The 57,671-nt window shown below is 41.3% G+C and carries 48 protein-coding genes and 2 pseudogenes (1 of these 50 running past the window's edge); 23 read left to right on the forward strand and 27 right to left on the reverse strand.

Translation table 11 applies throughout. The features are described 5' to 3' along the window. Nucleotides 1-328: 328 nt before the first annotated feature. The gene (locus CWC18_RS06120; protein WP_138589545.1) at nucleotides 329-1,447 is read right to left on the reverse strand and encodes a porin; all 1,119 of its coding nucleotides are present in this window, start codon (nucleotides 1,445-1,447) and stop codon (nucleotides 329-331) included. A gap of 14 nt (nucleotides 1,448-1,461) precedes the next feature. Next, nucleotides 1,462-1,887, reverse strand: coding sequence for a substrate-binding domain-containing protein (locus CWC18_RS06125; RefSeq protein WP_138674913.1), 426 nt, complete (start codon nucleotides 1,885-1,887; stop codon nucleotides 1,462-1,464). 309 nt (nucleotides 1,888-2,196) lie between these two features. Here CWC18_RS06125 and CWC18_RS06130 point away from each other — a divergent pair. After that, nucleotides 2,197-3,404: pseudogene (locus CWC18_RS06130) on the forward strand (IS256 family transposase). A gap of 136 nt (nucleotides 3,405-3,540) precedes the next feature. Here the strand turns inward: CWC18_RS06130 and CWC18_RS06135 are convergent. Beyond that, nucleotides 3,541-6,843 carry a methyl-accepting chemotaxis protein gene (locus tag CWC18_RS06135; RefSeq protein WP_138674914.1) on the reverse strand — a complete coding sequence of 1,101 codons (3,303 nt, stop codon included), beginning with the start codon at nucleotides 6,841-6,843 and terminating at the stop codon, nucleotides 3,541-3,543. 190 nt (nucleotides 6,844-7,033) lie between these two features. Beyond that, nucleotides 7,034-7,933 (reverse strand): annotated as a pseudogene (locus CWC18_RS06140) (DDE-type integrase/transposase/recombinase); the annotation flags it as partial. Nucleotides 7,934-8,071: 138 nt separating this feature from the next. Between CWC18_RS06140 and CWC18_RS06145 the strand changes: the two are divergent. From CWC18_RS06145 to CWC18_RS06155, 3 genes are all read left to right on the forward strand, one after another. Next, a complete protein-coding gene (locus CWC18_RS06145; RefSeq protein ID WP_138589548.1) occupies nucleotides 8,072-8,251 on the forward strand; it encodes a hypothetical protein in 180 nt (59 codons plus the stop codon). A 205-nt stretch (nucleotides 8,252-8,456) separates the two neighbouring features. Then, nucleotides 8,457-10,142 carry a carbon starvation CstA family protein gene (locus tag CWC18_RS06150; RefSeq protein WP_138589549.1) on the forward strand — a complete coding sequence of 562 codons (1,686 nt, stop codon included), beginning with the start codon at nucleotides 8,457-8,459 and terminating at the stop codon, nucleotides 10,140-10,142. 94 nt (nucleotides 10,143-10,236) lie between these two features. Further along, nucleotides 10,237-11,769 (forward strand): M17 family metallopeptidase, encoded by a 1,533-nt coding sequence (locus CWC18_RS06155; RefSeq protein ID WP_138589550.1) that lies wholly within the window; start codon nucleotides 10,237-10,239, stop codon nucleotides 11,767-11,769. A 113-nt stretch (nucleotides 11,770-11,882) separates the two neighbouring features. Here CWC18_RS06155 and CWC18_RS06160 read toward each other — a convergent pair whose 3' ends face one another. Further along, nucleotides 11,883-13,517, reverse strand: a complete 1,635-nt coding sequence (locus CWC18_RS06160; protein WP_138674915.1) for a methyl-accepting chemotaxis protein — start codon at nucleotides 13,515-13,517, stop codon at nucleotides 11,883-11,885. A 220-nt stretch (nucleotides 13,518-13,737) separates the two neighbouring features. Next, a complete protein-coding gene (locus CWC18_RS06165) occupies nucleotides 13,738-15,951 on the reverse strand; it encodes a S9 family peptidase (RefSeq protein WP_249348099.1) in 2,214 nt (737 codons plus the stop codon). 115 nt (nucleotides 15,952-16,066) lie between these two features. Here CWC18_RS06165 and CWC18_RS06170 point away from each other — a divergent pair, with 115 nt between their 5' ends. Then, on the forward strand, nucleotides 16,067-16,462 hold the full coding sequence (locus CWC18_RS06170) for an HIT domain-containing protein (protein WP_138674917.1): 396 nt from the start codon (nucleotides 16,067-16,069) through the stop codon (nucleotides 16,460-16,462). 34 nt (nucleotides 16,463-16,496) lie between these two features. Here CWC18_RS06170 and CWC18_RS06175 read toward each other — a convergent pair whose 3' ends face one another. After that, entirely contained in the window at nucleotides 16,497-18,179 is a 1,683-nt protein-coding gene (locus tag CWC18_RS06175) for a dipeptidyl-peptidase 3 family protein (RefSeq protein WP_138674918.1), read from the reverse strand. Between the two features lie 233 nt (nucleotides 18,180-18,412). On the opposite strand from CWC18_RS06175, the gene CWC18_RS06180 reads away from it, so the two are divergent. Further along, nucleotides 18,413-19,252 carry an HDOD domain-containing protein gene (locus CWC18_RS06180; RefSeq protein WP_138674919.1) on the forward strand — a complete coding sequence of 280 codons (840 nt, stop codon included), beginning with the start codon at nucleotides 18,413-18,415 and terminating at the stop codon, nucleotides 19,250-19,252. Nucleotides 19,253-19,322: 70 nt separating this feature from the next. Here CWC18_RS06180 and rdgC read toward each other — a convergent pair whose 3' ends face one another. Both rdgC and CWC18_RS06190 read right to left on the reverse strand, forming a co-directional pair. Further along, a complete protein-coding gene (gene rdgC, locus CWC18_RS06185) occupies nucleotides 19,323-20,234 on the reverse strand; it encodes a recombination-associated protein RdgC (RefSeq protein ID WP_138674920.1) in 912 nt (303 codons plus the stop codon). A 120-nt stretch (nucleotides 20,235-20,354) separates the two neighbouring features. After that, nucleotides 20,355-22,115, reverse strand: a complete 1,761-nt coding sequence (locus tag CWC18_RS06190; RefSeq protein ID WP_138589557.1) for a sensor histidine kinase — start codon at nucleotides 22,113-22,115, stop codon at nucleotides 20,355-20,357. Between the two features lie 214 nt (nucleotides 22,116-22,329). Between CWC18_RS06190 and CWC18_RS06195 the strand changes: the two genes are divergently transcribed. The 14 genes from CWC18_RS06195 to CWC18_RS06260 all read left to right on the forward strand — a co-directional run bounded on the left by CWC18_RS06195 (nucleotide 22,330) and on the right by CWC18_RS06260 (nucleotide 38,264). Continuing rightward, nucleotides 22,330-22,695, forward strand: a complete 366-nt coding sequence (locus tag CWC18_RS06195) for a response regulator (protein ID WP_138589558.1) — start codon at nucleotides 22,330-22,332, stop codon at nucleotides 22,693-22,695. Nucleotides 22,696-22,978: 283 nt separating this feature from the next. Then, nucleotides 22,979-25,396 (forward strand): bifunctional aspartate kinase/homoserine dehydrogenase I, encoded by a 2,418-nt coding sequence (gene thrA, locus CWC18_RS06200; protein ID WP_138589668.1) that lies wholly within the window; start codon nucleotides 22,979-22,981, stop codon nucleotides 25,394-25,396. Between the two features lie 12 nt (nucleotides 25,397-25,408). Next, on the forward strand, nucleotides 25,409-26,353 hold the full coding sequence (gene thrB, locus CWC18_RS06205; RefSeq protein ID WP_138589669.1) for a homoserine kinase: 945 nt from the start codon (nucleotides 25,409-25,411) through the stop codon (nucleotides 26,351-26,353). Next, nucleotides 26,350-27,639: a threonine synthase gene (gene thrC, locus CWC18_RS06210; RefSeq protein ID WP_138674921.1), complete on the forward strand. Its 1,290-nt coding sequence runs from the start codon at nucleotides 26,350-26,352 to the stop codon at nucleotides 27,637-27,639. The genes thrB and thrC overlap by 4 nt, the downstream gene beginning before the upstream one ends. A gap of 257 nt (nucleotides 27,640-27,896) precedes the next feature. Then, nucleotides 27,897-29,153 (forward strand): serine hydroxymethyltransferase, encoded by a 1,257-nt coding sequence (glyA, locus tag CWC18_RS06215; RefSeq protein WP_138589560.1) that lies wholly within the window; start codon nucleotides 27,897-27,899, stop codon nucleotides 29,151-29,153. A gap of 85 nt (nucleotides 29,154-29,238) precedes the next feature. Beyond that, nucleotides 29,239-29,688 (forward strand): transcriptional regulator NrdR, encoded by a 450-nt coding sequence (gene nrdR / locus CWC18_RS06220; protein ID WP_138589561.1) that lies wholly within the window; start codon nucleotides 29,239-29,241, stop codon nucleotides 29,686-29,688. After that, nucleotides 29,688-30,800: a bifunctional diaminohydroxyphosphoribosylaminopyrimidine deaminase/5-amino-6-(5-phosphoribosylamino)uracil reductase RibD gene (ribD, locus tag CWC18_RS06225; RefSeq protein WP_138589562.1), complete on the forward strand. Its 1,113-nt coding sequence runs from the start codon at nucleotides 29,688-29,690 to the stop codon at nucleotides 30,798-30,800. The genes nrdR and ribD overlap by 1 nt, the downstream gene beginning before the upstream one ends. Nucleotides 30,801-30,807: 7 nt before the next feature. Further along, nucleotides 30,808-31,464 (forward strand): riboflavin synthase, encoded by a 657-nt coding sequence (locus CWC18_RS06230; RefSeq protein WP_138589563.1) that lies wholly within the window; start codon nucleotides 30,808-30,810, stop codon nucleotides 31,462-31,464. Nucleotides 31,465-31,496: 32 nt separating this feature from the next. Next, nucleotides 31,497-32,609, forward strand: a complete 1,113-nt coding sequence (ribBA, locus tag CWC18_RS06235; RefSeq protein ID WP_138589564.1) for a bifunctional 3,4-dihydroxy-2-butanone-4-phosphate synthase/GTP cyclohydrolase II — start codon at nucleotides 31,497-31,499, stop codon at nucleotides 32,607-32,609. 151 nt (nucleotides 32,610-32,760) lie between these two features. Then, nucleotides 32,761-33,225 carry a 6,7-dimethyl-8-ribityllumazine synthase gene (gene ribH, locus CWC18_RS06240; RefSeq protein WP_119862311.1) on the forward strand — a complete coding sequence of 155 codons (465 nt, stop codon included), beginning with the start codon at nucleotides 32,761-32,763 and terminating at the stop codon, nucleotides 33,223-33,225. 11 nt (nucleotides 33,226-33,236) lie between these two features. Continuing rightward, the gene (gene nusB, locus CWC18_RS06245; RefSeq protein ID WP_010362354.1) at nucleotides 33,237-33,647 is read left to right on the forward strand and encodes a transcription antitermination factor NusB; all 411 of its coding nucleotides are present in this window, start codon (nucleotides 33,237-33,239) and stop codon (nucleotides 33,645-33,647) included. 44 nt (nucleotides 33,648-33,691) lie between these two features. Next, nucleotides 33,692-34,654 (forward strand): thiamine-phosphate kinase, encoded by a 963-nt coding sequence (thiL, locus tag CWC18_RS06250; protein WP_138674922.1) that lies wholly within the window; start codon nucleotides 33,692-33,694, stop codon nucleotides 34,652-34,654. An 8-nt stretch (nucleotides 34,655-34,662) separates the two neighbouring features. Beyond that, complete coding sequence (locus tag CWC18_RS06255; RefSeq protein WP_138674923.1) at nucleotides 34,663-35,142, forward strand: phosphatidylglycerophosphatase A family protein; 480 nt, start codon at nucleotides 34,663-34,665, stop codon at nucleotides 35,140-35,142. A 14-nt stretch (nucleotides 35,143-35,156) separates the two neighbouring features. After that, nucleotides 35,157-38,264, forward strand: a complete 3,108-nt coding sequence (locus CWC18_RS06260; RefSeq protein ID WP_432760756.1) for a diguanylate cyclase domain-containing protein — start codon at nucleotides 35,157-35,159, stop codon at nucleotides 38,262-38,264. A gap of 27 nt (nucleotides 38,265-38,291) precedes the next feature. On the opposite strand, the gene CWC18_RS06265 is transcribed toward CWC18_RS06260, so the two are convergent. The 4 genes from CWC18_RS06265 to CWC18_RS06280 all read right to left on the reverse strand — a co-directional run bounded on the left by CWC18_RS06265 (nucleotide 38,292) and on the right by CWC18_RS06280 (nucleotide 41,768). After that, the gene (locus CWC18_RS06265) at nucleotides 38,292-38,612 is read right to left on the reverse strand and encodes a DUF962 domain-containing protein (protein ID WP_138674924.1); all 321 of its coding nucleotides are present in this window, start codon (nucleotides 38,610-38,612) and stop codon (nucleotides 38,292-38,294) included. 51 nt (nucleotides 38,613-38,663) lie between these two features. After that, complete coding sequence (gene dxs / locus CWC18_RS06270; RefSeq protein ID WP_138589568.1) at nucleotides 38,664-40,529, reverse strand: 1-deoxy-D-xylulose-5-phosphate synthase; 1,866 nt, start codon at nucleotides 40,527-40,529, stop codon at nucleotides 38,664-38,666. A gap of 105 nt (nucleotides 40,530-40,634) precedes the next feature. After that, entirely contained in the window at nucleotides 40,635-41,522 is an 888-nt protein-coding gene (gene ispA / locus CWC18_RS06275) for a (2E,6E)-farnesyl diphosphate synthase (protein ID WP_138674925.1), read from the reverse strand. A gap of 3 nt (nucleotides 41,523-41,525) precedes the next feature. Continuing rightward, complete coding sequence (locus CWC18_RS06280) at nucleotides 41,526-41,768, reverse strand: exodeoxyribonuclease VII small subunit (protein ID WP_119862317.1); 243 nt, start codon at nucleotides 41,766-41,768, stop codon at nucleotides 41,526-41,528. A gap of 301 nt (nucleotides 41,769-42,069) precedes the next feature. Between CWC18_RS06280 and pomA the strand changes: the two genes are divergently transcribed. The 3 genes from pomA (at nucleotide 42,070) to CWC18_RS06295 (ending at nucleotide 44,420) form a co-directional block, all read left to right on the forward strand. Then, nucleotides 42,070-42,837: a flagellar motor protein PomA gene (pomA, locus tag CWC18_RS06285; protein ID WP_138589570.1), complete on the forward strand. Its 768-nt coding sequence runs from the start codon at nucleotides 42,070-42,072 to the stop codon at nucleotides 42,835-42,837. 2 nt (nucleotides 42,838-42,839) lie between these two features. Continuing rightward, nucleotides 42,840-43,769 carry a flagellar motor protein MotB gene (locus tag CWC18_RS06290; protein ID WP_138674926.1) on the forward strand — a complete coding sequence of 310 codons (930 nt, stop codon included), beginning with the start codon at nucleotides 42,840-42,842 and terminating at the stop codon, nucleotides 43,767-43,769. A 156-nt stretch (nucleotides 43,770-43,925) separates the two neighbouring features. Then, a complete protein-coding gene (locus tag CWC18_RS06295; protein ID WP_138674927.1) occupies nucleotides 43,926-44,420 on the forward strand; it encodes a hypothetical protein in 495 nt (164 codons plus the stop codon). Between the two features lie 51 nt (nucleotides 44,421-44,471). Here the strand turns inward: CWC18_RS06295 and CWC18_RS06300 are convergent, their stop codons facing one another. The 14 genes from CWC18_RS06300 to leuS all read right to left on the reverse strand — a co-directional run. Further along, a complete protein-coding gene (locus CWC18_RS06300) occupies nucleotides 44,472-45,677 on the reverse strand; it encodes an aromatic amino acid transport family protein (RefSeq protein ID WP_138674928.1) in 1,206 nt (401 codons plus the stop codon). A gap of 263 nt (nucleotides 45,678-45,940) precedes the next feature. Further along, nucleotides 45,941-46,906: a lipoyl synthase gene (lipA, locus tag CWC18_RS06305; RefSeq protein ID WP_119862321.1), complete on the reverse strand. Its 966-nt coding sequence runs from the start codon at nucleotides 46,904-46,906 to the stop codon at nucleotides 45,941-45,943. Then, on the reverse strand, nucleotides 46,903-47,556 hold the full coding sequence (gene lipB, locus CWC18_RS06310) for a lipoyl(octanoyl) transferase LipB (protein WP_138674929.1): 654 nt from the start codon (nucleotides 47,554-47,556) through the stop codon (nucleotides 46,903-46,905). Before lipB ends, lipA begins: the two co-directional genes overlap by 4 nt. 14 nt (nucleotides 47,557-47,570) lie before the next feature. Further along, entirely contained in the window at nucleotides 47,571-47,849 is a 279-nt protein-coding gene (gene ybeD, locus CWC18_RS06315; protein ID WP_138674930.1) for a DUF493 family protein YbeD, read from the reverse strand. A gap of 143 nt (nucleotides 47,850-47,992) precedes the next feature. Then, complete coding sequence (locus tag CWC18_RS06320) at nucleotides 47,993-49,156, reverse strand: serine hydrolase (protein ID WP_138589576.1); 1,164 nt, start codon at nucleotides 49,154-49,156, stop codon at nucleotides 47,993-47,995. Between the two features lie 46 nt (nucleotides 49,157-49,202). Continuing rightward, nucleotides 49,203-49,964, reverse strand: coding sequence for a septal ring lytic transglycosylase RlpA family protein (locus CWC18_RS06325; RefSeq protein WP_138589577.1), 762 nt, complete (start codon nucleotides 49,962-49,964; stop codon nucleotides 49,203-49,205). Further along, a complete protein-coding gene (rodA, locus tag CWC18_RS06330) occupies nucleotides 49,961-51,070 on the reverse strand; it encodes a rod shape-determining protein RodA (protein WP_138589578.1) in 1,110 nt (369 codons plus the stop codon). The genes CWC18_RS06325 and rodA overlap by 4 nt, the downstream gene beginning before the upstream one ends. Further along, the gene (gene mrdA / locus CWC18_RS06335) at nucleotides 51,051-52,937 is read right to left on the reverse strand and encodes a penicillin-binding protein 2 (protein ID WP_138589579.1); all 1,887 of its coding nucleotides are present in this window, start codon (nucleotides 52,935-52,937) and stop codon (nucleotides 51,051-51,053) included. The genes rodA and mrdA overlap by 20 nt, the downstream gene beginning before the upstream one ends. Nucleotides 52,938-52,946: 9 nt before the next feature. Next, nucleotides 52,947-53,417 (reverse strand): 23S rRNA (pseudouridine(1915)-N(3))-methyltransferase RlmH, encoded by a 471-nt coding sequence (gene rlmH / locus CWC18_RS06340; protein ID WP_138674931.1) that lies wholly within the window; start codon nucleotides 53,415-53,417, stop codon nucleotides 52,947-52,949. A gap of 2 nt (nucleotides 53,418-53,419) precedes the next feature. Then, nucleotides 53,420-53,737, reverse strand: a complete 318-nt coding sequence (rsfS, locus tag CWC18_RS06345) for a ribosome silencing factor (RefSeq protein ID WP_010362332.1) — start codon at nucleotides 53,735-53,737, stop codon at nucleotides 53,420-53,422. Between the two features lie 54 nt (nucleotides 53,738-53,791). After that, nucleotides 53,792-54,421, reverse strand: coding sequence for a nicotinate-nucleotide adenylyltransferase (gene nadD / locus CWC18_RS06350; RefSeq protein ID WP_138589580.1), 630 nt, complete (start codon nucleotides 54,419-54,421; stop codon nucleotides 53,792-53,794). A 2-nt stretch (nucleotides 54,422-54,423) separates the two neighbouring features. After that, nucleotides 54,424-55,464 carry a DNA polymerase III subunit delta gene (holA, locus tag CWC18_RS06355; protein ID WP_138589581.1) on the reverse strand — a complete coding sequence of 347 codons (1,041 nt, stop codon included), beginning with the start codon at nucleotides 55,462-55,464 and terminating at the stop codon, nucleotides 54,424-54,426. Continuing rightward, nucleotides 55,464-55,961: an LPS assembly lipoprotein LptE gene (gene lptE, locus CWC18_RS06360; protein WP_138589582.1), complete on the reverse strand. Its 498-nt coding sequence runs from the start codon at nucleotides 55,959-55,961 to the stop codon at nucleotides 55,464-55,466. The genes holA and lptE overlap by 1 nt, the downstream gene beginning before the upstream one ends. A 1-nt stretch (nucleotide 55,962) precedes the next feature. Next, nucleotides 55,963-57,671, reverse strand: the 3' portion of a protein-coding gene (gene leuS / locus CWC18_RS06365) for a leucine--tRNA ligase (protein ID WP_138674932.1). The gene runs 880 nt beyond the window's last position; 1,709 of the gene's 2,589 nt are visible here — the last part of the coding sequence; its start codon lies beyond the right edge, outside the window; its stop codon occupies nucleotides 55,963-55,965.

Below are 57,671 nucleotides of genomic sequence, written 5' to 3' on the forward strand. Positions count from 1 at the left end.
AAATTAGTTGACCACTACAAGCACCTTATAGTGAAGAAATTATCAACCAATCACAACTGTAGGCTCGAAGCTCATTAGGAGCACTGAAATAACAGTTAAGCCCGGATATATGTCAGAGCAACGCTTTATTGCAAGTGGGTCAAACGTCAAACATTGTCAGCGACGAAATGAAAAAAAGAGGTAGTTTATTCTACCCAGCCAGAGTTATTTTGTTTGAGACACTGGGAGTGTCCATATATGTCTAATACAACATAATAAAAAAGAAAATATAGAGAGTAAATAAGCCACAAAGTGTGGCTTATCAACAAGGACTCTAAATTAGAAAAAGCTAGAAGATAAAATCAACACCAAATGATAGTGTGTCTGAACTGCCGTGGAAGTCCCAACCGGAGGGTTCATGGCCCTGATCGTTAAAATTATCAAATTGAACTTTTAAAGACGCACTGCTTGCGAAATCGTAACGAACTCCGTAACTTATTAATGTATGTTCTTCATATTCGCCACCGTTGACTCTATCTTGATCAGCTTTTGAGTAGACAATGTATGGCTGGAACTCATTCCACGTATAAACCAAAGATAAAATGAAGGTGGGCCATTCCTCTTGGTAACTGTCATAGCGTCTTACATAGTTATATTCAAATAAAACTGTAAATGGACTAAAATCAAGCGAACCGCCTACCCCATAAAATTTTTGCGAGGTTCTCAAACCTACACGGATTGTATCATTATCCATAACAAAATCTCGGTCCAGTTGATGTTCCATATACGCCACACGTACATCAAAAAAGTCGCCAGAGATATTCCAACTGACTCCCGTGATGTCGCGCCAATTTTCATTTACACCAATCGCTTTATTTTCGGCAGTATCATAAAAACCTTGTTCTGCATAAAAACCCATCTCTTTATTGTCTTCAGAGTTTTCATTTCCATAGTATGCAGTGACATTATTTGATAAGTCGCCCCATGAGAAATCTTTAGATATGTGAACACCATTAAACTGAACAATTTGCCACCAGTACAAATTTGAAGGTGGTCTCATCCATGGATAAGCAAACCCGACATCATAAAATTCAGAGTAATAGTACATTGGGATATTTCGACGCCCCAACATGAATGTCCAATCATTGTCAGTAAGGTAAGTTAAGTAATACCAACTTAACTCAGGTTTAAAGTCATCACTGCCCTTACTGGTTAATTGCGCTGTCATCATCAAATTATCAGCTAGGTTTGCTGTTGCTTGAAGTGCGATCATCGTCTCTGCATTAAATGTAAACTCGTTTTTATATTGACCAACTTCAAAAAAGTCAGCTGTAAAACGTTCGTCATCATCTAACGTCTGACCAGCTACAACAGATCCATAGCCACTGAATTTGACATCCGCTTTTACGGTAAAAGACAATGCTGTTGCCAAGATTAACAATAAAATTAAGGAATGTGTTATTTTCATTTTGTCACCTTTACCTAAAATTTGACAATAACTCTAACTTGGTCAGTAACCTGTGAAGCTTCAACATAACCAATTGTGCCAGGGTTAGCCGCTACGGCACTGATCACTTCACTCTCGGACCTCACATTTTTAGGTGGGGTCCCTTTACCTGTGAAGATTAATTTCGACCAATACGCTTTAATTTGGCTAGAAGACTTCCCAAGAAGTTGTTTATTAAATGCATTACGTGTCTTGTCACCTTCCGATAAATCAATGGGTAAAATGACTTGGCCATTGGCAAAATTCTTCATTTTGCCTAGGTAGATTCTCTTTATTTCGTTTTTAGTCAAATTGATTTGGTTTGATGGGTGAACTACAACAGCAACCTCAGCCAATGTGCTAAACGAACAAAATGAAGAAATAGCGACGGATAAAAAAACCGTTGAAACACTATATTTCATGATAGGGGCCTCCTAAGAAAACCATTTAAAAAGCATAAATGTAGTACGCATTCAAAGTTATAGAATAGAAATACAATATGTTCAAATAATAAACAATCGATCGATGGGTAAGTATAAAAAAATAGTGGCTTTTAATATTTAATTCAGGTTAACGAATACAAAAATATTACAGGCTATGGCATTGAAAGTATTAATAACAATAATCAAAAGCGGTATTGAATACTTTAATGGCCAGATAAGCTCTCGAGCCTGTAATTTTAATTGTGTATCTGCTTATAATTAAGCCAGTAATGGCTGAGGGTAAGCAATATGGATAAGAAAGCTTTAGAAGCCTTCGCTCGCGAAGCAGCTAAGTCGATTAAGACTCCTTCTGATCTTGATGACTTTAGGAAAATGTTAACCAAGGTGACGGTTGAGACAGCCTTAAATGCTGAACTTAATGAGCACCTTGGTTACGAAAAAACTCACCAACTAACGATAGTAACAGTCGAAATGACTACTCATCTAAACGCCTAATTACAGACGATGGTGAGATCCAGTTAGAAGTCCCTCGTGACCGTGACGGGTCCTTTGAACCCAAGCTTGTTCGTAAACATCAAACCCGATTTCAATCGATGGACGACAAGATCTTAAGCCTATATGCCAAAGGAATGACTACCCGTGAAATCGTCGCAACATTCAAAGAAATGTACGACGCGGATATCTCCGCCAGTCTAATATCTAAAGTTACAGATGCTGTTTTAGAACACGTGGTTGAGTGGCAATCTCGCCCGCTTGATGTGGTCTATCCCATCGTTTATCTCGATTGCATCGTCGTGAAAGCACGCCAGAATAAGCAGGTTATCAACAAAGCTATTTATCTCGCACTTGGCGTAAATATTGAAGATCAGAAAGAACTTCTTGGGATGTGGATGTCCGAAACCGAAGGAGCGAAGTTCTGGCTTAGCGTACTCACCGAACTTCAAAATCGAGGCGTGAATGATATCCTCATCGCGTGTGTTGATGGCCTCAAGGGCTTTCCTGATGCCATCAATGCCGTTTATCCAAAAACTCAAATTCAGCTCTGTATCGTACACATGGTGCGAAACTCAATGAAATACGTCCCATGGAAAGACTACAAGGCAATTACCACTGACTTAAAAGAAATCTATCAAGCAACAACGGAAGATGAAGCCCTTTTGGCGTTAGAGCACTTTGGTGATAAATGGGATGAAAAGTACCCTCAAATCAGTCGCTCCTGGACGGCTCATTGGGATAATCTCAATACTCTATTTAGCTACCCTCAAGATATTCGTAAAGCTATCTACACGACAAATGCTATTTAATCTCTGAACAGCGTGATCTGAAAAGCGACCAAGAAACGCAAACTGTTCCCGACAGATGAATCGGCTAGAAAGGTGGTGTACTTAGCGATAATGGATGCTTCCAAGAGGTGGACAATGCCTATTCATAACTGGAAGCAAGCTCTAAACCGTTTTATGATTATGTTTGAAGACCGACTAACTGAATACTTGTAACTAAGAGCAGTTACACAGAATTATTTACAGGGTCGTCGTCTAGTACACATTCTATTACTCCATGAACCAATCGAACGAAAGTTATTTGCATGCTGCCCTAATATTAGTAATCACTTTAATTATTTTGATGTGAGTTTCATATAACTTTATGAGTCAATGCCGTTACTTTGTCTTTCGAAGGCTGTGGTACCCACTCTGATAAATTAAAATAACTTAACTGCTCTCGCATCGCATGTGCTTGATCAGCCATTTTCTTAGCGGCTGCCATCGCCTCTTCTGTAACTGCTGAATTAGTTTGTACAAGCTCTGAAAGCCTCTGAACCACAATGTCTACTTCTTTGATAGCCTGTTGTTGTGTTTTAGTTGACCCATTTATCTTCGTTATATTCGCACTCACATCAGACACGGCTTCCATAATTTGCCCAAGTTTTTCACCCGAACTATTTGCCAGCTCGGTACCCTGTGCAACTTTGTGGTTACTGTTGCCAATAATTTCTTTTATTTGTTTAGCTGAAGCAGCACTACGGCCGGCCAATTCCCTAACCTCATTAGCAACCACTGCGAATCCACGGCCATGTTCACCAGCACGAGCCGCCTCAACCGCAGCGTTCAATGCCAATAAATTTGTTTGAAAGGCAAGTTCATCGATAACCGATACAATCTCATTAATGTCTTTACTGGCTCGATTGACCTCATTAATGGCCGATACAGTTTGGGTAGATAACTCTCCGCCTTCGATTGCAATTTGCTCAGCATTAGAAGCCAATAGCACAGCCCCATTTGATTGATTGGCAACCATTGTTAGCTCGTCAAGCATATTGGCAGTACTTGCTCCAGCCTCTTCAAGATTTGCAGCTTGTTCTTCCGTTCTTTGGCTAATCTCGGTGTTATTCGATGCGATTTCAGCAGCACTTTGAGCTACATTATTTGAGGCCGATTGAATATCTTGAATGACATCAGTCAACTTTAAAATTGTTGAATTAATGTCTTCTTTTAAAGTACCAAAAACACCTGAATATACGCCTGTAACATGATGGCTTAAGTCACCACGTGCCAAATTTGAAATGACGTCACTAAACTCACTGATGGCTTCTGAGACTTGGTCGGTAGAATCATTCACCCCTTCTTTAAGACGCTGTAATTGCCCCTGCAAAGGCAATGCTATATTGTGCGTGAAATCACCTTTAGACATGGCTTCCATCACAGTGCCTAGCTCTTCAATGACCAAATTTAAGTTTTTAACCGAATCATTAATGTCAGCTTTAAGCACATTTAATTGACCTGACATTTTTGACTTAATAACTTGGTCAAATCGGCCATGACTGATTGACATAATCACCGTAGAAATCTCAGAAATAGCAATATCTACAGAGGTTATAGAACTATTGATATTGTTTTTTAACTCAGCTAACTGACCAGTCGCCTCAACTTGAATTTGTTGCTTGAAGTCGCCAGAACTCACGCCTGACATAACTTGTCCAATTTCACCCATGATGGTGTCTAAATTACCAATACTAGAGTTTATACTTTCTTTTAAGTGACCCAATTGACCTGAAAGCGGCACATCTAATTTAGCAGAAAAGTCCCCTAGCTTTAACGCTGACATCACGCCACTGATGCCACTTATCGCAACTTGGACACTGTTTACTGAGTTATTCACACTTTCCTTTAAATTACCTAACTTACCTTTAGCAGTTACTGTTACTTGTTCCTTGAAGTTACCTTGTTCGACATTTTTCATGACATGCACAATACCACTCACCGTCGAATTAATTGAAGCTAATGAATCATTGATATTCGCCTTTAACGAGTCAAGCTCTCCTGACATAGGGGTCGTTAATTGGGTATCAAACTTTCCATCAGACATGTCTAGTGAGATTTGGTTTAGTTCTGAGATGGCATCACTCAATGTGCTAGCACAATTATTTGTCGCTTGTTTAAGTGAATCTAACTCACCCCGACAACTGACTTCTATCCTGTAATTAAAATTGCCTGATGCAAGCTGATTCATCACACTGTTCGTTGCAGTAATTGAAAGTTGAATGGCCTCCAAAAGAGAGTTAAATGCCTGCGCACAATTACCAATTTCATCACCAGAACTAATGGGAGTACGCAGTGAAAAATTTCCCTGTTGCTCAACCAATCTCATCGTGGCTTCGAGATCAAAAACAGGGCGTGTTAAAGTGCGCGCAAACCACAAAGCCCCAGAGGTGACTATTAAAATGGTAATAGCAATAATGAAAACTAACTTTTCTATGAGTGATGTTACTGAAGCAAAGGCTTCATTTTCGTCAATCTCAGCAATCAGAGCCCAATTAATATCGAATACTTTAACAGGTATATAAGTGGATAGAACAGAGTTTCCGTTATAGTTAACAATGATTTTTTGATTGGAAAGGTTATCGAGTGCCTCGTTTACTGCGACAGTATCAACGCGCCCATTTTTTGGAAACTTAAACGAATTACTCACTGAATGGAATTTACTATCTAGGTATGAATCCGAACGCATTAATTTCTCAGGACCCACTAAATAGGTTTCTCCACTATTTCCTAAGCCTTCTCTCTCAGTCATGATTTCATTGATCGAATCGATAGAAAGTTGACCCACAATGATGGCAACCACTTCACCCTCGACTATAATTGCACGACCAACGAAGCTTGCTGGGGCGTTATAGGACGGCATATACTGTTTGTAATCAGCAAATTCTGTTTTATCTGAGCGGGTAGCATGCTTTAACTGACGATATAAATCAGCTAAATTGCTTTTAGCGTATGGGCCTGTATCTAATGAGGTCGCGTAATCAATTTCTTTAAAAACAGAGTAGACAATATGCCCTGTTAGTGGGTCTATAATGAAAATATCATGAAAGCCATAGATATCTGCCATATCAACAAAATATTGATGATAGGCCCGATGTGCTAGATCGTAATTATCAAAATGACCCGTTTCAAATAATTTCTGTTTCTCACCTATGGGGTATTTATTATTAGAAATGTAACGCATTTGTAATTCAACGCTTATGTGGCTCATCCCAGCTAACTGTGCTTCTGCTGTAAATTGTGTGTTTTGAGGATTTTCTTTTATAAAGCGTTTAGCAAATTTATTGCTATAAAAATCTGCCAAAATGGAAGGTGTATGTGATGATTCAATTTGGTTAAAACTAGAAATAAATTCATCTGCTATAATGGGCAACATTGGGTTTGCAATAAAAGTATCTAGTTGTCTCTCAACATTTGTAAAATACCGATTAATGGCACTTTTTTTTATTTGACTGACAGCACCCAATTGAGAATAAATCTGACTGGTCATAGAGTTAGATGCCGTAGAAAGTGCGATACCAATGATGATAAAAAGTGGTATTAGAGACACCGCTAACCAAGCAGAAATCAACTTTTTTGTTAAATTTAATGATTTAAGCTTTTTTGCAAACTTATGCATTAATATTATCTCCATGGCAGTGAAGTACCTATAGAGCATAGAACAGAACAGCTTAAGATCTAGTTATTCAGACCTATAATATTAACTATATTATAATTTTCTATTATTGATTGCACCAAAGAGGCTATTCACTGAAACTAACCTACCGTGCACATTTTTAAATTCAGCGTGGCGTCTTGAACGCCTTTTAATAAACTTCCTCATATTTTAGACTTCTCCATAATCTTTCGATAAATACATTGTCTATTCAGCGACCTTTATCATCCATGCTGATCCGTACATTTTGCTCAAGCAGCTTCTGTGTGAACTCGGTACTGGTAAACTGACTATCTTGATCTGAGTTACACATATCAGGTGCACCATAGCATTGAATTGCCTCTTCAAGTGCTTCGATGCAAAAGTGCGTATCCATAGCATTTAAAAGCCGTCAGGACAATACCTTTCGACTATACCAGTCAATAATCGCGGCCAAGTATAAGAAGCCTTTAGCCATGGGAATATAGGTAATATCAATTGCCCAAGCTTGGCTAGGGTAAATCTCGCCAATGCCCATATCCCGCATGATTCTGACACTCCGCTTCCGATTAACGTGGCGATTCTTTTTAGCCAGTTCAGTACGAATACGTCGACTGTCCATAAATGGATACTGGAGGTGAATTTCATCAACCATACAGCGTAACTTAGCTTCCTCAGCACAGAGGCCTATAGGCTGACAATAGCGGTCAAACAATATTAAACAGCCCACATTGACGCTTTATCGATAGTTGGGTGGATTTATCCAGCGAATGCTTACGCTGTTCCCGATCTAACTACCGAGCACTTTCGCCAAAAAATTATTTTTCATGATTAACTGATTGATTTTGGCGTGTAGTTTATCTGTTTCTTCTGAGTTGCCTTTACCAGTTAAGCTCATAGAGGAGAAGATCATAGCCGCATTTTCAAGCAGTTCTTTTTCCCATGTAGCGATTTGGTTTGCGTGAAGAGTGTATTTCTGTGCTAATTAAGCAACGGTTTTATCTCCTTTAGCAGCAGTGGCCAAAGCCACTTTAGCTTTAAATTCAGGAGAGTGGTTTCTGCGTTTTCTAGTCATCATCTGTTCCAATATTTTTGGTTACTATAATACAGATCAATCACTTAAAGTTACGTCCGAAATTGGGGCCAGTTCTGTAGGGGGAGAAACGACATTCAATGAAGATACTAGTGTTTTAGAGTTACTAAAAAACGCTTAATGTGTGATTTATTGCTTGAACTTGAAAAGCGTGCAGCTCAGCATATCAAAGAGCGAGGGATTGCTAAGCTCGGTGTTAAGGTCAAGTTTCACGATTTTCAACAAGTAAGCAAAGAGTGTCAATTTGACGAGGTCAATGCTGCGGTTTTTTGTAATTTATTAAAAGAATTATTGGCGTGATTTCGACACAAGTCTGTCAGGCTAATTGGTATCCAAATTGGTTTATTAGACTCAAAACAAGGCCAACCCCAATTGGGCTTATTTGACAGTGAATAGACCTAGCAAGGGCTACCCTCAATGCACTTAGACTAAAAGATAAGTGTTGTTGGGGATTTTTGTGATAGCGTGAGATAAATAAAAAAATAACAATTCACAGGAGCGCACTATGCAATCGATTATGATTGTACTGTTTGGCATTGCCGGGATGATATTTGGGTGGTTTGTTTACTCCAAATTTATTGCTGAAAAAATATTTAAAATGGATGATGACTTTGTCACACCAGCCCATGAACTTAAGGATGGGGTAGACTATGTGCCTACGAATAAAGTGGTTTTATGGGGTCATCACTTTACCTCTGTTGCGGGAGCTGCACCTATTGTTGGACCTGCTATTGCAGTTTATTGGGGGTGGGTCCCCGCGGTTTTATGGGTAGTAATAGGAACTATCTTTTTTGCTGGCGTACATGATATGGGCGCGCTTTGGGCAAGTGCGCGGCACAAAGGTAAGTCAATGGGGGCGCTCTCTGAAACCGTGATAGGCAAACGCACTCGGGCTTTATTTATGATTGTGGTGTTTTTGGTATTGTTGATGGTTAATGCCGTATTTGGTGTGGTGATTGCGAATTCTTTTGTCGCTAACCCGACTGCGGTGCTGCCAGCGTGGGCTGCGATAGTCGTTGCGTTGGTAATAGGTCAGCTATTAAAACGTAAAGTACCATTGTTACCATTGTGTTTTGTGGGTGTAGCGATACTTTATGCCACCATTTATATGGGCACCGGCGCGCCGATAGCTTTACCGAGCGAAATATTTGGTTTAACTGACAAAGCCAGCTGGATTGTTATTTTGTTTGTGTATGCGGCTGTGGCGTCTTTACTTCCGGTATGGATGCTACTGCAACCGAGAGATTTTATTAATGGCATGCAGCTGTTGGTAGGGCTTGTACTGCTATACGGCGCTGTATTTGTGGTGATGCCCGATATTACTGCGCCGGCATTTAACACGCAAACGGTTGTTGATACACCGAGCATTATTCCTTTATTGTTTGTGACGATAGCGTGTGGCGCTGTTTCAGGTTTTCATGGCATTGTGTCTTCTGGTACAAGCTCAAAGCAATTAAACAAAGAAAAAGATGCGCGCTTTGTCGGGTATTTGGGGGCCGTTGGTGAAGGCAGTTTAGCGTTAATCACTTTAGTTGCGGTGAGTGGGGTTATGCTGGCTGTGTCACCAGAGGAGTGGCATGAAATATATAGCCACTTAGGTGCAGGGAGTGTCTCTGCGTTTATTACAGGCGGCTCTAATTTGATCAGCAGTGGCTGGGGAATTTCTGCCGAAATTGCAGGCACATTACTTGCAGTAATGGTAGTGCTTTTTGCAGGGACGACCATGGACTCGGGTGTGCGACTTCAACGGTATATTATTCAAGAGTGGGGTGATATTTATCAACTTAACCTGCTTAAAAATGGCATGGTCGCGACGTTTATTGCCGTAGCATGTTGTTTATTGTTGGCGTTTGGTGCAGGTGGCGCGTCAGGCAGTGGTGGCATGATAATTTGGCCGTTGTTTGGATCAACAAACCAAATATTAGCCAGTTTAACGTTATTGGTGATTTCGGTTTATTTGATTAAATTGGGAAGGCCTGCGAAGTATACCTTGATCCCAATGAGTTTTGTGTTGGTCATGGCATTTTTTGCCGGGCTTATTAAGCTGGTTGAATATTATGAACAAGGGAATTGGTTGTTAGTGAGTTTGGATATTGTTGTACTGGTTGTGAGTGTCCTAGTGATGCTTGAAGCTTGGTCGGTGATAAGTCGCCTTAGGCAAGATAACGCTACACAACAGCAAACTCAATGATACAAGATAACAATTGGGTTTATCGTACAAACTGGTAAACACGGTACAAATAGCTGATAATTACGCCCTTAAATTAATCTTTAAGGGCTTTTTTATGTCTTTTCCTCTTGCGTTACCCTGTCATGATTTTTTAACCCAAGATGCCGATGCGGTGATTGTCATCGCTGCTAATACGCAAGGTTTGGGTCATACTCAGCTTGATGTTGCTTTGGCACCCTATTTAGCGGTTGATCAGCGCATTAATAGTAAAGCGACACTAGTACTGGCTAATGATCTACCAGGCAAGCGCTTAATTGTATCCCCAACAGGTCCATTACATCGTGATTATGACGATGTACGTCGAGTCTTTGACGCCGCAAAATCAGCCATCGTAGAAGCCAAAGCTGCGGGCGTGACGAAACCGGCACTTATTGTTACGGGGCTACCTGCCGATGAACGTTATAAAAATGCATTAGAGGTTGCTTTTCTAGGTGCATGCCAAGCGCTATGGCAGCCACTGGAAGCTCGTGAGTATCGTGGTGAAAGTATTGAACCGGTTACGGAAATACACTTAGTAGGCGCAAGCGACGCGCAAGCTAAGCAATTGAACGCAATAGCTTCTGGACAATATGCTGCGAGAGATTTATGTGGTACTGAGCCGGAAAGAATGGCCCCACCGCGTTTTGCTGACTATTGTGTCGAGCTCTTTGCAAACACGTCTGTATCCGTCGAAGTGATTGCTGATATTGATAAGATTGAAAGTGATTACCCTATGTTAGGTATGGTCGCCCGTGCATCTTATACTGTTGAGCGCCACCACCCTCGCGTTGTTAAACTAGAATATACACCAACAGGTGACGTAACTCGTACATTGATGTTTGTTGGTAAAGGCTTAGTATACGACACAGGCGGCGCTGATTTAAAAGTTGGTGGCTTTATGGCGGGTATGAGCCGAGACAAAGGCGGTGCAGCCTCTGTCGCTGGGTTTATGAAAGCGGTTGCTGATTTTCAGCCTAAAGGCGTAAAAGTAATTGCTTACTTAGCGGTTGTACGCAACTCTATAGGTTCAGACTGTTTTGTCCCAGATGAAATCGTAACGTGTCGCGAAGGGTTAAAAGTACGAATCGGTAATACCGATGCTGAGGGGCGCTTGGCGATGGGTGATCTATTAAGTGAAATGAAGGATTTGGCACAATCTCAAATTAATCCTGAATTATTCACTGTCGCTACACTCACAGGGCATGCAGCCCGTGCAGTGGGTCCATATAGCGCGTATGTTGAAAACGGCCCAGCCCGAGCTGCAAAAGTATCTCGTCAATTGGCAGATATTGGTGATTTGTGGGCTGATGGGGCTGAGTTATCACGTAGTCGCCGTGAGGATTATGATTTTATCAAGCCTCGCACATTGGCAGATGATGTGATCTCAAGTAATAATGCGCCATCGGCCATTACTGCGCGCGGGCATCAATTCCCAATGGCATTTTTAGCATTAGTGGGTGGTTTAGATAAGCATGGTAGCGATGCAGAACAGCCTATTCCGTATGTGCATATGGATATTGCTGGCAGTGGTGTTGAAGGTGGTGATTGGCAGCACGGTAAACCAACTGCAGCGACAGTGGCGAGCTTATTTGCCCGTTATTGCTTATAAGCCTACGTGTTAAGTGTGGTGTATTTATGATGCTAATTAAGAGTAGGCATTAGAGCAGACACTTAAAAACCAGACCGGACAATGCATGATATAATGCATTATCCGGTATTTACTTAAATTTTAAAACGTTGCACAACTTGGCCTAATTGGTGACTAGATTGTTTTAAGTTGAGGCTGGCATCAGTCAATGTCTGCGTTGTGTCTAATGATTGCTGGGTCGCATTCGATAAGTCGGTAATACGTAAGTTGACTTCTTGTGCTACGCTGCTTTGTTCTTGTGTTGCCCGTGCGATATGGCTATTCATATCACTGATCACCGTGATTAAGCGTTCAATTTCGTCTAATACTTGATCGGCTCCGCTGGCCTGTGCGACGGTATTCTCTGAAATTTCCTGACATGATTGCACTGCATTGACCGTTTCTTGGGCATTTTTTTGTAGCTTCTCAATCATTTTTTGAATTTCGTCCGTGCTTTGCCCCGTGCGGCTGGCTAGCGTACGTACTTCATCAGCCACGACAGCAAAACCTCTACCTTGTTCACCAGCTCTGGCCGCTTCAATCGCTGCATTGAGAGCCAGTAAATTGGTCTGTTCGGAAATGCCACGTATGACATCAAGTACGGAGCCAATATTATTGCTTTCGGTTGCTAAAATTGCTGATACTTTACTCACACTTTGTATGTTAGATGAAAGCGTTTGAATCGCTGTAATGGTATTTGCGATCACAAGTTTTCCTTGCTCGCTGTTTTGCAGAGCGTCTTTAGCTGCAATTTCTGCTGCATGTGCGTTTTCGCTGACGGCTTGTATTTGGGTGCTCATTTGTTCTACTGCTGTTGCAACTTGCCTGCTGTTATCATCTTGTTGCTCAATGTGAGTTAGATTAACTTTTCCAGCGTCGTCAACTTGATTAGCAAATTGTTCAACATGGCGGGTGTTTTCTGAGACTTGAGCAATGGAGTGGCGCATTTTTTCAGTGTATGAGTTGAAATATCGAGAGAGTCGAGAGATCTCGTCATTGCCGTGTTCATCTAGCTGCTGGGTTAAATCTCCTTGACCTTGAGATATATCCTTCATCATATCTGCTGCCAAGCGAATGGGGTGCAAGACACTGTTACTTATTACGCTGCTAAGTACAGCTAAGATAATAATAATGACCACGACATCAATGATCATTAGCCAGCGCAATTCAGAAAATGCCGCATCAATGGTATCTAAGTACACACCAGAACCGATTATCCATTGCCACGGCGTAAACCCTTTCACGAAAGATATTTTATCAACGGGGGTTTGAGCACCAGGTTTTGGCCATTTGTAGGGCACAAAGCCTTCCCCCTGTTTTTTTACCACGTTGACCATTTCGACAAATAGGCGCGTGCCATCTGGATCTTTACTATTGACTAAGCTGTTACCATCAAGTTGAGGCTTGAGGGGGTGCATTATCATTGTGGGGTTAAAGTCATTCACCCAAAAGTAGTTATCGCCATCATATTTCAAGCCTTTGATTGCTGTTAGAGCAGCATGTTTTGCAACAACTTCAGGTAATACACCTTCGAGGTATTGGGTGTGATACAAAGTGAGTAGGCTATGCGCTGTTTCTACCAAGTTTTTGGTTTTTTCATATTGTTGTTTTTCAAGGGTGGCATATTGCTGAGTCAGGTTGGTTATACTTAACAAAACCAGCCCGAGCACAACCACCATCAGCAACATCATGAGTCGCTGAAAAATAGTGAATCGTCGTAGAAACTGCATATAGGTATCCTTATAAAAATACACAATCCTGTGCATAAAAATAGAAGGTGAATACTGTAAGATAAATAATTAAAGAGGGACTGTCAGTAAAAAATTTGAATAATTTTTTCTTTTAAAATAGAAAGTTGTGATTTTTTGATGGGGTGATAATACAATTAGATTTTGGTCTAATATAAAGCCTACAAAAGTAGGCTTTATAGGAACTTGCAACCGTTTTTGATTACATGTCAAAATGTCGATTAAAGAAGTTTGTGATAGTTTGATGTAAATGGGTTTGCACTTTTTTACCACGTAAACTGTGTTTTGAACCTGGGTATGTCATCATTTCAAATGGCTTTGCATTGTCTTGTAGCTGCTTAAATAATTTGGTTGCATGAGTAAATAATACGTTGTCATCTGCCATGCCGTGATAAACCATTAATGGGCCATTTAAGTTATCCGCGAAGGGGAATACTGCACTTTGCTCATATCCAACCGCGTTGGTTTTTGGGTGTCCTAAGTAACGCTCTGTGTAATGGGTATCATATAACGCCCAATCAGTTACTGGCGCACCCGATACACCTGCTTGAAAGTAATCGCCCGCCTTAAACATGGCCATCAGTGCCATATATCCGCCATAGCTATGACCATAAATACCAATTCGTGTTGAGTCGACGTAATCAAGTGTACGTAAAAACTCAACCCCTTTGATTTGATCTGCAACTTCTACTTCACCTAAATGCTTATAAATTGGCGCTTCAAATGCTTTGCCTCGGTTATAAGAGCCTCGGTTATCAAGTTGGAAAATCACATAGCCTCGTTGGGCCATGTATTGAAAGTACAGGTTCTTACTGCGCCAACTATTGGTTACTCGTTGCGCATGAGGCCCCCCGTAGACGTTAACCATAACAGGGTGCTTTTTGCCTTTTTTCATATTGGCTGGTTTAAAAATACGATAGTGCAAGGTTTGCCCATCTTGCGCTTTAATCGTCCCGTACTCAGGTTCTGCAAGGTCGCTTAGGTAGGGGGTTAAAGGGTGGTTTTTATTCAGTGGATTTTGCTCAAGCCAAGTAATAAACTCCCCATTGACTTTACGCAAGGCAACCGAGTTTGGTTTATTAACAGCTGAACTGTTGTCGATAAATGTTTGGGCATCTTTAGCAACCACCACTTTATGATAGCTACCTAATTGAGTAACACGTTTGGCGTTGCTGTCTTTGAATATGCTGACACTATACAGATGCTGCTCTAATGGTGTATCGGCACGACCTGCAAAATAGACAAGGCCTTTTTGTTCATCAATGCCCTTTATAGAGTCAACGATCCACTCACCTTGAGTTATTTGGCGTACTAATTGACCATTAGTACGGTATAAGTATAGGTGTTTATAACCATCACGCTCAGAAGCCCAGATAAAGTGTTTTTTGTCGTTTAAGAAGCGTAAATCAAAGTGTAAATTAACCCAAGTATCGCTACGTTCTGTCAAAGCAACAGATTGTTTTTTGGTTTTGCTATCATAAAAGCGCAGCTCTAAGGCCTGTTGTGAGCGATTTTGCCATTGATATGACAATGTTTTATTATCTTTAAGCCATTTGGCTCTAGCGAGATAAATGTCTTGGTCTTTACCTAAATCAACCCAGTCTACTTGTTGATCATTGATGTTTACTACACCCAATGCAATTTTGACATTGTTTGTGCCCGTAAATGGATAGCGTTGATTGAATAACTTAACTTCATCGGCATATATTTCATTACGAATCGCTTCCTCAACAGGGCTTTCATCAATTCGAGTGAAGGCGACCTTTGATTCATCACCAGCCCACCAATAGCCAGTCATTCGGCTCATTTCTTCTTGGGCGACAAACTCCGCCATCCCATTTTTTATAACGCCACCACCATCTGTGCTGAGCGCTATTTCTTTGCCAGAGGCAAGTTCTAGGGCATATAAGTTTTGTTCGCGAATGAAAGACACATAATTGCCTTTTGGCGAAAATCGCGCATCTGTTTCAAAGGCCTCGGTATTAGTTAGCTTTTTACTTTTCCCCGTACTGACCTGATAGTGATATAGGTCGCCATTCAATGGAAATAAGAGCGCTTTTCCATCCGTTGACCATTTGTACTCTAAAATACCACGACCAAATACACGCTGCCTTTCTCGGCGTGCCTTTTCTTCATTCGATAATGTTTCTGGCCCAGAGAATAAGGCTGCAGAGTCAACCAATAAACGATTAGATTTGTCTTTCAGGTTGTATTCCCAAAGATCGTAACGGTTATAGTCATCGACCTTACCTTGTAAGTAAGTCACACGCTTACCGTCAGGAGAAAACTTGAGTTTTACAGGCGCTTTACCTGCTAAACTTGGATCATCAAAAATACGTTCAAGGGTTAATGGCTTGGCCGCAATACCAGTACTATTTAATAGTAATGGCAGGCTGAAGGTTAAAGACGCTAAAATCGCTCGCACAAGAATGCCTTATAAAAATGTAATTATTTAGTAAATGGTATAAGCAAGCATAGGCAATGGCAATAAATTGGGATAGAGTGCGAATAAAAATACGTTGGAGAGATTGATGACATTTGAGTTAGCCTCAGAATTACAAAGAGACTGCATCGCGCTGGCTGATTGGCCGTTATGTAAAGTGTTATTGATGAATGATAGCCAGTACCCATGGTTCATTTTAGTACCAAGAATAAGCGGTTTAAAAGAAATAATCGACTTAACAGATACACAGCAAAAAACATTTTGGTTGGAGTCGGCAAAACTCAGCGAGTTACTACGAGATGTGTTTAACCCTGATAAGCTCAATGTTGCTGCGCTGGGAAATATGGTGCCGCAGTTACATGTGCACCATATAGCTCGTTTTACAACGGATATAGCATGGCCAAAGCCGGTTTGGGGCTTGCGTTCTCCCGTTGCTTATTCAGATGAACAGCTTGTCGAACTCAAAAAGGCGCTATCATTATAGCGCCTTCTTCTTAGTTTAAAAATGTAGCGTTGGTTTATAGGCCCAGTATCGCTTTACCTTGCTTGAAAGTAACGTCTACAGGGATATTTGCAGCGGACAGTTTCGCTAAATCCGCCTGTAATTCAGCTTTTATGTCACCATGAGTGGCGATCAGTTTGCTTACTTTTTCATAGTCGCCATCACCTTGCAGCGTTAGGATCAACTGTGAGAGGTTTTTCATCGCGATGGCCATCTTTTGCATATTAACTTTGTAAAGGCCTTGCTTATTTTTAGAGAATGCACCTTGCTCTTTGAAGAAGTTAAAACGGATCATATTAGCTTTACCGTGTGCACTTGACGCACCAAAACGCACTGAGCGGAAGATCCCCGCCATAAAGGTCGTATAATAATCTTCTAGGGTACCTTCTGTGATCTCTCCTTTTTTGAGGAGCTGTTCAACCATATAAAGACCTAGAATATCGGCTTTGCCTTCTTCTAGGGCACTGGCATGTTCTTGCAGAGACTGGCGAACGGTGCCTTTTCCTGTGATGGTATTTTTTATACCTAGACCATGAGCAACTTCATGGAACATAGTATTGGCAAAGAATGCATCAAATGTGATGTGTTTACGTTGTTCAGGTACAATTAGTTGCTCAGAGATGGGGAGCATAATTTTGTTGAACTTTGCACGCATCGCATTTTTTAGTTGCAGGCGTCGAGTGCCTTTTTCTAGCTGTACTTGCTCATCATTAGGGAGATTAATAGCAATGGTTTTACTGCCGGCATTCGAGTGACCTGCGTAATAAATAACGTCATACGCATTTAAGTCAGCATCAGAGCCTGGTACTTCCTGCTTATATTTTTGATCGACTGGTAAGCCGGTTTGGAGTTCAGGTAAAAACGCAGCAAACTTAGCTAGGCGCTCGCTCCATGCTAAATCTTTAACAAGTACATATGACTCAAACCCAGCTCGATAGCCAAATAGCTGATCTTCATATGTTTCAATTGGACCAATCACCACATCGATTGGGTTATTTTTCATATCCATCCAAGCGAAATCAGAGCGCTGATAGCTGTTATTTAAAAGTGCATCAGCCCTTAAATTAAGGTAGTTGGCAAACTCTTTATCCTGGGCCAAAGTACTGGCTTCTCTTAATAACGATGCTGCATGTGTGAGCTCAGTACTAAATGCTTCAGAGTATGATACGCTGTATAGGGCGCCTTGTTCATCTCGCTTGATCAGGGAGTATAGCCCTTGTTTATCTTTTATGGCAGCAGTGTTTAATTCTTCTTTTGTAATATCATGGGGGTAAAACTCTGCTCCGGGGGTTTTTGTGTCAAAGCCAGAGAGAAAGACTTTGTCACCGTCCAATCTATCCCATGGACCATAATTAATATCGGCAAATTGACGTGCTTTATCGTCTTTGATACGGCCTAAAAATGTTGCTTTATCCGTTCCAAAACTTTGCTTCCAAAATAATTCATCCATTATTTCTGAGGCATCGATGAGCTTACTCAGCATCTTTTTCTGATTGTCGTTTAAGTGTGATAAGTCAGTATTAAGTGTAACCTCAGTATAAATATCGAGACGGGACTGGTTAGTATTAACTAACGTGTAGTGATGACTTTGCGCTTCAGAGTTGCTTGATTGAGCAGGTTTAGAGGTGTTATCAGAACAGGCCCCTAAAGCGAATGTGCTTGCAAGAAATAGTGCTAAGCTGATCTTTGAAAGTTTCATAGAAAACTCATTTTTTGTTATTGATTTGTGACGCCTACCATACCGGAATGCGTTATTAATTGCTGCCTTTGTATAATGTATTTGGCATTAAATATTATTTTCACCTAAATGAGAGAAGATGTTTTTTATACTTTTCTTAACTTTATCGAGAACTTAGTCAATACTAAGGAGTATAAGAATAAGCGTACTTTATTGTGCACATCATAAAAATTTATACCCCAAGGGATAAACTTATGTCGACAGAAAATGCTTTACTGACCATTCTAATAGATAGGATTAATAACGATACTTTAGTTTTGCCCACGCTCCCCGAAATTGCAGTCAAAGTTAGACAAGCCGCCGATGACCCTGAAGTGAATTTGGTGCAAATGGCGGATGTAATTTCTCAAGACCCAGCTTTGTCGGCGCGCATGATGAAAGTCGCTAACAGTGCTTTTATGGGGCGGTCGGTTAAAGTGAATACGCTAAACCAAGCTGTTACGCGCATTGGTTTAAGACAGATAAAAAATATTGCAACCGCAATGGCAATGGAGCAGTTATTTGTATCGAATAATAAATTGATCAGAACGTATATGGATAAGGCTTGGCAAAAAACATTAAAAGTAGCCTGCCAAGCTATAACCACAATGGATTTTTATTTACGCGTCAATAAACATACATCGTTAAATAAAGAAACAATCACACTGGCTTCGTTGGTTTTCAATATCGGGGTATTACCTATTTTAACCGAAGCAGAACGTCATCCAGAAGTATTTGCTAACCCAAGCTTTTTAGCACATGCAATACAAAAACTTGCAGGTAAAATTGGGGGAGCAATTATGCGAGAGTGGGGCTTTACTGATGACTTTGCAGAAGTGGCTGAAAGCTGGTCAAACCCAAACTATAAATCCGAACATGTATGCTATGTTGACTTCATTCGAGTTGGCGCAATTATTGAGAGTATCCTGCAGGTATCAGATAAGGCTGCCGCACTGGGCACATACGAAAGCAAAGGAGCGATCCGTTCATTAGACATGTTTACCAGTGATGAATATCTAGAAACGTTAGATGATGTGAAAAGCATGTTTGCATAACTCTGACAGCCACACATCATAGATAGGTAGATAGTAAGGTGGGTACACCTTACTATCGATTGCTTTTATCTTAAGCTAGGTCTTCGGCCTCGCCTAGGCTTTGGGTAAGTTCTTCAATAAGCTCTTTGATCTCTTCGCTCACTAAAATAAAGTCAGCATCTAGTTTAACCACCATATCCTCTTTAGGAATATCAGCGTTTTGCTCTTTGAGTGCATCAGAATAACTAAGGCGCTTGACCGAACCGTCATTTTGTAGCATGAACTTGACTCGCTCACGCCAGTCTAAGGCCAGCTTAGTAACACGTTTACCACTTTGTAGGTGGTGTTTTATTTCATCCGTTGATAGGTCGTGTTGCTTCAGTTTAACTTGTGCACCATTGTCATCGGGTTCTTCTAGCTCGGCATCAGTACCAATTGCAAAACCTTCAGGAGTTTCAAAGTTTGTGAGCCAATTAGTGAGAAATACATCTAAATCATAATTTGCAAATGCTGGCACAACTGGCAGTGTACCAAGAGATTTTCGTAATAATGCTAACAGTTCTTCGGCTTTATTGAAACTAGCGCTATTGACGATAACCCAGCCATTTTCTTGGTCGATAAAGGCAAACTGTAAACTAGATTTTTTGAACGCTTGTGGCAACAAAGTCGCCAGTATATTTTCTTTTAACTCGTCTTTTTCTTTTTTCTTTACTGGGCGGTTTTCTTCGCGTTCGATTAATTCGACTTTTTCGGCGACCATATCGTTAACGACTGCTGCTGGGAGCACTTTTTCTTCGCGCTTAGCACAAACTAAAATACTATTTTTAGAAAAATGTGACAGGCTATGACCATGTTTTCCTAGGGCTTTTGACCAGCCAAAGGTACTCATATCTTGGCTACCACATGGGCGAAATACGTCTTGCTCTAATGCTTGTTCAAAATCTTCTTGATTATATGAAACATCTTGTTTGAATCGATAACAGATCAGGTTACTAAACCACATAAAAACGGTATCCGTGCTAAAAATTGGTAGCTATGATAACAATAATTTACAGGCAGGGAAGGAATTAAAGTACCTAATTCGGCAATCTTGCAAGATTATTGTATTCAGGTTTTATTTTGCTCAGCTAAACATCGCAAGTGGGGCTTGCATGTTTTTCGGAAAGCTAATTGCATAAACGAGACCTTTGCCTTCTTGACTTGTTACTTCAATATCTCCATTGAGTGTTTGTTTTACTAGATTCAACGTAATGTGTGTTCCTAATCCGCTGCCGCCTTGATCACGTTTTGTTGTGAAGAATGGGTCGAATAACTTTTCTAGTTGAATAGCGCTTACTCCGCGGCCATTATCACGATATAAAATACGAACGTCGTCGTTATCATCGGTGATTTCAATATCAATGCTGCCTTTATCTATACCTTCAAAGCCATGTATGAGTGAGTTCATAATAAGGTTAGTAAATATCTGGCTGATCGCACCAGCGGGTAAATTTAGAGTCAGGTCTTCAGGGCATGAGATATTAATATCATGTTTGGTTTTCTTGATTTTTGGATGCAATGACCGAACAACCTCAGCAAGGTACTCTTTAAAGTTTATGGTACGAACTGCTTCACTGGCTTGATCGACCGCAATTTGCTTAAAGCTCGCAACCAGTTCAGACGCTCTATCTAAGTTAGTGGTCAATAAACTGGTGCTTTGCTTCGCTTCATTGATGAACTCTTCAAGTGCCTTTGGTGATAAAGTTTTTGCCTGATACGCCGCTTCTAATTGATGCAAGCGCTCCTGCAAGAATGATGTTGCAGTCACCCCAATGCCGACAGGCGTATTAATATCATGCGTAATACCAGCCACAAGCCCACCTAACGCCGCCATTTTTTCTGAGCCAACCAAGCGTTCTTGTGCCATATTTAATTCGTCTAAATATCGTTCTAGTTCTTTTTGTTTGGTAAGCAGTTCTTGTTCTGTTTGTCTGCGTAAATCAATTTCTTCAGTTAACGTGAGTTTTTGTTTCTCTAATTCGTATTTTTGTTGCTGTAAGTCCATCATAGCTTGACTGAGGTTAGAGGTTTTTCTAGCGACCTCTTGCTCTAGTTGTAAATTGTGTTGATCAAGTTTTTCATTACTGATTAAAAGTTCTTTTTGTGTTTGATCGAGTTGTTTTCGATATTCAGCGACTCTATCAATCAACTTGTTGAACGCTTCTTCCATCACTTTAAGTTCATTACGCTCGCTTGTACCAATGTCTATGCGCTGAGCGTCGATATTGTCTAGCTCAAAATCTTCGACTTGATCAGTTAAATCAGTGAGTGGTTCAGTGAGGAGTCGCCTAAAAGCGATTAAAAATAAAATAATGAGAAAAGTCGTCTTGATCATGGCATTGCCAATCAAGAAGTAAATCGAAATCATGATGCGGCTGAACACCACTTCACGGCTTGAGAATAAGGTTACGTCACCCACCTGAGTTGCTCTGCCAGAAAACTCAAAAATGAGTGGAAAGGTATAGCCGAATAAGCCTGAGGGCGTATCTTCAATGATGGCTTCTTCTTGAACCAGCTGCTGACTGTATAATTCATGTATATCGAGGGAGCGACCAAGTTGAGAGATTATTTCTCCACTATCGTCGCGAACAATTATCCCCTCTATCATTGGGATGGCGAGTAACCCCTCGGCTGTTGTTACGGTCTGTTTTGTGTTTAGTTCCCAAATAGCTCGAGTTAAACTGCGGCTAAACGTTTTTTGCAACATCGTAAGTTCGTTGCGAATATAGTCTTTAGTGTTTACGTACTCAGCAATGACTTGCCCACATGTGACAACGAAGGTTAGTAAAAAGTAAACCGAAAGTACATTCGTGAGTAGCTTTTTTGATAGGCTTTTTTGTAGCATGAATGAACCTAGGCTCCTCAATTAAGTCACAGCATGATATATGTACTTAAACTTAGCTAATAAAGCCTTAAAAATAAATAAATATCTGACATTATTGCACACAATAGCAATATTAGGTGAATATAAGGTTTTGGTACTTACTGATTTACTACTAAATATGTTATAAGTAATGTATTGCAATGTTTTCGATGACTAAAAGATAAAAATATTTGATATGAGTTTTTCTATATTAGTGTGTGATGATTCAAAGGTAGCGCGAAAGCAAGTTGTTCGTTGTTTATCGTCAGCGCTAGATGCTGAAATCGCCCAAGCTGAAAATGGTGTGCAAGCACTTGAAGTGCTCGAAGGAAAACAGGTTGATTTACTCTGTTTGGATTTAACCATGCCTGAAATGGATGGTATTGGTGTGTTAGAAGCAATTAAGGCGAATAAGATAGAAACATTCGTTGTGGTTATTTCTGCCGATATTCAGCCAGAAATGAAAGAGAGAGTCATTCGATTGGGGGCAATCGATTTTATTGAAAAACCTGTCACGCCTCAGTATTTATTGGATTTATTAACACAGTATGGTATTCGGTAAAGCAGCAGAAATAACCCCTTTTCACTCATTTATAATATACATTCGCTCGTTTCCTACCATTAACTTGAACAAAATGCATAAAGAATGTCTGCTTTTAGTGTTGACAGTTCGGCTACATTTCAGGCACTCTTGAGTCATGAAAATAAAATTTAACACTTCGACCATTATTATTACAACCACCATCCAGTCTGGATAGTGGCATAGGTCGGTGCGTATTTAAAAGGCCTGTGTTCACTAAGAACACAGGCCTTTTTTCGTTTTTGGAATGAGGAAAATTACCATGATGCGAGTATTAAAATTTGGCGGCTCATCTTTAGCCGACTTTAAATGTTTACGGCAAGTCCAGAATCTAATATTAAGCCAATCTGGAGATGAAGCATTAATTGTGCTTTCAGCGCCAGGAGGCATGACTGATCAGCTCGTTGAGTTAGCTGAGTTGGCAGAGCAAGGCGTGTCTTATGAGGAACAGTGGCAGGCTTTGGAGTCACGGGTTAAAGACTTACATCAACAAGTCGAAAAGCTCTATGGCGCAATCAATCATTGGCCTGACTTTATGGCGCTGGCAAATAAATTGGCGGGGGTCAAGCTGCTGCAACATTGCCCAGCTCAAATAAGAGCATTCATTATTAGTTTTGGCGAACGGGTTAGCTGCGCGCTCATGCAAACCATGCTAGGCGGTTCACAAGCCAGTTATTTAGATGCGACCCGCTGTATTTTAACGTCGGGTGGTTATTTAGATGCAGAAGTCGATTTAAAGGCAAGTAAATCACGTTTTGCGTCGGCAATGCGAGAACAGCCAAATAAATACTACATCATGCCGGGTTTCACAGGGTGTAACCAACAAGGCGCATTAACCACGCTTGGCCGCAATGGTTCTGATTATTCTGCGGCCGTGGCTGCAGCATGTTTGCAAGCGCAAGTATGTCAAATTTGGACTGACGTGGATGGTGTGTTTAACGCCGATCCAAGGTTTATCAGCAAGGCCACCAAAGTTGATTGGTTATCGTATAAAGAAGCGATGGAGCTGTCATATTTTGGTGCCAAAGTACTCCATCCTAAAACTATCTTGCCTTGTGCTAAAGCCGGGGTACCGTGTGAAATTAAAAACACCCACAATCCGGATGTACCAGGTTCTGTGATCAGCAATAAGCGACGGGGTGATGAGCAAGTCAAAGCGCTGTCAAGCTTAGATGAACTTGCAATGTTAACTGTTTCAGGTCCTGGTATGAAAGGGAAAGTCGGGATGGCATCTCGGGTATTTAATGCCCTTGCCCAAGACAATGTATCGATTGTATTGATCACGCAGTCTTCGTGTGAATTTAGTATCAGCTTTTGCGTTCATGAAGCTGATTTAAACTTGGCACTTAGTGCGCTTGAGTCGGCTTTTGAACTGGAGTCGCAAGCTGGTTTAATCGAGCCAGTTCAAGTACAGCGTGACTTAGCAATAGTGACATTGGTGGGCGATAACATGAAGGCTCATAAAGGGCTAGCGGCCAAGTTTTTTGCTTCGTTGGCACAAGCACAAGTAAACATTGTTGCAATTGCGCAAGACTCCACTGAAAGTGCAATTTCAGCGGTGGTTGATGGCAGCTTATGTAATGATGCGGTGAAGGTATGCCATGAAAACTTCTTTACTCATGTTCCTTCAATAGATGTTTTCTTACTCGGTGTTGGTTTAGTTGGCCAAGAGCTGATCAAGCAACTTCAAAAACAACAACAGTGGCTACAAAACCGTAATATAAAGCTTAACTTATATGGGGTAGCAAATTCTCGTCAACTTTACTTAAACGCAGATGGTGTGCCGTTTGATACTTGGCATAGTGAGTTGGAGCAACAGCAAGCCGGTTTTGCTTTGGATAAGCTAGAGGCTTTTGTTAAAGCTAACCACCTTATTAATCCAGTGATCGTAGATTGCAGTTCTTCTCAACAGCTTGCTGAACAGTATTGTGACTTTCTCGAGGCAGGCTTCCATGTTGTGGCCGCGAATAAAAAAGCCAATACGGGAAGTTATACATATTATCAAGCATTAAATAATGCGGCTCAAAGGAAGCAACGTAAATTCTTATATGAAACGAATGTGGGCGCGGGACTACCTGTATTAGATAATTTACAATTGTTGTTTGGTGCGGGAGATGAATTACTCTCTTTTAACGGAGTTTTATCGGGCTCTCTGTCATACATGTTTGGTGCGCTAGAAGACGGATTAAGTTTATCTGAGGCGACGGCAAAGGCGAAAGTAAATGGTTTTACAGAGCCTGACCCAAGAGATGACTTATCAGGTACAGATGTGGCACGTAAGCTTTTGATTATTGCACGAGAGTCGGGTTTGGCTTTAGAGCTGTCTGATATTGAAGTGGAGCCAGTGGTAAGTGACGCTTTTGCATCAGGCACATCGGTGGACGAGTTTATGGCTAAGCTCCCTGAACTGGATCATGATTTTGCGCAACGGGTTCAAGCTGCAGCAGAACAAGGTCAGGTACTAAGGTATGTCGGAAGTATTAATAACGGTCATTGTAAGGTAGGGATTGAAGCCGTTGATAAAGCAAACGCATTATATGATATTCGTGATGGCGAAAACGCCTTGGCGATATTAAGTCAATACTATCAACCTCGCCCTTTTGTTATTCGAGGTTACGGTGCCGGTGCTGAAGTGACTTCTGCGGGTGTCTTCGCAGATATATTAAAAACACTGTCTCGCTAGGAGTAAATAATGATGATTTCTATGTATGCGCCTGCCTCGATAGGTAATTTCTGTGTTGGCTTTGATTCTTTAGGCGCCGCACTTGCGCCAATTGATGGCACGTTATTGGGCGATATTGTCCATGTAGAAGCAGCCGATAAAGATCAGTTTTCATGTATTGGCCCGTATGCAGACAAGTTACCTTCTGAGGCCGAAGAAAACCTAGCGTATCAGTGCTTAGTGCATTTTCGCGAACATGTTGCTTTAGATATGCCACCCGTATCCTTGGTATTAGAGAAGCGCTTGCCCATTGGTTCCGGGTTAGGCTCTAGTGCGTGCTCAGTGGTAGCAACATTTGCTGCACTCAATAAATTTGCACATCCCGCGCTTTCTCAAGAGGCATTAATTGAATTGATGGCTGATTTTGAGGGTAAAGTTAGCGGAGCACGTCATTATGATAATATCACACCGTGTTATTTGGGAGGATTGCAACTGACCGCTGATTTGGTACCGAATAAGGCTATGAGTTTGCCTGTTGATGAAGCATGGTACTATGTTGCTGCCTACCCTGGTTTTGCGTTAAATACCGCCAAAGCAAGAGCGGTGATGCCTGATAGTATTAGTAGCCACGACAGTGTTGAGTTTGCTCAGCGTTTGTCGAGCTATTGCTTGTTAATGCAGAGCGCGCGTTTTGATGAAGCACTCGCGCTGATGCAAGATAGGATAGCAGAACCGTATCGCCAAGGTTTAATTACTGGCTTCAGTGATGCAAAATCAGCGCTTCCTGAGTTAGGTGCTGAACTGGTGAGTATTTCTGGAGCAGGACCCACATTATTTACGATTTGTAAAACATTAAGCGCGGCGGAGCAATGTCAAGCTTGGCTGCGTCAGCATTATATAAATGAGCATGGCTTTAGCCATATTTGTAAATTAGATAACCAAGGCACTCGAGCTATTTCTTTAGGAGCTAAATCATGAACCTCGTAAACTTAAAAGATGAACAACAACAAGTATCGTTTACTGATGCGGTAAAAACGGGGTTAGGACGTAATCAGGGGGTATTTTTTCCAACAGACTTACGCAAGCTAGATAATATTGATGCATTACTTGAATTGCCATTTACAGAACGAAGTACTGAGATCCTAGCGCATTTGATTGGGGATGAATTACCAAAAGATACACTCGCTGAAATGGTTACTCGAGCTTTCAACTTCCCTGTTAAACTCGAAAAGGTCGATAGCAAAAACTTTTGCCTAGAGCTTTTTCATGGACCAACCCTTGCTTTTAAAGACTTTGGTGGTCGGTTTATGGCTGAATGTGTAGGTTTGTTTAACCAAGGTGAACGCGTCACAATTTTAACTGCCACAAGCGGAGATACCGGAGCTGCTGTAGCACATGCGTTCTATAACAAGCCCAATGTTGACGTCGTGATCCTTTATCCAGAAGGAAAAATTTCCCTCGCGCAACAAAAACTTTTTACAACGCTTGGTGGCAATATTCATTGTTATGCGGTGAATGGCAGTTTTGATGATTGTCAGGCGTTAGTGAAGCAAGCTTTTTTAGATGAAGAGCTGAAAAGTAAACTCGGTTTGAACTCTGCTAACTCTATAAATATAAGTCGCTTGGTTGCTCAAGTGTGTTATTACTTTGAAGCATTGGCACAGTTACCGAAAGCAGAACGAAGCAACGTTCATATTTCTGTACCAAGTGGTAATTTCGGCAACGTATGTGCCGCTATGATTGGTTCAGTGATTGGGTTACCGATTAAAAAATTGTCGGCGACGACCAATCAGAATGACACAGTACCTCGATATGTCACTTCTGGTAACTGGGATCCAAAAGCGACGCTTGAATCTCTTTCTAATGCAATGGATGTGAGTAAACCTAATAATTGGCCTCGTGTCCAAAACATGATTGACAGTGGTAAATTTGACAAACATGATTTTTATTCACGTAGTATCTCTGAACAAGTGACTGCGAGTGTTATGCAAGATATTGCTAATTTAGGCTATATTGCAGAGCCGCATACTGCGATTGCGTATGAAGGGCTTAAGCTCGATAAAAATGATAATAGTACAGGTATATTTCTCGCTACGGCACATCCAGCTAAATTCAAAGAGTCGGTGGAAGAGGTATTAAATCAACAAATATCAATGCCTGATGTATTACAGAGCGCTTTAGGCAAAGCCTGTTTAGCTCAGCCCCTCGAAGCAGATTATACCCAGTTGAAAACGGCAATGTTTGCGTCATTGTTAGTGTCATAATGCCAGATGCTTGACTTGTCTATGTTCTCTTAAGGGCTGGGTTCTCCAGCTCTTACATTTATAACTTTAATTCACCGTGTTTTATTTATTTAATTTATTAATGTTTAAATAAAAAAATATCATTGCATAAACACTGTGAAATAAATTCAATCCCTGTTTAAATATGTTTAAATATGTTTAAGCTTATACAATAGGCATAACACGCATTAGAGCGTACAATACGGCTTTTATACCTTTACGTGCACCTAGGAGACCCCATGTTAGAACGTAACATGAATATTGCAGATTTTGACCCAGAATTATTTAACGCGATTGATCTTGAAACAACTCGTCAAGAAGAACACATTGAACTTATCGCGTCTGAAAATTATTGTAGCCCGCGCGTTCTTGAAGCGCAGGGTTCACAGTTAACAAATAAATACGCAGAAGGTTATCCTGGTAAGCGTTATTATGGTGGGTGTGAGCATGTAGACGTTGTTGAGCAATTGGCGATTGATCGTGCAAACGAACTGTTTGGTTCTACTTACGCAAACGTTCAGCCTCATGCTGGTTCTCAAGCAAACGCAGCTGTATTTTTAGCTTTACTAGAAGCAGGTGATACAGTGCTAGGTATGAGCCTTGCTCATGGTGGTCATTTAACGCATGGTTCTCACGTGAACTTTTCTGGCAGGTTGTACAATGCAGTGCAGTATGGACTGAATGAAGCAACGGGCGAAATTGATTATGAGCAAGTTGAAGCTCTCGCGCTTGAGCATAAGCCTAAAATGATCATTGGTGGATTCTCTGCTTATTCTGGCATCGTTGATTGGGCTAAATTCCGGGAGATTGCAGATAAAGTAGGTGCTTACTTATTTGTCGATATGGCGCACGTCGCAGGTTTAATTGCTGCGGGGGTTTACCCAAGCCCTGTGCCTCATGCTCACGTGGTTACAACTACGACGCATAAAACACTAGCGGGCCCTCGCGGTGGTTTGATCATTTCAGCGTGTGACGACGAAGCTATTTACAAAAAGCTTAACAGTGCGGTATTCCCAGGCGGTCAAGGTGGCCCTCTATGTCACGTTATTGCAGCAAAAGCAGTGGCATTTAAAGAAGCATTGCAACCAGAGTTTAAAGCGTACCAAACACAAGTGGTTAAAAATGCGCAAACAATGGTGTCTGTATTACAAGAGCGTGGTTATAAGGTAGTATCAGGTAAAACAGAAAACCATTTATTCTTACTTGACCTTATCGACAAAGATATCACTGGTAAAGATGCAGATGCTGCATTAGGCCGTGCGAATATTACTGTTAATAAAAACTCAGTGCCAAATGACCCTCGTTCTCCATTTGTAACCTCTGGTCTACGTATTGGTTCACCTGCTATTACACGTCGTGGTTTCAAAGAAACTGAGTCTCGTGAATTAGCGGGTTGGATCTGTGACGTGCTTGATAATATCAATGATGAGACAGTTCAAGCGGACGTGAAAGAGAAAGTAAAAGCTATCTGTGCTAAATTACCGGTTTACGCATAATTTAGCTCACAAAAACAGAGATTTTTGATATCATTAAGGCCGCTATATAGCGGCCTTTTTTGTATCCAGTTAAAAGTGAACAACTATGCATTGCCCATTTTGTACCGCCAAAGATACTAAAGTGATTGATTCGCGCCTGGTGAGTTCAGGTCATCAAGTCCGTCGTCGTCGAGAGTGTATTGAATGCCATGAGCGCTTTACTACTTTTGAAGGGGCGGAACTCGTCATGCCGAGAGTGATCAAACAAGATGGTTCCCGAGAACCATTTAATGAAGATAAACTCATCAATGGGTTACACCGAGCGTTAGAAAAACGACCAGTAAGCACTGAACAAGTTGATGAGGTGATACACGAAATTAAGTCTACTATTCGAGCAACAGGGGAGCGTGAAATCCCCAGTCATATGATAGGCGAATGCATCATGGAAGCGCTCAAAAAGCTAGATAAAGTGGCTTATGTTCGTTTTGCATCGGTATACCGTTCATTCGAAGACGTACGAGAATTTGGTGAAGAAATAGCGAGGCTTGCAGATTAATGGCGTTTAGCAGTCAAGATAAACACTATATGGCGCGTGCAATAGAACTGGCAAAAAAAGGTCAGTATACGACAACACCTAACCCAAATGTAGGGTGTGTTATTGTCAAAGATGACGTGGTAATTGGTGAAGGGTTTCATCAACGTGCGGGTGAACCGCATGCTGAAGTTCATGCATTGAAAGCGGCTGGTAGCCGAGCAAAAGGGGCAACAGCCTATGTGACTTTGGAACCGTGTAGCCATTATGGACGTACACCGCCTTGTGCCGAAGGCCTAATAAAAGCCGGTGTTGCACGTGTTGTTGCTGCCATGGTTGACCCTAATCCTCAAGTTGCTGGTCGCGGCTTAGCCATGCTGGAAGAGGCCGGTATTGAAACCGGTTCGGGTTTGCTTGAAACGCAAGCCAAAGTATTGAATGATGGTTTTTTAAAGCGTATGGAAATTGGCTTGCCATTTGTTACGTGCAAGTTAGCAGCATCTGTTGACGGAAAAACTGCCCTAAATAATGGCGAAAGTAAATGGATAACCTCAGTACAAGCACGTCGAGATGTGCAAATTTTTAGAGCGCAAAGCTGTGCTATTTTAACCGGCGCAGATACGGTTTTAGCCGATGATGCTAAGTTGAATGTGCGAGAAACTGAGTGTGATATCACTTTGCCTGAAGGCACTTCACTGCGCCAACCAATTCGGGTTATTTTTGACTCTCAAAATCGTTTGACGCCAGCGCTTGCGTTATTTCAATTTCCATCCCCTATCATTATTTTGAGAACATCCCTTGATAATACACAGCAATGGCCGCATTTTGTAGAGCAAGTTGTTGTCCCAAACAGTGGGGAAAAGATTGATTGCCAGAGTGTTCTTTTACTATTAGCTGAGCGCGGGGTAAATCGTGTTTGGTTAGAGGCCGGAGCAACGCTCGCAGGGGTTTTTCATCAGCGCAACTTAATTGATGAATTTGTCGTTTATCTTGCGCCAAAAATTATAGGGCATGATGGGCGAGGGTTATTTAATACCCCAGAGTTAACACATATGAATGAGATAACGGCACTTAATTTTACAAGTATTGAACGAGTTGGTGATGATATTCGTTTAACACTTCGAGCAGATTCATAGAGGCATTATGTTTACAGGAATAATCGAAGCAACAGGTACCCTGACAGAGTTAGTTTCGAAAAAAGGCGACTTAACTGTCCGTGTGACAAGTAATACCTTAAATATGCACGATGTGAAGTTAGGCGATAGTATTGCTACCAATGGTGTTTGCCTTACGGTAGTTGAAAAGTTCAACGATGGCTTTAAAGCTGACCTTTCTAATGAAACGCTTCAATTAACATTGTTTGCTGATTATAAACTAGGGCAAAAAGTAAACTTAGAAAAGGCATTGCAACCCATCTCTAGACTCGGCGGACATTTAGTCTCAGGGCATGTGGATGGTATCGCTACGATAGACAGTGTGCACCAGAATGCGCGAGCAACAGAATATTGGCTAAAAGCGCCTGAAGCGCTGATGAAATATATTCCTTACAAAGGATCCGTCGCGATTGATGGTATTAGCCTTACGGTCAATGATATTAAAAAGAATAAATTCAAGCTGACAATCGTACCGCATACTGCACAAGAAACAACGATTGTGGACTTTCAAGTCGGCACCCAGATTAATTTAGAAGTTGATCAAATATCTCGGTATTTAGAGCGCCTAATACAAGGCACCCATACTCCAACATCTGAATCGACTCTCACAACGAATTTGTTAGCCAAAGCGGGCTTTATTAAGTAACCCGGTAGCAAATAAAAAAAGACAGGTAAATTATGAATTTAAATAGCGCACAAGAGATCATTGAAGACATAAAAGCCGGTAAAATGGTTATTTTAATGGACGATGAAGACCGAGAGAATGAAGGGGATTTAATCATAGCTGCTGAACATATTTCAGCGGATGCCATCAATTTTATGGCAACACATGGTCGAGGCTTAATTTGCTTAACAATGACTCAAGAGCGTTGTCAGCAGTTAGATTTACCGTTGATGGTTCGCAATAACGGTGCTCAGTTTTCAACAAACTTCACTATGTCGATAGAAGCTGCCAAGGGCGTAACGACTGGAATTTCAGCCGCAGATCGTGCTCGTACAGTTCAGGCCGCAGTTGCTAAAGGGGCTATGCCACAAGATATTGTGCAGCCAGGGCATATATTCCCAATCATGGCTCAGGCTGGCGGAGTTTTAACTCGTGCAGGTCATACGGAGGCTGGGTGTGATCTAGCGCGCTTAGCGGGTTTAGAAGCTTCTTCAGTAATAGTTGAAATCTTAAATGCTGACGGAACTATGGCGCGACGCCCACAATTAGAAGTATTTGCCAAAGAGCATGATCTTAAAATCGGCACTATCGCTGATTTAATTGAATACAGAAACTTAAACGAAACCACCATAGAAAAAGTAGCACAGTGTAAGCTACCTACTGAATATGGCGAATTCGATTTGGTGACATATAAAGATACGATTGATAACCAACTTCACTATGTAATGAAACGTGGTGTAGTGAATGCTGATGAGCCGACATTGGTCAGAGTGCATTTACAAAGTACGTTTAATGATGTGTTGCTATCAGACAGAGGCGCAGACAGAAGCTGGAGCTTACATGGTGCGATGAAGCACATCAGTAACAACAATGGTGTACTTGTGATCTTAGGTAAACAAGAAAACCCTGCAGATATTGAATCTATGGTAAAGGCATTTGCCGCTGAAGATATTGGCGAAAGTGTTAATTTACGTAAATTCCAAGGTACATCACGTACTGTTGGCGTAGGCTCGCAAATTTTAGCGGATCTGGGGATCCAAAAAATGCGCTTGATGAGTATGCCGAAAAAATACCACGCCTTGTCTGGCTTTCACCTAGAAGTCGTGGAATACGTTGAACCTAAGTAGCAATAAATAACGCATATTTGGGTAGGGTTAAAGGTTGTTTAGGTAGACGTAAAGTTGTGCTATTATGCGCACCAATTTGGCAATTGCTCATACCAAGTAGCATGTAACATAAAAGGGCTGCTGTGGTATTACACAAGATTAGGATCATCTAATGAATATTATTGAAGGTAATAAGTACGCACCAGGCAAAAAATTTGCCATTGTCATTTCTCGTTTCAATGACTTCATCGGAAGCAGCTTACTTGATGGTGCTGTTGATGAATTAAAGCGTACTGGCGGCGTAAGTGATGAAGATATCACCGTGGTTTATGTACCTGGAGCTGTTGAGTTACCTCTTGCGGCTAAACGCATTGCAATGAAAAAAGAGTTTGATGCAATAATTGCACTGGGTGTGATTATTCGAGGCGGAACACCGCACTTTGATTTGGTTGCAAATGAGTCGAACAAAGGACTTGCATGTGTTTCATTAGATTATGATATCCCAGTTGCATTTGGTGTGTTAACAACTGAAAGCATTGAGCAGGCCATTGAACGTGCGGGAACAAAAATGGGCAACAAGGGTGGCGAAGCAGCTCTTGGTGCGCTAGAAATGGTTAACGTACTCGATAAAATTTAAGAGGAACATCAGTGAAACCAGCAGCAAGACGCAAAGCGCGCGTATTAGCACTACAAGCCGTTTATTCATGGCAATTAAGTGGCAACCCAATTGGCGATATCGAGCAACAAATGTTGATTGAAAACGATGTTACCAAAGTAGATGTTGAGTATTTTAAAGACTTAGCGCGTGGCGTTGCAGTTAATCAAAAGCAGCTTGACGAAATTGTTACACCACATTTATCGCGTCCTTTTGATGATTTAGATATGGTTGAACGAGCAGTTCTTCGTGTAAGCGCTTATGAATTGAAATTCCGTGAAGATGTTCCTTATAAAGTTGCTATCAATGAAGGCATTGAATTGGCAAAGATATTTGGTGCAGAAGACAGCCATAAGTTTGTGAATGGTGTGCTAGATAAAGCGGTTAAAGATATCCGCAAGTAACGGGCAACCAAAAGGAGAGCCGGCATTGGCCGGCTTTTTTGTGTATGAAGGAATTTGAATTAATCAATCGCTATTTTACTGGACGTGGTGTTACGCGCCGAGATGTTGATGTAGGGATTGGTGACGATTGTGCTTTGGTGAATGTGCCAGATAATTGTCAACTCGCAATTACAACTGACACATTAGTTGAAGGCGTCCACTTTTTTGCTGATATTCCACCTCGAGCTCTAGGACACCGAGCGCTTGCTGTTAACTTAAGTGATTTAGCCGCAATGGGAGCAGAACCAACTTGGGTTTCTCTGGGGTTGACCCTACCTAAAATAGATCCTGAGTGGCTAGAAGAGTTTACTGAAGGTATGCATGAAATAGCTGAATATTTTAATGTTCAGATTATCGGTGGAGATACAACTCAGGGGCCACTGACTGTTACAATATGTGCGAAAGGAACTGTCCCTAAAGGTAAAGCACTGACACGCTCAGGTGCTAAAGTCGGTGATTGGATTTATGTCACTGGCAACTTAGGTGATGCGGCATTAGCCATTGAAAGCCGTAAAAGCAATTGGCCATTGAGTGAGTCTGATGCAGCATCTGCGCTGAAAAAGTTTCACTACCCTTCGCCACGAGTCGCAGCAGGTCAAGCATTAAGAAGCATAGCTTCTTCTGCGATAGATATTTCCGATGGACTACTTGCTGATTTATCACATATTTTACGACGTTCAGGTGTTACTGCGCAGATCCATGCTGATAAAGTACCTATGTCAGATGTATTACGTCGAAGTGTATCCCAGGATCAAGCGTTAAAGTTAGCACTAGCCTATGGTGATGACTATGAGCTGTTGTTCACTGTTTCACAAGATAATAAGCTTATAATGGAATCCAAGCTCCACCAGTATGGCGTTGAACCAATATGTATTGGTCAAATTCAAGCGGGCAATGATGACATTGAATTATTATACGATAACCAACCTTGGCTTTTACCTGAGTCAGGTTTTGAGCATTTTAGTTAGGAGAAGGTTTGGCAAAGCAGTTTAATTTAAAGCGCCCTCATCAGTTTTTTGGACTTGGATTTGGCCTCGGTTTATCTCCTATAGCGCCAGGGACTGTTGGTACGTTAGCAGCTTTACCGTTTATTTTTATCACATTATCGTATCCTTTATGGCTGCAATGTGTATTTGCTATTGTTATTAGCATCTTTGGATTATGGGCTTGTGGGAAAACAGCGGAAGATGTCCAAGTGCATGATCACCCAGCAATCGTGTGGGATGAAGTTGCAGGCTTTTATATTACAATGTTAGGCGCTGCCTTGAGTTGGCAAACACTACTTGCAGGGTTTGTGTTATTTCGTTTCTTTGATATTGTAAAACCTGGACCGATTAAGTTATTAGATAAACGCTTAAAAGGAGGGTGGGGAATTATGGCCGATGATATTTTAGCAGGAATTTTCTCATTAATTTGTTTACAAGCTTTAATCAAAACAGGTGTTTTGGTTGGGTAATTTGGGCGATACTTGTGATAAATAAGAAGACGTTAGTAACGATTTGGTTGTTTTTATTTTCGGGAGGGGTTCTTTTATTTACTCCTGTATTCGCATCGATTAATGATTATGTTGTTAAGCAATGGAATTTACAAAATGGTTTACCTTCACAATCAATTGCAAGTATTGTCCAAGACAACAATGGGTATATTTGGCTAGGTACTCAGTTTGGAGTAAGTCGGTTTGATGGGCATAAATTCACTAATTTAACGACTCAAAATACAAGTTTTTTACAATCGAATGCAGTTCACAAGTTAATTATTGATAAGCATGGGATGCTTTGGATAGGAACCCGCCGAGGATTACACCGTTTAAACCCTCAAACACTCGAAGCGCAAAGTTTTTATACACCCGGCCCAGTGCGTGATTTATTAGAAGATCACGATGGTGGAATTTGGATAGCATCAAATGGTCTTTACTACATATCGTATGATGCTCAGGTTATCAATAAAAGTAAAGACCGACTTTCAGCCCTCTCGCCTAGAAAAATAAATCAAATAGTAGGCTCTGTTACGCGAATGGCGTTGTCGTTAGATGGTATTTGGTTGGTCAATGAGCATCATCTGCTAAAGATTAAAGAGTCGAGCTCGACGAGTAATAATCAATTTAGACTTGAACTTGCTAGCAAATTATCGTTACCCAGACAACTAGCACAAACAATTATTCATGATCTTTCATGGATTGATGGTCGCTTATATTTAGCTTCTGAATTAGGCGCTTACTTTTTAGATATCGACGAAGTCATAAGGCGTTATGATGAAATTGGCAATGCTGCTGTGTACAAATTTATGGGTGACGAAGAGGGAGGTTTTTGGGTTTCAACATCTAGTGAGCTGATGTACAGAGAATCAAATGGTGCTTGGCAGTCAATCAGACCTACTCAGGCTGAACAAAGTATTTGGTTTTCAGATATATTTAAAGATCGAGAGGATAATATATGGTTGGGCAGTTTAAATGAAGGATTATGGTTTGCTCACTCAGGAAAAGTCGAGCGTCATCAGGTAGGTCCGACAATCAACCAAGGCGTAACAGCAATAACGCAAGCTACTGACGGAAAGGTTTGGGCTTCTAGTCGGTTAGGAATAGGGGTACTGAATACGCTTGGAGAATATCAACAAGTACTCTCTATGCAGCAACTTAAGCGTAGGCAAGTCTTTGATTTAGAGTTTCAAGGTGAACGCCTTTATTTAGGGACCGATAAAGGGGTACTTTTATATGAACAAGGACAGGTATATACCCTACCATTTATAGAGTTGAGAGATAACCCTGTATTCTCAATCAGTACTTCTAATAAAGGCGGGTTGTGGCTAGGTACTGGCAGAGGGCTCTATCGATTAGATTATGCGGGCCTTACGCCATTTGCATACAACTCATTTTTAGGTAGTCAATATATTACTTTTGTGTTGGATTTACCTAACTTTGGTTTTATTGGTACTAACAAAGGCGCGTATCAATATAATGAACGAGGTATAGAAAAGCTTGGGGGTCATACTGCTTTAGACGTTGCTTATATAACCAGTATTTTGCATTTAGATGGAATTTCTACGTTAATAGGCTCCCGTAGTCATGGGCTTTTTTATCAAACTATAAAAGGTGATTGGTTTCAACTAGACGCGTCTAATGGGTTACCTTACGGTTCTATTAATTCGTTACATTATGATAAAGAGTTTGAGCAAATTTGGGTTGGTACAAAAAAAGGTGTGTACCGTATGCCTGTTGCTCAATTTAAACAGACTATAGATAACTTAAAAGTTGAGCAGGTGATCAGCCAGTTTGATAGGCAACTTGATGGCAAAGCGAGTCAATGCTGTTCAGGCTTCGGTCATGATGCTGTAATGGAAACTGAAAGCTCTATTTGGTACCCAAGTTCGCAAGGGGTTGTGGAAATCCCCAAAGATGTGCAATTATTTGGGGCTGATGAGTTACAGCCCAAACTAGAAGCGCTTTACACTAAGAAGAGGCGAATATCTGCGGGCTTACTTAAGGATACGATTGTACTGGGCAATGGTGAGCGTGATATTACTATAAAATATACCGCAATTGATTTTTATGCCCCCAAGAGTATTGAATTTCGTTACCGTTTATCTGGTAAAAGTAAGAGTGAGTGGCGTAACGCATCAACAGGTCAAGAAGCTATTTATACTAATTTATCGCCAGGTGAGTATTTATTCGAGCTAGAAGTAAAGCGTCGAGGCCAGGATTGGACAAAAGCGCGTAATAAACAAGTAGCAATATCTTTACCTCGTCGCTTTGACGAAACAATTTATTTTCGCTTAGTCATTACTTGCGGCTTTATCTTTTTATTTTATCTCATATTTTGGGTATTTCGCGCCCAAGAGCGCAGAAAACAACTTGCGTTGGAAAATCTGGTCGCAGATAGAACAACTGAGCTTAGAAAAGCCAACGAAAAGCTAAACCAAGTAAATACCCAGTTAAAGTTAGTCAGTCATACCGATGAATTAACCGGCTTACGGAGCCGACGTTTCTTGTTCGATCAATTGCCGAAAGATGTTGAACACTATCAGCGTAATGCTCAGTCTTTACAGCAACAAAACAAACGTTTAGTGCTGATGATTTTGAATGTCGATAGCTTTAGTAAAATCAACGATACATATGGGCCAATTGGGGGAGATAGTTGTTTACAGCAGCTCGCAACGTTACTCAATATGCGTACGCAAGGCTCTGATTATGTTGCAAGGTGGAGTGGTGATGAGTTTCTACTGCTTTTAAGAGACTTTAAACGTGATGAAGTTGAAGAGTATGTAGGGGAGCTTTGCAAAGCCGTTGCAGATTTTGAGTTTAACTTACCAAATGGTAAATCAATGAAATTAACGGTTTCAATGGGGTGGTCATTTTACCCGTTACCGTTATTAGGTGGGCAAGTGATTGGTTGGGAAGCATCTGTGAATTTAGCGGATATAGCGCTTCATCAAGTGAAAGAGCGAGGTGGAGATGGTGCTGCGACAATTATATTTGATGAGCAGCTCGATGCATTTGAATTTGAACAAAGCAGTAATATAGAGTCTCAGTTGCAAACGCTACAAGATAGCGGTTTGGCCGAGGTTAGAGTATGGATGCGATAGCGCGCAAATATATCGAATATAACTGCGCTACTTAGAGTACGTATTTTTACGCGTTAACCACTGAAAATACATCACCCAGTCTGCTAAAAAAGAGTAATATGGATATTTAAATGTAGCAGGATGATTCTTTTCAAATAGTAAATGCCCTAGCCATGCAAAGCCGTATCCAGTTACTGGGGCAAGCAATAAATACCAAAGTGATTGAGTGAACAGAGATACAACAATGGATAAAATCACGCATGAGCTACCAAGATAGTGTAAAGCTCTGCATTTCGGGTGGTTATGTTGCGTCAAATAAAATACGTAGAAGTCATTGAAAGAGTGAAATGAATCTATTTTATTAGTCATATTCACCCCACAAGTATTTTAGAAGGAGCTTTAGCTCCTTCTTTTTTGAATTTAATTTGTAATTAAATTACGTATATAGTCACAAATCCCACGTGCAGACAAACCCATTTCATGATGCATTTCATCTTGCGTTCCATGCTTGATAAATTCATCTGGGATACCGAGATGACTTACTTGTGTGGCTGCGCCAATACTGGCAAGAAATTCACTTACCGCACTGCCTGCACCGCCAGCGATAGCATTATCTTCCAGCGTGATGAAGTGTGTATGTGACTGAGATAGTTCTGACAGTAACTGGGTATCTATTGGTTTAACAAAACGCATATCAACTAACGAGGTGTTAAACTCATCTGCTGCAAACTGCGCGTTATGTAGCAGTGTACCAAAACTGAGAATTGCTATTTTTTCACCCACTCTAATAGTGTTTGCTTTACCAATTTCGACTTTGGTCATCTTTTGTTCTATATCGGCATTGCCAGCACTTCCTCTAGGGTAACGCACGGCTACGGGCTGATCGCAGTTAAATCCAGTATAAAGCATCTGTCGGCACTCATTTGTATCACTGGGTGTCATGATGATCATATTAGGAATACACCGCATAAAGCTTAAATCATATGCACCTTGGTGTGTTTCACCATCTGCGCCAACAATACCAGCACGGTCAATTGCAAACAAAACAGGAAGGTTTTGAAGTGCAACGTCATGAATAAGTTGATCATAAGCTCGCTGTAAAAAGCTTGAATAGATAGCAACGACCGGTTTGAGGTTTTCACAGGCAAGTCCAGCGGCAAGGGTAACCGCATGCTGTTCAGCAATCGCAACATCGAAGTATTGCTCAGGGAACTGCTTTGAAAACTGAACCATACCTGAGCCTTCTCGCATGGCTGGAGTGATCGCCATTAAGCGGGGATCCTGTGCTGCCATATCGCAGAGCCATTGTCCAAATACCTTAGAAAATGTCGGAGCTGCGGGTTTCGATTTTGGCAAGCTATGAATGGATGGATCAAATCTTGGTACTGCATGGTAGCCTATTGGATCAGCTTCCGCAGGTTCATAGCCTTTGCCTTTTTGAGTTTTTATATGGAGTATTTGTGGGCCTTTCAGGTTACGCATATTACGTAAGGTATCGACCAGCATGTTGACATTATGGCCATCGATAGGCCCGATGTAATTGAGCCCTAGTTCTTCAAAGAAGGTACCAGGAATAACCATGCCTTTTAAATGTTCTTCTACTTTACTGGCTAGCTCTTTAACTGGAGGCACGCCAGACAATAATTTTTTACTACCTTCACGGATGTTGGTATAAAAACTGCCTGATAATATTTTGGCAAAATGATTGGTTAGCGCTCCAACATTTTCAGAAATCGACATTTCGTTATCATTTAATATGATTAACATGTCTGATTTTATGTCACCCGCGTGGTTCATCGCCTCGAAAGCCATACCTGCTGTAATTGCACCATCGCCAATGACGGCGACAGTTTTACGCCCTTTACCTTCTTGCTTAGCCGCAATAGACATCCCCAAAGCCGCAGAGATAGAGGTGCTAGAGTGTCCGACGCTGAAGGTGTCGTATGGGCTTTCTTCTCGGTATGGAAAGGGGTGTAAGCCATCTTTTTGCCTGATGGTATGAATTTTTTCACGACGACCTGTGAGGATTTTGTGCGGGTATGCTTGATGGCCAACATCCCAAATTAATCGGTCTTCTGGTGTATTGTAAACATAATGAAGTGCGACGGTCAGTTCCACTGTGCCTAAGCCTGATGCAAAATGGCCACTACTTTGTGATACTGAATTGAGTAGATATTCCCTCAACTCTTTACTAAAAGAAGGTAATTTATGTTGTGGTAATTGGCGCAGTTGCTCGGGCTCTTCTACGAGAGCCAACAAAGGGTACTTGCTACTATCAAATGTCATTGTATTTATATATATCCTACTCAAACCTTGCGTAATTATATACAAAGCCAGAGGTTAATTTTATCTATTTATGCAACTTAGTCATTAATACGTCATTAATAACGGTTAATGGTCACGTTCAACGATGTATTTTGCTAATTTTGCAAGCATATCGGTATTCGCGTTGACGTTGTTGAGTTGCTCTATCGCCTGTTCAGTTAAATCTTGGGCTTTTTGCTTTGCCCCTTTAAGGCCAAGTATGGCAGGATATGTCGATTTATTATTACTGATATCTGAGCCTTGTGGTTTCCCAAGTATCTGGGTATCACCTTCGATATCTAGTATGTCATCTTGTACCTGAAATGCTAGCCCGATACTTTGCCCATACAGATGAAGACTTTCTAAATCGGAACTATTTAGCTCTGGTGCACACAAAGCACCTAGCTCAATGGCGCATATTAATAACGCGCCGGTTTTCAATCTATGGATCTGCTCTAAGTCTTCTAAGCTAATATCTTGATTTGTGCCTGCAATATCCAGAGCTTGACCGCCGACCATACCTTGTAATCCTGCAGCTTTTGATAGCGCTCTGATCATACTAATTTGCCGTGATTCAGACACTGCAAAGCGATGACTAGCAATGAGTTCAAAGGCTAAGCTTTGCAATGCATCACCGGCCAAAATAGCCTGCGCTTCGTCAAATTGAATATGGCAAGTTGGTTTGCCTCGGCGCAAATTATCATCATCCATAGCGGGTAAGTCGTCATGCACAAGGGAGTAACTATGAATACATTCGATAGCGGCTGCGACAACATCGAGATCACTGTTTTTTGCGCCCAGCATTTTACCGGTTGCATAAACCAAAAATGGTCTGAGTCGTTTTCCACCATTATTGATACTGTAAAAGGCTGCTGCTTTGACTGTGTCATCGGTGACTAAGTCTTGCTCAAAATATTGCGTCATAAAATGCGCTATGCGGTTTTGAGCGTTATTGATTTCTACTTTTAGCGTCACGACTTATTCCGAACTTTCAGTAAATGGTGCTGTTGTACTATTTTCATCATTGCCCATAAGGATCGCGACTTTCTGCTCAGCATTTTGGAGTTTTTGATTCGATGCATTTGCCAATTGGATCCCTCGCTCAAACTGTTTAAGAGATTGCTCTAACGTGAGTTCACCGTGCTCCATCGCACTAACAATACCTTCGAGCTCATTGATGGCTTCTTCGAAGCTGAGGTTTTCTGGTTTTTTTACTGCCATGAGGACGTCTCTTTATTGGGCAAATTAAATAAAAGAGCTCAATTTTAGGGGCAATAACGTACTAGGTCAAAGATAAGCGAACTTTTTTACGCTAAACTGTTAGATATCAACTGAATAGCTATACTCGCAATTTTTTGGCTTTTTAATATAATTGAGTTAAGAAATAGCCTAGCTTGCCGATACGAAGTTGAGAAAGGACTATGTTTATGTTTTTACTGTAGGACACAGTAACGAAGCACTACAATTAAATGCGTTAGAGTAAAAATTAGAAAAATAGTATATAACACTCTCTGGAGGGTATGTGGATTTAGCAACCGTAATAGGTATATTGGGCGCCATTGGCTTGATTGTCATGTCTATGTTTATGAGTAGTGACGGTGAAGTCGCTATGTTTGCTGATTCCGCTTCAGCGGTTATTGTATTCGGTGGCTCACTTTTCATTGTTTTATCTAACTTTACCATGCCGCAATTTTTCGGTATTGGTAAGGTGCTGGGTAAAGCTTTTATGTTTAAAATAGAGTCTCCTGAAGAGCTCATTGAAAAAGCGGTTGAGTTGGCAGACTCTGCACGTAAAGGCGGGTTTTTGGCGCTTGAAGAGGCAGAAATACCGAACGCGTTTATGCGTAAGGGGGTCGATATGTTAGTGGATGGCCATGATGCTGACGTAGTAAGGGCTACCCTGCAAAAGGATATTTCTTTAACAACATCTCGCCATGAACACGGTGCTTCGTTGTTTAAGTCATTAGCAGATATCGCGCCTGCGATGGGGATGATTGGTACTTTGATCGGCTTAGTTGCGATGTTATCAAATATGGATGACCCAAAAGCCATCGGCCCTGCGATGGCAGTGGCTTTATTGACAACGCTTTATGGCGCTTTTTTAGCCAATGTTATCGCGATTCCAATTCAAGTCAAGTTAGAGTTGCGAAAAGACGAAGAAGAACAAAACCAGCGATTAATACTTGATGCTATTTTAGGGATCCAAGATGGGCAAAACCCGAAAGTCATCGAAGGCATTTTGAAAAACTACTTAGCAGAATCGAAACGCGGTAGCGATAAAGAGGAGTAAGCATGTCTGATGAGCAGGAGTGTAAATGCCCACCTCCAGGGCTGCCAGCTTGGATGGGGACGTTTGCTGATTTAATGTCGCTACTTATGTGCTTTTTCGTACTGCTATTAGCTTTCTCTGAAATGGACGTCCTCAAGTTTAAGCAAATTGCAGGTTCTATGAAGTTTGCATTTGGTGTACAAAATAAGATTGAAGTAAAAGATATCCCCAAAGGAACCAGTGTAATTGCAATGGAGTTTACACCTGGTAAGCCTGAGCCTACCCCTATTGAAACAATACAGCAGCAAACCGTAGAAATGACGCAGCAAATGTTGGAATTTCAAGCGGGTGATGAAAGTTCTGCTGGGGGACGACAAGAACAAAGGGGCAATAAACGAGGGGGAGAATCGCAAAGTACCTCTCAAGAGCAATCAATGCAACAGGCGGTATCTTCTGCCGAGCAAGAGCAAGTGAATGAGCTGGTTAAAAAGATTGCTCAACAGTTAGAAAAGCAAATTATGGATGGTGCAATTGAGCTTGAATCTCTCGGGCAGCAAATTATTATTCGCATTCAAGAAAACGGTTCATTCCCTTCTGGAAGCGCATTCTTACAGCCTAAATTTAAGCCTGTTATTCAAGATATCGCTGAATTGCTAAAAGATGTACCAGGTGAAATTACAGTTTCTGGTCACACCGATGATTTTCAAGTAACCAATGAGCTCTTCAGCAATAATTGGGACTTGTCGGCAACGAGAGCGGTTGCTGTTGCCAGTGAGATGGTGACTACCAGAGGGTTTGATAAAAATCGACTTGTCGTCGTCGGTCATGCTGATACCCGACCATTGGTTCCAAATGAAAATAATATGGATAGACGGCGTAACAGAAGAGTCGAAATATCTATCCTACAAGGGAAGGCTAAAGAGTCAGAACCTATTGAAGTTAGGGAAAATTAAGCAAAGCTTGATTGTGAAATCGATTTGGGCTACTTTACAAAGCCTAATTTAAACAAGGAGAACTATATGTCAATTAAAAGTAAATATTCATATATCCCAGGTGGTAATGGTGATGGTTCAGACCCTGAACCACAAAAGTAGTAGATTTTAAACGATATGGCTGAAGGGTGGCTTCCAGAGAATATAGACGCTATTTTATGGATGATTAGAGATCATGCAACAGTGATCACATTCATTGCTGTCGCTGTTTTTATCATTCTGAAAGATATGCAAGCATTACGATATGCTGGATTATGTGCTGTATTCTATGTAGTTGGTTACTGTTTATTTGATCTGATTATTGAGATAGACGATAAAAAGTATATATTCCGGTATATCGTGTGGACATTAAACGACATCTTATTTATGGCTATTTTAGCGTATTGGGCGATAAAGGATAAAGTGTATATTTGGCAAAGTGTTATTGCGCAGTTAGTGATATTGCCAGCTCCGCTACTGCTGTTATTTCGATTGATTGATCGGCACTTGTTAGATTTAACTTATTCCGAGTATTTATATAGGACGATCTTACCACTGGTAAATATTACGATTGTATTATTATGTTTTGCACCTTTGGTGATGTTGTTTAAGAAAAACACTCAGGTTAAATAGCATTCTTTAAGCCAATAGCCATCTTACGATGGCTATTTTGTTTATTAAATCTTACCCAAGTGAAGGAATAACATCAAACATCTGTAGAGTTTGCGCGGTGATAATTGTTATCCCACTTAACGCTGCTATTATTAGGCCCAAACTCCCACCTCTAACCTGATAGCCACTTCTTTGTACACTATCCTTACGCTGACTCCAAACCATCACAACAGGCAGAAATATAGCCAAAATAACTAAAGCAATAGCTGCATAACCTAACGCCATTATGAACCCCTGTGGGTAAAAGAGTGCAAACCCCAAAGGCGGTAAGAAAGTGATCAGTGCCGTGGTGATCCGGCCCTTTTTATTATCACCCTGTTTGAAAGCATCAGCGAAAAAATCAAATAAACCTAGACTCACACCCAAGAAGGAGGTTGCTAAGGCTAGGTCTGCAAAAAGGGTGACAAAAGTAGATACATTCGGGTTATGAGCAATGCTTGCGATACTCTGAACAAACCCTTGTAAGCCGTTACTGCTGAGTAAACTTTCTTGACTCATTACGCCTTGGCTTAAAATTTGCCAGCCAATATAAATAACGAGCGGCAGCGAGGCCCCAAACATCATGACTCGACGTAGTGATTTAATATCTAGGCCTACATATTTTACGATGGAAGGAATTGACCCATGGAAACCGAAAGAGGTAAATATAACAGGTATTGCACTAATTATTAAGCCTTGCTCAATAGGCATATCCAGTAAGTGAGTACCTTGCACGTATGGCGTTAATACAAAGAAGAGGCTCGTAAGTACAATTATTTTAATACTGAATAAGACACGGTTTAGTTTATCTACGGTGCTAGTACCCGCCGTGACAATGGTTGCAATAACAACTGCGAGTAAAATTGATCCAGCTTGTGGAGCAACGTCGATATTCAGCAGTTTGCTAAGCTTAGTTTGTAATTGTGCTCCACCACCGGCTATATAAGCTGCACACAAGGCATAAAATAAGAATACCATAGAGAAATTAGCAATATACTGGCCCTTTTTCCCTAAAATTGATTTTGCTAAGGTATTTAAGGTGGAGTCTACGCTGGCATATTGATGTAATTCTAACATCAGCAGTGCTGTATAGGTCATTAACACCCAAGTGAGGATTAAGAGTACCAGCGCAGTACTGAATCCTAGCCCTGCGGAAGCGATAGGTAATGCAAGCATTCCCGCGCCAATGGTAGTACCTGCGACGATCAGCATACTTCCGATAGTTTTATTTTTAAGCACACATTGCCCTTTTATTTGTGAGAGACACAGGAAGATATAACGGCTGCAATAAAAAGGAAATAGTTTTACTATAAATCTATGTTAATGATTGTAATTTAATTTTTATCTCGATGTAATATTTAAAAGTAAAAAGTACTTTTATGCCTTAGCGTTAGTCGACAAGTACTCGACTTTTAAATGGGGGGTTATCGGGGGGAGAGCAAATTAAAAACGCAACAATTGGCGTGCTGCGTTTTATTTTTTGACGAGTATAGTTTGTCTTTTTATTTCACTTCTTTACCTGCGGCTTGTTGATCTGCATGGTAACTTGAGCGTACAAAAGGCCCAGACGCAGCATGTACAAAGCCAATTTCGTCAGCGTAATCTTTAAGTGCATCAAACTCAACAGGTGGCACATAGCGTTTGACAGGTAAATGGTGCTTTGAAGGTTGCAGGTATTGACCAACAGTCAGCATGTCAACATTGTGCTCTCTAAGATCACGCAATACTTCTTCTATTTCAGAGATTTCTTCGCCCAAGCCAACCATTAACCCTGATTTAGTTTTAACTTCTGGGTGCGCTTCTTTGAAACGACGAAGCAGTTCAAGAGACCATTTATAGTCAGCCCCTGGGCGCGCTAATTTATATAAACGAGGTGCTGTTTCTAAATTATGATTGAATACGTCTGGTGGCGTTTCAGAAAGAATTTCTAACGCCTTATCCATACGGCCTCGGAAATCCGGAACCAGTATTTCTATGGTTATCTTAGGGCTGTGCTTACGGATAGCTTTGATGCAATCAGCAAAGTGTTGTGCTCCACCATCTCTGAGATCATCACGGTCCACCGATGTGATCACGACATAGCTTAACTTCATATCTTTGATGGTGAGTGCTAACTTTTCTGGCTCGGCAGCATCTGGTTTTAGTGGGCGACCATGCGCTACGTCACAGAACGGACAGCGACGAGTACAAATTGCTCCTAGAATCATAAAGGTAGCAGTTCCATGATTGAAGCATTCAGATAGGTTAGGGCATGAAGCTTCTTCACAAACTGAATGTAAGCCATGTTTACGCATTGCTTGTTTAATGCCATCAATACGCTCACTAGATTTAGGTAAGCGGATTTTTAACCATTCAGGCTTACGAAGCATTTCTTCGCGTTCAGTCGGTAAAACTTTTACTGGGATAAGTGCCATTTTTTCGGCGTCACGAAGCTTTACCCCTGGCTCCATTTTTACTGGTTTACTCATTCGTTTTCAAACCCTTCAATTTGCTCAACATGCTCTACTTGTAAGCGTAGTAACATGTGCTTTATCAGCCCATCACCAACATCTTTCATGTTAGATAGACCATTTAAATCACTTGTCTGGACCATATTCATCCCTGCATAGCCACAGGGGTTAATTCGTAAGAACGGGTCCATGTCCATATTGACATTTAATGCTAATCCGTGGAATGAACACCCTCGACGTACCCTCAATCCCAAAGACGCTATTTTGCTGTCATTGACATAAACACCTGGTGCATCGGCTTTGGCATAGGCTTGAATATTAAGCTCCGCCAAATAATCGATAATGCATTCTTCTAACCAAGTAACCAGTTCTCTTACGCCGATGCTTAATCGGCGTAAGTTAAACAGAACGTACATCATTTGTTGGCCTGGGCCATGATAAGTTACTTGACCACCTCTATCGACTTTTAACACCGGTATATTGCCAGGAGCAAGGAGATGCTCAGCTTTACCTGCTTGACCTTGTGTGAAAATCGGGTCGTGCTCTACGAGCCAAATTTCATCGAGGCTATGTTCATCCCGAGTATCAGTAAAAGACTGCATTTTATGCCAAATTGGTTCATAACTCTGCCGGCCAAGTTGACGTACTATCACTGATTTTTGCTTCATAAGGCTCTCTATTACTATAGTACGTAACGCACGTCGTCTAGGTCGCCAACCTCAGTATAAATTTGTTCAATATCTTCTTTTGAGCCCACAGTTGCAACTACGGTAATAGACTCGTATGTTCCTTTGCTGCTAGGCTTAACTTTAGGAGAATAATCGCCGGGCACAATGGCTTGTAATTTAGCAATTACTTGATCGGTTAAACTAACGTTTGCAAGGCCCATGATTTTAAATGTAAATGGGCATGGGAATTCTAAAAATTCATCAAACTTAGTATTCTTTACAGGTTTTACCACGACGGTATCCTCACTACTTTATGTAAATGTGAGTAGATTGAATCGCTTTTGGCGCATCATACTCAATAATGTCGGGCATTCTATCATTTTTGCAATAAAAAAAAACGCCCCAAAAGAGGGGCGTTGTAAGAATGCTTTGTTAACTATTGCATGATCTGTAAACGTAAGTAGTCGTATACTTTGCTGAAGAAGCTCCCTTCTTCAATCTCTTCCAATGTAACTAACGGATATTCAGCGATTTCTTCGCCATCAAGCTGTAAAAAAAGTGTGCCCACTTTTGAGCCTTTAGCCAGCGGTGCTTCTAATGTTTTATCTAACTCAAAATTAGCTTGTAAGTTTTTACGTTGCCCGCGTGGTATTGTAATAGGGGTATCTTCCAAAATGCCTAGCGAGACAGTTTCTTTATTACCCATCCAAATACGCTGCTCTGCAAAACTGTCTCCTGCCTTATAAGGGGTAATTGTTTCAAAGAATCTAAAGCCGTAGTTGAGCAGCTTGCGGCTTTCTACCATACGTGCACGTTCACTGGTAGTGCCCATTACAACAGATACCAAGCGCATATCATCTTTGGTAGCAGAGGTGACTAGGCTGTAGCCTGCCTCTGAGGTATGCCCTGTTTTAATGCCGTCCACATTTAAGCTCGCATCCCAGAGGAGTGAGTTACGATTATATTGCTTGATGCCGTTGAAGGTAAATGACTTTTCTTTATAAAGTGCATATTCTTCTGGCACATCGCGAATAAGCGCAACGCCCAATGTTGCCATATCACGCGGTGTTGTATAATGCTGATCAGTATCTAACCCATGACTATTGATAAAATGGGTGTTGGTCATGCCTAGTTTTTCAGAGTGCGCATTCATCAAGTCAGCGAAAGCATCTTCACTGCCTGCGATATGTTCTGCCATTGCAACACAGGCATCATTACCAGATTGGATAATGATCCCTCTGTTTAGATCGTCAACGCTGACCTTTTTTCCAACTTCAATGAACATTTTTGATGACTCTGGGAAATTTTTTGCCCACGCCTTTTCGCTAATGGTCACTATATCCGTTGGTGCAATGTTGCCAGACACAATTTCAGTGCCGATAACATAGCTGGTCATCATTTTTGTTAAGCTGGCGGGAGCAAGCTTAGTGTCAGCTTCTCCAGAAGCTATAATCTTACCTGTTGTAAAGTCGACTAAGAAGTAGCCTTTGGCATTAATCTGAGGCACTGAAGGAATAATTTGTGCGTTCGCTGCAAATAAGGATACAGAGCACACAAGGCCACACAATTTAGTAATAAGTTTTGGTTTTAATAAAGTCATTATGCTCGCAGTTTTATTTAAATTTAATCAGCGTTAACGGTATATTTTAAAGTTTATGTTCACTATAAAGCAAGAAGGCATGTTTATATTTACCTTTGCGTAACTTATAAAGTACATTTTGGGCTGTTTTGTCATCAAGAATAGGCCCTAACCGCAGTTTGTACAGCCCTTTTTCATTATGAATTGGTGACTGTAATTGAAATTCTTGTTGCAGTGTCTGTGACAGTGCTTGAAGGGTGTCTAAGTTTCCTCCTGCGGCTACTTGAATATAAGTCAATCTTGGCGCATTTCTGTCAATAGTAATCGCTTCTACCTTAACTTTTGCTGTACCGTTTAAATGATATCCCAATTTGTAGGCTGCGGCGTAAGATAAGTCTATGAGTCGATCGTCGTGAAAAGGTCCTCTGTCGTTCACTCTGACAATCGCTGTTTTGCCATTTTCAATATTGGTGACTTTTACAAAACTGGGTAAGGGAAGCGTTTTATGCGCGGCGCTCATATCAAACATGTTGAATATTTCGCCGTTAGATGTGTGGTAACCATGAAACTTTCTACCATACCATGAAGCGACGCCTGTTTCGTTATAGCCATGTTCATCTGACATTGGACTGTAACGCTTGCCTCTAATTGTGTAAGGCCTACCTGTACTGACGCTTTTGGCTTCATTTGTGATCAGTGCATCTTGCATTTCAAGCGCCGTAGGGGCGCGTAAAGGCGCTTTGTCTTGTTTAATGTGATAGCGGCTGCTACAGGCATTTAGCAATATTAATAGACAGAATATTGCCAATATTTTACTCGATTTAATCATGATTTAAGTAGTATTCTCTTATCTGTGGCTATCGCCATAATAATACCAAAACCGGCCATTAAGGTGACCATGGATGTACCACCATAGCTAATAAGTGGTAAAGGGACGCCCACAACGGGCAGTAATCCAGAAACCATGCCTATATTGACAAAGATATACACAAAAAATGTCATCGTGAGAGCCCCTGCCAACAACTTACTAAATGCGTCTTGCGCATTGACAGCAATATAAAGACCGCGACCAATAATAAACAAGTAAACACTGAGCAGCAGGATCACACCGAGCAACCCAAACTCTTCACTTAATACAGAAAAAATAAAATCAGTGTGTCGTTCTGGCAAAAACTCTAATTGAGATTGAGTGCCTTGCAGCCAACCTTTACCCTCAATACCGCCCGAACCAATGGCAATTTTAGATTGAATTATATGGTATCCAGCGCCTAAAGGGTCACTTTCTGGGTTGAATAGCGTTAAAACGCGTTGCTTTTGATAGGCATGCATTCCGTAATGCCAAAATGTAAATACTGCTGGGCCCATTAGTAAGGCTGAGACGGAGATCAACCGCCAACTTAGTCCTGATAAAAACAACACAAATATTCCTGAGCTGGCAATCAAAATTGAAGTCCCTAAGTCGGGCTGTTCTTTGATTAAAATGGTTGGCAACAGCACAATGGCAAAGCCAATTAAAATATTCCAAATTGAAGGCGGGAGGCGATGTTGACCGATATACCAAGCAACCATCATGGGGACCGCTATTTTCATAATTTCTGAAGGTTGAAAGCGTGTCACGCCTAAATCAAGCCAGCGTTGTGCACCTTTACTACTTACGCCTACAAACAGCACAGCAATCAGCATTCCAAGGCCAAGTAAATAAAGGGGGATCACAATTCTTTTTAAGGTGATTGGGGAAAGCTGTGCCATGAATAACAGCGCGATCACTGCGCCTGCCATACGTGTAGCATGACGAGTCATCATCCCCAAGTTTTGACCACTGGCACTATAAACCACAGTTAAGCTACCTAGCATCATAATGACTAAAGCCAATAGTAATGGCCAATCTAGATGTACTTTTTGCCAAAATGTACGTTTATAGTTCAGAGGTGTCATTAACTGTTTTATCCAAAGGGTAGGCGGAGAAATAATAATCCATTAATTGGCGTGCCACAGGCGCTGCAACAGAGCTGCCCGCACCTTGATTTTCTACGACAACGGCAACAACAATGCGAGGGTCATCATAAGGCGCAAAGCCTGTATATATGGCGTTATCCCGATGACGCTCATTGAGTTTGGAGGCATCATATTTTTCGCCTTGAGCAATACTGACTACTTGTGCAGTACCTGTTTTACCTGCTGGGTCATAATCAACACCCTTGAAGGCTTTATGTGCAGTCCCGGTGGTTTTTGAAACCGTGTTATGCATAGCCTTTAAGGCAATGCGCCAATGATTTGGGTTTTTGAGTTCTACCGGCTTTTTTTCTTCTGTGAATAGCTGGTTAATGTCGTTATCTTGCTTTGTCACTTGCACAAGGTGAGGCTGACGATGTACACCTTTATTGACTAAAATCGTGACCGCATTGGCGATTTGAATTGGCGTTGCAGTCCAATAACCTTGACCAATACCGACAGAAATTGTGTCCCCAGGCCACCAGTTTTCTTTAAAGCGTTCTTTTTTCCATTCTACTGTGGGCATAATAGCGCTTGTTTCTTCATGAATATCAATACCCGATAGATCCCCAAAACCAAATTGCGCCATGAAGTTACTGATTTTAGTGATCCCAGCTCGATACGCGATGCGATAATAGTAGGTGTCGCATGACTCTTCGATGGCTTGGTATACATCAACATGCCCATGGCCCCAGCGTTTCCAGTCCCGCCATTTATGTTTTACATTTGGGATTTGAAAAAAGCCAGGGTCCCAGACTTTTGTTTGCTCGGTAACAATCCCTTCTTCTAAGCCAAGAATCGCGAGGTGAGGTTTGACGGTTGAGGCTGGCGCATAGCTCCCTTGGGTTGCACGGTTAATGAGAGGCCGGTCTGGGTTGAGCAGTTTTCTATAGTTTTGACCACTGATCCCATGTACGAACAGGTTAGGGTCGTAACTCGGGTTTGAATACAAAGCAAGGATGCCACCATCTTTTGGGTCCATAACGACAATAGCGCCCCGGGCATCTTTGAGTGCGTGTTGTGCGATTTGTTGCAGACCAACATCTAGTGTTAGTACTAAATCTTCACCTGGAGTTGGGGTAATGGTATTGAGCGTACGAATAATACGGCCGCGGTTATTTACTTCAACGCGCTGAGATCCAACAGTGCCATGTAAGAGTCGCTCGTAAAACTTTTCTATTCCCAATTTGCCATAGTCGTGTGTAGCTCGGTAATTTGTGGCTAAATTTGCCGACTCTAGCTCACTTAACTCTTTTTTGTTCAACCTGGCAACATAGCCCAGTGCATGGGTGAGTGTATCGCCAAAAGGGTAGTGTCGAGCGAGTCGTGCTTCAATGCTAAAACCAGGAAACTTATGCTGGTTAACCGAGAAAATAGCTACTTCTTGTTCATTAAGACGGGCTTTAAGCACTTGGCTTTTGAAACGGCGTTGTTTACGAATATTTTCTAAAAATTCATTTTGTTGTATATCACTAATATTAAGCAGTTGTGACACATCTGCTAAGTTTTGCTCTAAATCATCAACGTCTTCTGGTACTACTTCCAAATTATAAACTGGGCGGTTTTCTGCTAGAAGTACGCCATTCCTGTCGTAAATAAGGCCGCGGTTAGGGGCTACAGGGATGAGTTTTATGCGGTTTTCATTAGAACGTGTTTGATACTTGTCGTATTCTTTTACTTGTAAGTGGTATACGTTCATGATGAGCATACCAATGAGTAACACAACAAAAATAAAGCCAACAAACGCTCGACGTGCAAACAGGTTTGCTTCAGCTGAATGGTCGCGTATGGTTGGCCGTTTTTTTAGCATAGGCGTGAATTACTCTCGGTGGTAAGGGTGGTTTGTATTTAAGCTCCAACCACGATACAGGCTTTCTGCCACAATAATGCGAACCAGCGGATGGGGAAGGGTTAAATTAGAGAGTGACCATTTTTGTTCTGAGGCAGCAATACAGCTTGGTGCTAATCCTTCAGGACCACCAATAAGCAGGCTTACATCTCTGCCGTCGAGTTGCCATTTTTGCATATGCTTGGCTAAGTCATGGGTATCCCATGCTTTACCGGTTACTTCTAGTGTTACAATTCGGTTGCACTTTGGGATTGCAGCCAAGGTTTTCTCTCCTTCGACTTGCAAAATCCTTTTAATATCAGCATTTTTCCCGCGTTTTCCAGCAGGGATCTCTAGTAGCTCCAGCGCCATGTCTTTTGGAAAGCGACGTTGATATTCTTTAAACCCTGTTTCGACCCATGCAGGCATCTTTGTGCCAACGGCAACCAATTGTATTTTCAAAGTTAGCCCCAAAGTTTCTCTAGATCATACAGGCTACGAGTTTGGTCTTGCATCACGTGAACAACGACGTCACCTAAATCAACCAGCACCCACTCACCTACATCTTGCCCTTCTTGACCAAGAGGCTCTTCACCGGCGTGGCGTGCAGCTTTTGCAACGTTGTCCGCGATTGACTGTACATGACGCTTTGAATTACCTGAACAAACAACAAGGTAATCTGTAACGGTAGATACATCTCTTACGTCTAATTTAACGACGTCACGGGCTTTCATATCATCAACTTTGTCTAATGCAAAGTCTAAAAGTTGCTCTGAATTCAACTGATTTTCTCTTAAGTTATAAAATAGTCGGCGATTTTAGCACAGCAAAAGACCTTAATCAGCATACAAGTTATGTTTACGAATATACTCTCTGACTTTCGGTTCTAAGAAACGTTCCGTATGTTGTTGATGTTTTAGGCGTTCACGAATTTCACTTGATGACACATCTTCTACTGTGCCTGTTAAAAAATAGCATAATCCCCCTACAAGACTGTGCAATAGGGTTGGTTCTGTTATTTCGCAGTTACTTAGATAGTTGCTAAGTACGTGGTTACTCGAACGAACTTCCCCTGGTCTTTGGTAGACGATAATATGGCATAAAGATGTGATTTTTTGCCATTCAAACCAGCTAGGCAAGCTGTTAAAGGAGTCCATACCCATTAAAAAAAGCAGGGGAGTATCTGGATTTTCAGCACGACACTCTTGAATACTAAGCAGAGAATAGGACGGGCCTTCACGCTGTAATTCGCGAGTATCTATAGAAAAATGTGGGTTGTGTTGTATTGCTAGCCTGAGCATGGCCAAACGGTGTTGCTCAGTAATTCCCGGTGCAGCTTTATGTACGGGTAATGCACACGGTAAAAAATGTAATTGCGTCAATGACAATTGAGCAACGCAGTTTCGGGCCATATTCAGGTGGCCGCTGTGAACAGGATCGAATGTCCCACCGAATAAAGCAATCATGGTTATGTTTCTTCATATTGGTAAGGTAGCGGTATATTCAACGGCATACAAAATGCCAGAGCAATATGGGCAAGTGCTTGATAAGGTGCAACCATGGCTGAACGTTTATAGGCTGAGTCAAATTCAGCTAAAAAATGAATGATTTGTTGGAGTCGTTCAATTGTCAATCGTTCAAGAGCTTGTTGAGTTGCGGCTTGTTGATTTTTCCAAATGTTATTTTGCTTGAACAACTGCGCCATATTTTGACCTGTTTGCATGCCTAACTTAATAGCGAGCAAGGTTTGTGCTTCTTTATTGAATGTCCAAATTATGCTGATCGGTTCAATATTGTCATCTGCAAGCTTTAACAGCACTTTAATCGCGGTATTCGAATTACCTTGTAATAAAGCCGTATTTAAGTCAAAGATATCAAACTTTGCTTGGTTGAGCAGGCCACTGAGTACTTGTGTTTGATCAATAGGCTCATGTTTATACAACAAAGAGAGCTTTTCGAGTTCTTGATAGGTAGCGAGTAAATTGCCCTCGGTGGCTTCGAGCAAGCTCGTTTTTGCTTCATGCGCTAAATGAAGCTGGAGTTGCTTACATTGTGTATCTAGCCAACGGTGTAAATGATTACCAGCGAGTGTATAGCAGGGGACAAATAACCCATGCTTATCTAATGCTTTAAACCACGCACTTCGTTGAATGTCTTGACCCGCTTTACATCCTTTTATGATCACGATGACGTCTGGGTTAAGATACTCAGTAAGAGATTTGAATGCCTGGCTGCCTAGGGTACCAGGTTTGAGCTGGTTTAAGTCAAACTCAATTAGGGTACGGTCGCTAAACAATGACATACTGTTATATTGTGCAAGTAATTCTTGCCAATCAAACCCTGGCAATAAGTTGAATTTAACAACTTCGTCAAAGCCTTGTTTTTTCGCTGCTTGTTTTATTTCGTAGACACATTGTGCCATTTGAAAAGGCTCTTCACCAAACACCATGTAAAAAGGGTGTAATGCTTTATTTAAGTGACTGGCGAGTTGATTTGCATAACTGCGCATTATAGTTGTGATAGCTCTCTAACAATACGTTTGCTAGCCAGTTGGCGAAGCTCACGTAAAATGATATCCAATTCTTTCGCTTTTGCGAGTGCATTATCGGGATCATCTTGATAATTACGGTAAAGCTCAAAGCCTTGTTCTACAGGTTCTTTACCCGGCCTACTCACTCGGTAAGTGACCGCATACGCTAATTCATATTGCGCCACCTGACCATTTTTAAACAAGCTTAATGTTTGTCGTTCCAAGGTGTCTTTGTATAAGTGCAGTGCTGTATGTTGTGATGAGCTATTGGTAGGGAGTAACGCAACTTGCGCACGTTCTAAATCACTTTTTAGTAATTCATATACCTCAGAGCGCGGATTATCAGCGGTTAAAGTGATAGTACGTAGGTCATCAGGAAGATATGAGGCTTTTTTTAAATGAAAACCACAGCTTGATAACAAAACACAGAACAGCGCAAGCGCTGCTCCGTGTTTTACAAAATGAGCAAAGCGCATCTTAGTTTGCTACCACGTTTAGCAGCTTACCAGGCACATAGATTACCTTGCGAATGGTTTTGTCATCAGTGAACTTGGTAACGTTCTCTTGTGCAAATGCGATTGCTTCAACCTGTTCTTGTGTTGCATCTGCGGCAACGGTTAGTTTGGCGCGTAGCTTGCCATTAACTTGTACAATAATCAGTTTTTCATCTTCAACTAATGCTGACTCATCAACACTTGGCCAAGCAGCATCGAGAATATCTGACTCAAAGCCAAGTTCAGCCCAAAGCTCATGACACATATGTGGTGCAATTGGGGCAAGCATAATGACGATGGCGTGCAGCGCTTCATTTGCAATGGCAATATCTTGTGTATCTTTAAGAGGCGCTTTAGCCAACTTATTCGATAGCTCCATGATTGCGGCAATTGCAGTATTGAATGTTTGACGACGTGATAAATCATCAGTGACTTTTGCGATGGTTTTGTGTACTTCACGACGTAATACTTTTTGATTGCTGTTTAATGCACTTGTGTCTAATTCAGCTTTACCAGCCGCGTTAACGTCCACTGCATATTTCCAAACACGTTTAAGGAAGCGATGCGCGCCTTCAACACCTGAATCTGACCATTCTAATGTTTGCTCCGGCGGTGCGGTAAACATCATGAATAAGCGTACTGTATCAGCACCGTACTGTTTGATAACAGTTTGTGGGTCAATACCATTATTTTTCGACTTTGACATTTTACTCATGCCTGATGAGAATACCGGCTGGCCATCATCTTTGTGCCAAGCCTTTGTAACACGGCCTTTGTCGTCTGTTTCTGTTTCTACATCCGTGGGTGAGATCCAGATATCACCGCCTTTTTCATCTTTGCGGTAGAAGGTTTCTGCTAATACCATACCTTGGCACAGTAAACGCTCAAATGGTTCATCTGAGTTAACTAGTCCAAAATCACGTAATAGTTTATGGAAAAAGCGAGAATACAATAAGTGTAAAATAGCATGTTCGATACCGCCAATATACTGATTAACAGGCAACCAATAATTTGCCGCACCTGGCTCTAGCATACCTTCGTCGTAACGTGGACTACAGTAACGGGCATAATACCAAGATGACTCCATAAAGGTATCGAATGTATCTGTTTCATGAAACGCTGGCACGCCATTTACAGTGGTTTTAGCCCATTCAGGGTCAGCTTTAAGTGGAGAGGTAACGCCATTCATGACGACATCTTCAGGTAAACGTACTGGCAGCGTATCTTCGCTGGCCGCAAGCTCTTGGCCTTGCTCATCGCTTAGCATTGGGATTGGCGACCCCCAATATCTTTGGCGGCTTACACCCCAATCACGTAAACGGAAGTTAACTTTACGTTTACCTGCGTCTTGTGCTTCTAATTTATCCGCAATCGCATCAAATGCAGCTTTAAATGCCAAGCCGTCAAATTCCCCTGAATTGATCAATACACCTTTTTCAGTAAAGGCTTCTTTATTTATGTCTGCTGTTAATTCAGAACCTTGTTCAGGGGCAATAACTTGTTTTATTTCAAGTCCGTATGCGGTAGCAAACTCAAAGTCACGTTGGTCGTGTCCTGGTACTGCCATAACGGCACCTGAGCCGTAATCCATCAAGACGAAGTTAGCAACCCAGATTGGTACTTCTTTGCCAGTTAATGGGTGGACTGCAGTAAAGCCAGTATCAATGCCTTTTTTGTCCATAGTTGCCATAT

The sequence above is a fragment of the Pseudoalteromonas aurantia genome (assembly GCF_005886875.1).
GTDB lineage: Bacteria > Pseudomonadota > Gammaproteobacteria > Enterobacterales > Alteromonadaceae > Pseudoalteromonas > Pseudoalteromonas aurantia_A.

What these genes read in the sequence shown, in the direction of transcription:
- CWC18_RS06320 (WP_138589576.1), bottom strand. Translation starts at nt 49,156, where the DNA reads ATGACTTTATTAAAACCAAAACTTATTACTAAATTGTGTGGCCTTGTG.
- glyA (WP_138589560.1), top strand. Translation starts at nt 27,897, where the DNA reads ATGTTAGAACGTAACATGAATATTGCAGATTTTGACCCAGAATTATTT.
- CWC18_RS06150 (WP_138589549.1), top strand. Translation starts at nt 8,457, where the DNA reads ATGCAATCGATTATGATTGTACTGTTTGGCATTGCCGGGATGATATTT.
- ribBA (WP_138589564.1), top strand. Translation starts at nt 31,497, where the DNA reads ATGAATTTAAATAGCGCACAAGAGATCATTGAAGACATAAAAGCCGGT.
- dxs (WP_138589568.1), bottom strand. Translation starts at nt 40,529, where the DNA reads ATGACATTTGATAGTAGCAAGTACCCTTTGTTGGCTCTCGTAGAAGAG.
- lipA (WP_119862321.1), bottom strand. Translation starts at nt 46,906, where the DNA reads ATGAGTAAACCAGTAAAAATGGAGCCAGGGGTAAAGCTTCGTGACGCC.
- mrdA (WP_138589579.1), bottom strand. Translation starts at nt 52,937, where the DNA reads ATGCTAAAAAAACGGCCAACCATACGCGACCATTCAGCTGAAGCAAAC.
- CWC18_RS06230 (WP_138589563.1), top strand. Translation starts at nt 30,808, where the DNA reads ATGTTTACAGGAATAATCGAAGCAACAGGTACCCTGACAGAGTTAGTT.
- CWC18_RS06190 (WP_138589557.1), bottom strand. Translation starts at nt 22,115, where the DNA reads ATGCTACAAAAAAGCCTATCAAAAAAGCTACTCACGAATGTACTTTCG.
- nadD (WP_138589580.1), bottom strand. Translation starts at nt 54,421, where the DNA reads ATGATTGCTTTATTCGGTGGGACATTCGATCCTGTTCACAGCGGCCAC.
- CWC18_RS06265 (WP_138674924.1), bottom strand. Translation starts at nt 38,612, where the DNA reads ATGACTAATAAAATAGATTCATTTCACTCTTTCAATGACTTCTACGTA.
- CWC18_RS06135 (WP_138674914.1), bottom strand. Translation starts at nt 6,843, where the DNA reads ATGCATAAGTTTGCAAAAAAGCTTAAATCATTAAATTTAACAAAAAAG.
- lipB (WP_138674929.1), bottom strand. Translation starts at nt 47,556, where the DNA reads ATGAAGCAAAAATCAGTGATAGTACGTCAACTTGGCCGGCAGAGTTAT.
- CWC18_RS06120 (WP_138589545.1), bottom strand. Translation starts at nt 1,447, where the DNA reads ATGAAAATAACACATTCCTTAATTTTATTGTTAATCTTGGCAACAGCA.
- CWC18_RS06295 (WP_138674927.1), top strand. Translation starts at nt 43,926, where the DNA reads ATGGCTGAAGGGTGGCTTCCAGAGAATATAGACGCTATTTTATGGATG.
- CWC18_RS06180 (WP_138674919.1), top strand. Translation starts at nt 18,413, where the DNA reads ATGTCGACAGAAAATGCTTTACTGACCATTCTAATAGATAGGATTAAT.
- rodA (WP_138589578.1), bottom strand. Translation starts at nt 51,070, where the DNA reads ATGACACCTCTGAACTATAAACGTACATTTTGGCAAAAAGTACATCTA.
- ribH (WP_119862311.1), top strand. Translation starts at nt 32,761, where the DNA reads ATGAATATTATTGAAGGTAATAAGTACGCACCAGGCAAAAAATTTGCC.
- CWC18_RS06325 (WP_138589577.1), bottom strand. Translation starts at nt 49,964, where the DNA reads ATGATTAAATCGAGTAAAATATTGGCAATATTCTGTCTATTAATATTG.
- lptE (WP_138589582.1), bottom strand. Translation starts at nt 55,961, where the DNA reads ATGCGCTTTGCTCATTTTGTAAAACACGGAGCAGCGCTTGCGCTGTTC.
- CWC18_RS06160 (WP_138674915.1), bottom strand. Translation starts at nt 13,517, where the DNA reads ATGCAGTTTCTACGACGATTCACTATTTTTCAGCGACTCATGATGTTG.
- CWC18_RS06195 (WP_138589558.1), top strand. Translation starts at nt 22,330, where the DNA reads ATGAGTTTTTCTATATTAGTGTGTGATGATTCAAAGGTAGCGCGAAAG.
- CWC18_RS06280 (WP_119862317.1), bottom strand. Translation starts at nt 41,768, where the DNA reads ATGGCAGTAAAAAAACCAGAAAACCTCAGCTTCGAAGAAGCCATCAAT.
- holA (WP_138589581.1), bottom strand. Translation starts at nt 55,464, where the DNA reads ATGCGCAGTTATGCAAATCAACTCGCCAGTCACTTAAATAAAGCATTA.
- thrB (WP_138589669.1), top strand. Translation starts at nt 25,409, where the DNA reads ATGATTTCTATGTATGCGCCTGCCTCGATAGGTAATTTCTGTGTTGGC.
- CWC18_RS06125 (WP_138674913.1), bottom strand. Translation starts at nt 1,887, where the DNA reads ATGAAATATAGTGTTTCAACGGTTTTTTTATCCGTCGCTATTTCTTCA.
- thrA (WP_138589668.1), top strand. Translation starts at nt 22,979, where the DNA reads ATGCGAGTATTAAAATTTGGCGGCTCATCTTTAGCCGACTTTAAATGT.
- CWC18_RS06175 (WP_138674918.1), bottom strand. Translation starts at nt 18,179, where the DNA reads ATGAAACTTTCAAAGATCAGCTTAGCACTATTTCTTGCAAGCACATTC.
- CWC18_RS06170 (WP_138674917.1), top strand. Translation starts at nt 16,067, where the DNA reads ATGACATTTGAGTTAGCCTCAGAATTACAAAGAGACTGCATCGCGCTG.
- CWC18_RS06155 (WP_138589550.1), top strand. Translation starts at nt 10,237, where the DNA reads ATGTCTTTTCCTCTTGCGTTACCCTGTCATGATTTTTTAACCCAAGAT.
- CWC18_RS06145 (WP_138589548.1), top strand. Translation starts at nt 8,072, where the DNA reads ATGTGTGATTTATTGCTTGAACTTGAAAAGCGTGCAGCTCAGCATATC.
- ribD (WP_138589562.1), top strand. Translation starts at nt 29,688, where the DNA reads ATGGCGTTTAGCAGTCAAGATAAACACTATATGGCGCGTGCAATAGAA.
- CWC18_RS06290 (WP_138674926.1), top strand. Translation starts at nt 42,840, where the DNA reads ATGTCTGATGAGCAGGAGTGTAAATGCCCACCTCCAGGGCTGCCAGCT.
- thrC (WP_138674921.1), top strand. Translation starts at nt 26,350, where the DNA reads ATGAACCTCGTAAACTTAAAAGATGAACAACAACAAGTATCGTTTACT.
- rdgC (WP_138674920.1), bottom strand. Translation starts at nt 20,234, where the DNA reads ATGTGGTTTAGTAACCTGATCTGTTATCGATTCAAACAAGATGTTTCA.
- thiL (WP_138674922.1), top strand. Translation starts at nt 33,692, where the DNA reads ATGAAGGAATTTGAATTAATCAATCGCTATTTTACTGGACGTGGTGTT.
- nrdR (WP_138589561.1), top strand. Translation starts at nt 29,239, where the DNA reads ATGCATTGCCCATTTTGTACCGCCAAAGATACTAAAGTGATTGATTCG.